50 protein-coding genes and 1 tRNA gene (2 of these 51 only partly in view) are annotated in these 55,969 nt (G+C 69.7%); 15 read left to right on the top strand and 36 right to left on the bottom strand.

Annotated elements, in window-relative coordinates:
• The 12 genes from J2Y70_RS00865 to prpB form a co-directional block, all read right to left on the bottom strand.
• On the bottom strand, positions 1-591 hold the 5' portion of the coding sequence (locus J2Y70_RS00865; protein WP_309912326.1) for an MFS transporter. Its footprint begins 576 nt before the window's first position; 591 of the gene's 1,167 nt are visible here — the first part of the coding sequence; the start codon lies at positions 589-591; its stop codon lies beyond the left edge, outside the window.
• A 541-nt stretch (positions 592-1,132) separates the two neighbouring features.
• On the bottom strand, positions 1,133-6,085 hold the full coding sequence (locus J2Y70_RS00860) for an alpha-2-macroglobulin (RefSeq protein WP_309912324.1): 4,953 nt from the start codon (positions 6,083-6,085) through the stop codon (positions 1,133-1,135).
• Positions 6,086-6,828: 743 nt separating this feature from the next.
• Positions 6,829-7,869 carry a nucleoside hydrolase gene (locus J2Y70_RS00855; RefSeq protein ID WP_309913204.1) on the bottom strand — a complete coding sequence of 347 codons (1,041 nt, stop codon included), beginning with the start codon at positions 7,867-7,869 and terminating at the stop codon, positions 6,829-6,831.
• Positions 7,870-8,212: 343 nt separating this feature from the next.
• Complete coding sequence (locus tag J2Y70_RS00850) at positions 8,213-10,432, bottom strand: TonB-dependent receptor (protein ID WP_309912322.1); 2,220 nt, start codon at positions 10,430-10,432, stop codon at positions 8,213-8,215.
• 402 nt (positions 10,433-10,834) lie between these two features.
• Positions 10,835-12,025 carry a 2-methylaconitate cis-trans isomerase PrpF gene (gene prpF / locus J2Y70_RS00845; RefSeq protein ID WP_309912320.1) on the bottom strand — a complete coding sequence of 397 codons (1,191 nt, stop codon included), beginning with the start codon at positions 12,023-12,025 and terminating at the stop codon, positions 10,835-10,837.
• 43 nt (positions 12,026-12,068) lie between these two features.
• Positions 12,069-12,626: a hypothetical protein gene (locus J2Y70_RS00840; protein ID WP_309912318.1), complete on the bottom strand. Its 558-nt coding sequence runs from the start codon at positions 12,624-12,626 to the stop codon at positions 12,069-12,071.
• A gap of 3 nt (positions 12,627-12,629) precedes the next feature.
• Positions 12,630-13,091 (bottom strand): SRPBCC family protein, encoded by a 462-nt coding sequence (locus J2Y70_RS00835; RefSeq protein WP_309912316.1) that lies wholly within the window; start codon positions 13,089-13,091, stop codon positions 12,630-12,632.
• Positions 13,092-13,217: 126 nt separating this feature from the next.
• Positions 13,218-13,472, bottom strand: coding sequence for a type II toxin-antitoxin system ParD family antitoxin (locus tag J2Y70_RS00830; protein ID WP_309912314.1), 255 nt, complete (start codon positions 13,470-13,472; stop codon positions 13,218-13,220).
• An 89-nt stretch (positions 13,473-13,561) separates the two neighbouring features.
• Positions 13,562-16,174 carry a Fe/S-dependent 2-methylisocitrate dehydratase AcnD gene (gene acnD, locus J2Y70_RS00825; RefSeq protein ID WP_309912312.1) on the bottom strand — a complete coding sequence of 871 codons (2,613 nt, stop codon included), beginning with the start codon at positions 16,172-16,174 and terminating at the stop codon, positions 13,562-13,564.
• A gap of 215 nt (positions 16,175-16,389) precedes the next feature.
• Positions 16,390-17,556 (bottom strand): 2-methylcitrate synthase, encoded by a 1,167-nt coding sequence (gene prpC / locus J2Y70_RS00820; RefSeq protein WP_309912310.1) that lies wholly within the window; start codon positions 17,554-17,556, stop codon positions 16,390-16,392.
• A 43-nt stretch (positions 17,557-17,599) separates the two neighbouring features.
• The gene (locus J2Y70_RS00815) at positions 17,600-18,202 is read right to left on the bottom strand and encodes a DUF1003 domain-containing protein (RefSeq protein WP_309912308.1); all 603 of its coding nucleotides are present in this window, start codon (positions 18,200-18,202) and stop codon (positions 17,600-17,602) included.
• Positions 18,203-18,233: 31 nt separating this feature from the next.
• Positions 18,234-19,121, bottom strand: coding sequence for a methylisocitrate lyase (gene prpB, locus J2Y70_RS00810; protein ID WP_309912306.1), 888 nt, complete (start codon positions 19,119-19,121; stop codon positions 18,234-18,236).
• A gap of 119 nt (positions 19,122-19,240) precedes the next feature.
• On the opposite strand from prpB, the gene J2Y70_RS00805 reads away from it, so the two are divergent.
• The 7 genes from J2Y70_RS00805 to J2Y70_RS00775 all read left to right on the top strand — a co-directional run bounded on the left by J2Y70_RS00805 (position 19,241) and on the right by J2Y70_RS00775 (position 27,315).
• Positions 19,241-20,476 (top strand): citrate synthase family protein, encoded by a 1,236-nt coding sequence (locus tag J2Y70_RS00805; RefSeq protein WP_309912304.1) that lies wholly within the window; start codon positions 19,241-19,243, stop codon positions 20,474-20,476.
• 65 nt (positions 20,477-20,541) lie between these two features.
• Positions 20,542-20,883 carry a type II toxin-antitoxin system RelE/ParE family toxin gene (locus J2Y70_RS00800; RefSeq protein WP_309912302.1) on the top strand — a complete coding sequence of 114 codons (342 nt, stop codon included), beginning with the start codon at positions 20,542-20,544 and terminating at the stop codon, positions 20,881-20,883.
• Positions 20,880-21,236 carry a helix-turn-helix transcriptional regulator gene (locus tag J2Y70_RS00795; RefSeq protein WP_309912300.1) on the top strand — a complete coding sequence of 119 codons (357 nt, stop codon included), beginning with the start codon at positions 20,880-20,882 and terminating at the stop codon, positions 21,234-21,236. The genes J2Y70_RS00800 and J2Y70_RS00795 overlap by 4 nt, the downstream gene beginning before the upstream one ends.
• Before the next feature lie 185 nt (positions 21,237-21,421).
• Positions 21,422-22,030 (top strand): transcriptional repressor LexA, encoded by a 609-nt coding sequence (lexA, locus tag J2Y70_RS00790; RefSeq protein ID WP_309912298.1) that lies wholly within the window; start codon positions 21,422-21,424, stop codon positions 22,028-22,030.
• The gene (gene imuA / locus J2Y70_RS00785) at positions 22,030-22,665 is read left to right on the top strand and encodes a translesion DNA synthesis-associated protein ImuA (RefSeq protein ID WP_309912296.1); all 636 of its coding nucleotides are present in this window, start codon (positions 22,030-22,032) and stop codon (positions 22,663-22,665) included. Before lexA ends, imuA begins: the two co-directional genes overlap by 1 nt.
• A 10-nt stretch (positions 22,666-22,675) precedes the next feature.
• Positions 22,676-24,121 (top strand): DNA polymerase Y family protein, encoded by a 1,446-nt coding sequence (locus J2Y70_RS00780; RefSeq protein WP_309912294.1) that lies wholly within the window; start codon positions 22,676-22,678, stop codon positions 24,119-24,121.
• On the top strand, positions 24,118-27,315 hold the full coding sequence (locus tag J2Y70_RS00775) for an error-prone DNA polymerase (RefSeq protein WP_309912292.1): 3,198 nt from the start codon (positions 24,118-24,120) through the stop codon (positions 27,313-27,315). The genes J2Y70_RS00780 and J2Y70_RS00775 overlap by 4 nt, the downstream gene beginning before the upstream one ends.
• A gap of 53 nt (positions 27,316-27,368) precedes the next feature.
• Here the strand turns inward: J2Y70_RS00775 and J2Y70_RS00770 are convergent, their stop codons facing one another.
• Positions 27,369-27,659 (bottom strand): hypothetical protein, encoded by a 291-nt coding sequence (locus J2Y70_RS00770; RefSeq protein WP_263397510.1) that lies wholly within the window; start codon positions 27,657-27,659, stop codon positions 27,369-27,371.
• A gap of 746 nt (positions 27,660-28,405) precedes the next feature.
• Positions 28,406-29,017, bottom strand: a complete 612-nt coding sequence (locus J2Y70_RS00765) for a hypothetical protein (RefSeq protein WP_309912289.1) — start codon at positions 29,015-29,017, stop codon at positions 28,406-28,408.
• On the opposite strand from J2Y70_RS00765, the gene J2Y70_RS00760 reads away from it, so the two are divergent.
• Positions 29,007-29,201 (top strand): hypothetical protein, encoded by a 195-nt coding sequence (locus J2Y70_RS00760; protein ID WP_309912287.1) that lies wholly within the window; start codon positions 29,007-29,009, stop codon positions 29,199-29,201. The genes J2Y70_RS00765 and J2Y70_RS00760 overlap by 11 nt on opposite strands.
• A gap of 51 nt (positions 29,202-29,252) precedes the next feature.
• On the opposite strand, the gene J2Y70_RS00755 is transcribed toward J2Y70_RS00760, so the two are convergent.
• Entirely contained in the window at positions 29,253-29,696 is a 444-nt protein-coding gene (locus J2Y70_RS00755) for a nuclear transport factor 2 family protein (RefSeq protein WP_309912285.1), read from the bottom strand.
• 122 nt (positions 29,697-29,818) lie between these two features.
• On the opposite strand from J2Y70_RS00755, the gene J2Y70_RS00750 reads away from it, so the two are divergent.
• On the top strand, positions 29,819-30,541 hold the full coding sequence (locus J2Y70_RS00750; protein ID WP_309912283.1) for a helix-turn-helix transcriptional regulator: 723 nt from the start codon (positions 29,819-29,821) through the stop codon (positions 30,539-30,541).
• Positions 30,542-30,671: 130 nt separating this feature from the next.
• Here the strand turns inward: J2Y70_RS00750 and J2Y70_RS00745 are convergent, their stop codons facing one another.
• Together J2Y70_RS00745 and J2Y70_RS00740 are read right to left on the bottom strand one after the other, a co-directional pair.
• The gene (locus J2Y70_RS00745) at positions 30,672-31,436 is read right to left on the bottom strand and encodes a DNA-formamidopyrimidine glycosylase family protein (protein ID WP_309912281.1); all 765 of its coding nucleotides are present in this window, start codon (positions 31,434-31,436) and stop codon (positions 30,672-30,674) included.
• Positions 31,437-31,895: 459 nt separating this feature from the next.
• Positions 31,896-33,008 (bottom strand): serine hydrolase domain-containing protein, encoded by a 1,113-nt coding sequence (locus J2Y70_RS00740; protein WP_309912279.1) that lies wholly within the window; start codon positions 33,006-33,008, stop codon positions 31,896-31,898.
• Position 33,009: 1 nt separating this feature from the next.
• On the opposite strand from J2Y70_RS00740, the gene J2Y70_RS00735 reads away from it, so the two are divergent.
• Positions 33,010-33,498: a hypothetical protein gene (locus J2Y70_RS00735; RefSeq protein WP_309912277.1), complete on the top strand. Its 489-nt coding sequence runs from the start codon at positions 33,010-33,012 to the stop codon at positions 33,496-33,498.
• Between the two features lie 28 nt (positions 33,499-33,526).
• Here J2Y70_RS00735 and J2Y70_RS00730 read toward each other — a convergent pair.
• The 14 genes from J2Y70_RS00730 to J2Y70_RS00665 all read right to left on the bottom strand — a co-directional run bounded on the left by J2Y70_RS00730 (position 33,527) and on the right by J2Y70_RS00665 (position 45,083).
• Positions 33,527-33,601: transfer RNA gene (locus J2Y70_RS00730), tRNA-Val, on the bottom strand.
• Between the two features lie 76 nt (positions 33,602-33,677).
• Positions 33,678-34,031: a PilZ domain-containing protein gene (locus tag J2Y70_RS00725; RefSeq protein WP_003468813.1), complete on the bottom strand. Its 354-nt coding sequence runs from the start codon at positions 34,029-34,031 to the stop codon at positions 33,678-33,680.
• Positions 34,028-34,990 carry a DNA polymerase III subunit delta' gene (locus tag J2Y70_RS00720; protein ID WP_263397501.1) on the bottom strand — a complete coding sequence of 321 codons (963 nt, stop codon included), beginning with the start codon at positions 34,988-34,990 and terminating at the stop codon, positions 34,028-34,030. Before J2Y70_RS00720 ends, J2Y70_RS00725 begins: the two co-directional genes overlap by 4 nt.
• Positions 34,987-35,655: a dTMP kinase gene (gene tmk / locus J2Y70_RS00715; protein ID WP_263397500.1), complete on the bottom strand. Its 669-nt coding sequence runs from the start codon at positions 35,653-35,655 to the stop codon at positions 34,987-34,989. Before tmk ends, J2Y70_RS00720 begins: the two co-directional genes overlap by 4 nt.
• Complete coding sequence (mltG, locus tag J2Y70_RS00710) at positions 35,652-36,710, bottom strand: endolytic transglycosylase MltG (RefSeq protein ID WP_309912274.1); 1,059 nt, start codon at positions 36,708-36,710, stop codon at positions 35,652-35,654. The genes tmk and mltG overlap by 4 nt, the downstream gene beginning before the upstream one ends.
• A gap of 75 nt (positions 36,711-36,785) precedes the next feature.
• Complete coding sequence (locus J2Y70_RS00705) at positions 36,786-38,135, bottom strand: aminodeoxychorismate synthase component I (protein ID WP_309912272.1); 1,350 nt, start codon at positions 38,133-38,135, stop codon at positions 36,786-36,788.
• A gap of 227 nt (positions 38,136-38,362) precedes the next feature.
• Entirely contained in the window at positions 38,363-39,598 is a 1,236-nt protein-coding gene (gene fabF, locus J2Y70_RS00700; protein ID WP_263397497.1) for a beta-ketoacyl-ACP synthase II, read from the bottom strand.
• A gap of 129 nt (positions 39,599-39,727) precedes the next feature.
• A complete protein-coding gene (gene acpP, locus J2Y70_RS00695; RefSeq protein WP_046981398.1) occupies positions 39,728-39,967 on the bottom strand; it encodes an acyl carrier protein in 240 nt (79 codons plus the stop codon).
• Positions 39,968-40,120: 153 nt separating this feature from the next.
• Complete coding sequence (fabG, locus tag J2Y70_RS00690) at positions 40,121-40,864, bottom strand: 3-oxoacyl-ACP reductase FabG (RefSeq protein ID WP_309912269.1); 744 nt, start codon at positions 40,862-40,864, stop codon at positions 40,121-40,123.
• Positions 40,865-40,952: 88 nt separating this feature from the next.
• On the bottom strand, positions 40,953-41,897 hold the full coding sequence (fabD, locus tag J2Y70_RS00685) for an ACP S-malonyltransferase (protein ID WP_309912267.1): 945 nt from the start codon (positions 41,895-41,897) through the stop codon (positions 40,953-40,955).
• Between the two features lie 240 nt (positions 41,898-42,137).
• Positions 42,138-42,797: a glutathione S-transferase family protein gene (locus J2Y70_RS00680; RefSeq protein WP_309913201.1), complete on the bottom strand. Its 660-nt coding sequence runs from the start codon at positions 42,795-42,797 to the stop codon at positions 42,138-42,140.
• A gap of 399 nt (positions 42,798-43,196) precedes the next feature.
• Complete coding sequence (locus tag J2Y70_RS00675) at positions 43,197-44,180, bottom strand: beta-ketoacyl-ACP synthase III (protein ID WP_263397493.1); 984 nt, start codon at positions 44,178-44,180, stop codon at positions 43,197-43,199.
• Between the two features lie 96 nt (positions 44,181-44,276).
• Positions 44,277-44,471, bottom strand: a complete 195-nt coding sequence (gene rpmF / locus J2Y70_RS00670; RefSeq protein WP_003468798.1) for a 50S ribosomal protein L32 — start codon at positions 44,469-44,471, stop codon at positions 44,277-44,279.
• A gap of 102 nt (positions 44,472-44,573) precedes the next feature.
• On the bottom strand, positions 44,574-45,083 hold the full coding sequence (locus J2Y70_RS00665; RefSeq protein WP_145701821.1) for a DUF177 domain-containing protein: 510 nt from the start codon (positions 45,081-45,083) through the stop codon (positions 44,574-44,576).
• A gap of 158 nt (positions 45,084-45,241) precedes the next feature.
• Here J2Y70_RS00665 and J2Y70_RS00660 point away from each other — a divergent pair, with 158 nt between their 5' ends.
• On the top strand, positions 45,242-45,814 hold the full coding sequence (locus J2Y70_RS00660; protein WP_309912263.1) for a Maf family nucleotide pyrophosphatase: 573 nt from the start codon (positions 45,242-45,244) through the stop codon (positions 45,812-45,814).
• 5 nt (positions 45,815-45,819) lie between these two features.
• On the opposite strand, the gene J2Y70_RS00655 is transcribed toward J2Y70_RS00660, so the two are convergent.
• The 3 genes from J2Y70_RS00655 to J2Y70_RS00645 are packed head-to-tail and all read right to left on the bottom strand — an operon-like array spanning position 45,820 to position 50,564.
• Positions 45,820-47,670: a glycosyltransferase 87 family protein gene (locus tag J2Y70_RS00655; protein ID WP_309912261.1), complete on the bottom strand. Its 1,851-nt coding sequence runs from the start codon at positions 47,668-47,670 to the stop codon at positions 45,820-45,822.
• Positions 47,667-48,665, bottom strand: a complete 999-nt coding sequence (locus J2Y70_RS00650) for a glycosyltransferase family 2 protein (protein WP_309912259.1) — start codon at positions 48,663-48,665, stop codon at positions 47,667-47,669. The genes J2Y70_RS00655 and J2Y70_RS00650 overlap by 4 nt, the downstream gene beginning before the upstream one ends.
• A gap of 51 nt (positions 48,666-48,716) precedes the next feature.
• Positions 48,717-50,564, bottom strand: coding sequence for a glycosyltransferase family 39 protein (locus J2Y70_RS00645; RefSeq protein WP_309912257.1), 1,848 nt, complete (start codon positions 50,562-50,564; stop codon positions 48,717-48,719).
• Between the two features lie 37 nt (positions 50,565-50,601).
• Here J2Y70_RS00645 and J2Y70_RS00640 point away from each other — a divergent pair, with 37 nt between their 5' ends.
• The 4 genes from J2Y70_RS00640 to J2Y70_RS00625 are packed head-to-tail and all read left to right on the top strand — an operon-like array spanning position 50,602 to position 54,986.
• On the top strand, positions 50,602-51,555 hold the full coding sequence (locus J2Y70_RS00640) for a MoxR family ATPase (protein ID WP_309912254.1): 954 nt from the start codon (positions 50,602-50,604) through the stop codon (positions 51,553-51,555).
• Positions 51,556-51,560: 5 nt separating this feature from the next.
• Positions 51,561-52,517, top strand: a complete 957-nt coding sequence (locus J2Y70_RS00635; RefSeq protein ID WP_309912253.1) for a DUF58 domain-containing protein — start codon at positions 51,561-51,563, stop codon at positions 52,515-52,517.
• The gene (locus J2Y70_RS00630) at positions 52,510-54,459 is read left to right on the top strand and encodes a DUF3488 and transglutaminase-like domain-containing protein (RefSeq protein WP_309912251.1); all 1,950 of its coding nucleotides are present in this window, start codon (positions 52,510-52,512) and stop codon (positions 54,457-54,459) included. The genes J2Y70_RS00635 and J2Y70_RS00630 overlap by 8 nt, the downstream gene beginning before the upstream one ends.
• Positions 54,456-54,986, top strand: coding sequence for a Slp family lipoprotein (locus tag J2Y70_RS00625; protein ID WP_309912249.1), 531 nt, complete (start codon positions 54,456-54,458; stop codon positions 54,984-54,986). Before J2Y70_RS00630 ends, J2Y70_RS00625 begins: the two co-directional genes overlap by 4 nt.
• Before the next feature lie 119 nt (positions 54,987-55,105).
• Here the strand turns inward: J2Y70_RS00625 and J2Y70_RS00620 are convergent, their stop codons facing one another.
• Together J2Y70_RS00620 and recR are read right to left on the bottom strand one after the other, a co-directional pair.
• Positions 55,106-55,453 carry a histidine triad nucleotide-binding protein gene (locus J2Y70_RS00620; protein ID WP_309912247.1) on the bottom strand — a complete coding sequence of 116 codons (348 nt, stop codon included), beginning with the start codon at positions 55,451-55,453 and terminating at the stop codon, positions 55,106-55,108.
• An 82-nt stretch (positions 55,454-55,535) separates the two neighbouring features.
• A protein-coding gene (gene recR / locus J2Y70_RS00615) for a recombination mediator RecR (protein ID WP_263397483.1) crosses the window boundary here: on the bottom strand, positions 55,536-55,969 show its 3' portion. It continues 181 nt past the right edge of the window; 434 of the gene's 615 nt are visible here — the last part of the coding sequence; the start codon falls outside the window, past its right edge; its stop codon occupies positions 55,536-55,538.

Genomic DNA, 55,969 nt, shown 5'->3' with positions numbered 1-55,969 from the left:
CTGCCGCAGCAGGCCGCCGCGCTGCCACAGCAACAGCCCCAGCAGCAGCGCCGAGACCAGCAGCGTGCAGGCCAGCAGCGGCGCACCGCTGCCGAGCAGCGCGCTCATGCCGGCGGCGCCGAGCAACCCGCCGACGCTGAACACGCCATGGAAGCCGGACATCGCCGCGCGGCCGACGCGCTTTTCCGCTTCCACCGCGTGCGCGTTCATCGACACGTCGAGCGCGCCGAGCGCGGCGCTGAAGTACAGCAGCGCGGCGACCAGCAGCGGCACGCTCGGCGCCAGCGCCACCGCCGGCAGCGCCAGGCACAGCGCCAGCGCGCTGGTCACGATCACCGCGCGGGCGCCGAAGCGATGGCTCAGCACCCCGCCCAGCGGCATCGCCACCACCGAGCCGGCGCCGAACGCCAGCAGCACCAGGCCCAGGCGCGCGTCGTCCAGGGCGAAGCGCGCCTTGACGTACGGCACCATCGGCGCCCACGCGGCCATCGCCATGCCCGACAGCAGGAACATGGCGCGGGTGGCGCCGATCCCGGTCTGCAGCGCGGCGGAACTGGCGGAAGCGGCGGCGGGTGAGGATGGGTCGTGCATGGAAGGCTCCTGAGTGGTGCCGGCGCATGATACCCAGATCATGCATAAACATGCAATAACGAGGTAAAACGTGCAAAACATGCACGACATGCAGACCTTCATCTCGGGCGGCAGCGTCGCTCCAGCCACGCGGCCCGACGGCTGCCGCCTCCTTCCGCGGTACGCGTCACGCCACGCCGCGAACAGTGCCGCCCGACCCGCGGCAACCACCTGCGGATTCTTCCGCGTTTCGTTGCGCGAGCCGCCGCAGCGCCGGACAGCCACGGGTCGGCTCTGTCTGTGCGAATGGTCTCTTGCTCCGCGAGGCGCAACGCCGGCGCACGCGCACAACCAGCGAAAGACGCAACGGCCGCCACAGCGTCGCGCAGCGCGTGCCATGGCGGCGTCATCGCCGACCGCGCCCGGCGGCAGCCGACACCTGCAGCCGGCAGCCGGCAGCGCCGCACCCAGAAACGAAGATAGGGCCACCAGGGCCCTATCGCGTCACCGCTGCATCGTGCAGCCGGGCGTCCGCTAATGCGGACATCCGGCTGCGCCCCGCTCAGGGCTGCACGACGTTGATCGTGCCGGGGCTGCTGCGCCCCACCCCGCGCAGGTCGGGACGGTACATGTCCTCGACCAGCGGCGGCGGCACCGTGTAGGTGCCCGGGGTCACCGCGCGCACCAGGTAGAACACCTGCGCCTTGCTGCCCGAGGACAGGCTCAGCGCGGCCACGTAGCGGTCGTCGCGGAACTCCTCGTGCTTGACCTCGGCGGCTTCGGAACGGTCGCTGATCTCGATGCCGTCCACCACCACGTCGGCCCACTGCTTGGCGTCGCCCAGGTTGAAGTTCTCGATCTCCAGGCCGGCCGGCAGCAGGTCGGTCAGCAACGCGTCGGGCATGCTCACGTTGGAGGTGACGGTGACGCGCACGATCAGCGCCTCGCCTTCCTTCAGCGGCCGCGGCGTCCACGGCTTGCCGTCGGTGCCGTACCACTCGCGCTCCACCTTCAGCGTGCTCTCGTCCACCTCCGGCGCGGTGCGCGGGACGCCGGCGATTTCCAGGCTGGCGTACAGCGGCGCCTCGCCCTGCGGCACGAAGCTGACCCCGCGCGCCAGCTCGGCCTCGCCGAACTGGCGGCCGAACGCCTTGGCCGCACCGATCGCTTCGCTGTCGTCGCCGATGGTCAGCTGCCCGGACACCAGCTTGCTCTGGTTGGCCAGCAGCGCCTTGCCCATCCGCGCCAGCGCCACCTGCTCCTGGGTGCTCAGCCACAGCCAGCCGCCGCGGCGGCGCGCGTCGATCTCACGGCCCAGCGCCACCGCCCGCGCGTCGTACTCGGGCTTGGCCAGGCCGCGCTCGTGCAGCAGCGCGATCATCAGCGCGTCGTCGCGGATCACGCTACCGTAGTCGCCGAAGTAGCGCGGACGGTCGGCGCTGTCCTTGGCGAAGCCGGCGGCGATCGCCGCCTCGCCCCGCTTCTTGTCGCCCTGCAGCGACAGCGCCACGCCCAGGTGCACCAGCGACAGGCCGGTCAGCGCCTTGCCGCGATCGTTGTCGTACAGCGCGCGCAACGTGCCCAGCGGCGCGCGGTTGACCCGCGCCAGCACGTAGCCGGACCAGGCCTGGTTGGCGAACTTCAGGTTCTCGCGGCGGTCCTGGCCGTAGAAGTTGTTGCCGCCCGACAGCAGGTCCTCGCTGAGCCGGTTCAACGCCTTCTGCAGCACGTTGTCGGGCACCGCGAAGCCGGCGTCCTTGGCGTCGAGCAGGAACTCGGCGATGTACGGGGTCAGGCCAGGATTGACGTAGCCATCGTCGCCCCACATCGAGAAGTGGCCGCTGGAGATCTGCATCGAGGCCAGCCGCCCGAACGCGCCTTCCATGCGCTCGCGGCGCTTGGCCGCATCCAGGCCCTTGGCGCCGAGCAGCCTGGCGGTGGCGTCGTCGAGCAGCAGCGCGGCGTAGCCCTTGCTGGTGGTCTGCTCGGCGCAACCGTACGGGTACTCCAGCGCGCCCTGCAGCGCGCTGGCGAACGGGATCGGCGGCAACGCGCTGACCAGCATGCGCGCGTTGACCGAGCCGGCCATCAGCCCCTCGGCATCGCCCATGCCCAGCGTCACCGGCGCCAGCCCGCCGGTAGCGGACGTGTCCAGCACGCGGGTCTGCGCACGCAGCACCGACGGCCACGCCGCGCGCACCGGCAGGTCGTAGCGGCGGTCGACGCTGAAGCCATTGCCGTTCACCCGCACCCGCACCTTGGCCACGGTGTAGCCCTCCTGCGCCACCAGCGGGAAGCTGAGGGTGGCCTTGCCGTCCTTGCCGAGCTTGGCGCTGCGCGCGTTCTCGGCGATCGCCAGCGGGCCTTCGCCATCCACCTGCACCTTGAACTCGCCCGCTTGCCCGGTGAAGTTCTGCACGTCCAGGGTGACCGTGCTGCGGTCGCCCGGCGCCATCACCCGCGGCATGCTGGCCTCGGCCACGATCGGCGCGCGCACCAGCGTCTCCACGTCGCGGTTGCCGTAGCGCTCGTCCGAATACACCAGCGCCGACACGCGCAGCGTGCCGTTGAAGTCCGGCACCGGCAGCTGCACCCGCGCGTTGCCCTTGGCGTCGAGCTTCACCGAGCCGGAGAACAGGTCCACGGTCTGCACCCGCGCGGTCGGCCGCTTGGCCTGCGGCAACGCCGCCAACGCCATGTCGCCGCCGAAGCGCAGCTTGCCGCTGCCGCCTTCGAAGCTCTCGATCACGCGGCCGTAGATGTCGTACGCATCCACCCCGAGGCGCCGCTGCGCGAAGAACTGCGCGTTGGCATCGGGCACGGGGAAACGGGTGATGTTGAGGATGCCCACGTCGACCGCGGAGATGGTCACGTGCGCCTGCTTGCCGGCCAGTTCCGGCACGCTCACCGTCACCGGCAGCGGCTGCTCCGGACGCATCTGCTTGGGCGCGACCAGGCCCACCGCCACGCGCCGGGTCTTGCGTTCCATCGGCACGAAGGCCACGCCGACCGCACGCGCCGGGGTGATCTTGCTCGGCGCCGAACCGCCGCGGAACACCAGCGCGGTGACGTAGACGTCGTGGCGCTCCCAGTCCTTGGTCACCGGGATCTCGAAGCTGCTGCCCGGCTTCACGTCGATGTCCTGCACGTACAGCATCTTGTCGCTCTCGACCATCAGCACGCCGGGACCGGCATGCGGCGGGGTCAGGGTGACCTTGAGCGTGTCGCCGGCCTTGTAGCCGGTCTTGTCCAGCGCCAGCTTGACCTTGTCCGGACGCGCGTCCAGGCCGCGGTTCTCGTCGTTCCAGCTCCAGCCGGCGCGGAACGGATAGCGCGTGGTCAGGCCGGTGGACGGATCGAACACGTCCACGCGGTACTCGCCCCACTCCACCGGGAAGTCGAACTTGACCGCGCCGTTGCCGGCATCGAGGGCGATGGTCTGCTTGTTCTCGAAGCGGCGGGTGAAGTCGTAGTCCCAGCGGTTGTCGGCGAACGCCCAGTGGTAGTCGCGCAGCTCGCGCACCAGGGTCACCTTCAGCCCCTTGGCCGGCTGCGGCTTGCCCTGCGCGTCGACCCGCATCAGCTCGAAGCGCGCGTTGGCGTTGGCGTCGGCACCGTCGGTGTCGTCGAACAGCGGGCGCACGCCGACCAGCGCCGGCGCCGGCCACAGCACGCGCTTGAGCGTGCGGGTGACGGTGCGGCCGCCGGTCTCGTAGACGCTGGCCGAGACCAGCGCGGCGATGGTGCTGGTCGGCTTGGCCTCGTCCGGCAGTACTAGGTCCTCGGCGATCTTGCCGTCGGCGCCGAACTCGGTGTCGATCACATCCTTGGCTTCACGCGGCAGCTGCAGCGTCGGGTCGCCGAAGAAATAGCCCGGCAGCGCTTCCACCGGATGCTGCTCGACCGCCACCGCCAGCTTGGCGGTGAAGCGGTTGCCGTCGGCCGGTGCGCCGTACAGATAGGCGGCGGTGGCCTGCAGCTTGAACGGCTCGCCCGGCTTGAGCGTCTTCTGCGCGCTGTCCAGGTCCAGCTTCATGCGCTCGGGCAGGAACTCCTCGATGCGCAGGGTCATGCCCTGCACCGCTTCCTTGCTGGCCGGGTCGGTGCGGAATTCCACCTGCCAGCGCCCGGTCGGGGCATCGGCGGGAATCAGCTGCTCGAAGCTGAAATAGCCCTGCTCGCCCGGCTGCAGACGGGTCTCGCGGAAGATCTTGCCGTCGGGCTGCTTCAAGCGCAGGAACACCGGCTGCGCGCCCTTGCCGCTGGTGGCCACCGGCTTGCCGTCGTTGTCGCGCAGCAGCGCCGACACGCGCACCGTCTCGCCGGGGCGGTACAGGTCGCGGCCGGACCAGGCGAACACGTCGAACCAGGCGTTCTCGCGCCCGGCCACGGCGAATTCGCTCAGGTCTAGCGCCGGCTGGTTGAACGGCAGCATCGACAGGTCGGTGCCGCTACGCGCCACCAGCACTTGGCCAGCATCGAGCGTGTAGTTCAGCAGCGCGTTGCCGTTGGCGTCGGTCTCGCCTTTCAGGAACAGCTCGCCCTGGGCGTCGAGGATGCGCAGTTCCACTTTCTTCAACGGCTCGCCGCTCTGCAGCGAGGCGGTGTGCACGAACAGCTTGTCCTTGTAGGCGCGCGCGTGCAGGCCGATGTCGCTGACGGTGAAGAACGCGGTGTCGTATTCGTTCTCGAACCGGCCCGGGCGCTTCATCACCGCGAAGTACAGACCGGGTTCCTGCAGTTCCTTGATTTCCTGGATCGGCAGATAGGTCAGCGCGCGCTCGTTCTTGTCGCCGCCGAGCACGAAGCGGTTGACGTAGACCGACTCGGCCAGCTGCGAAATCGGGGTGTGGTCGCCGTACTCGCTGTCCATCTCCCAGCTGCCGCGGCGGCCGCCGCGCTGGTACTGGGCGAAGAACGCCGGCAGCGAGCCTTCCTTGACCCGCATGAACTCAACGTCCACTTCCGGGACGTTGAGCGAGACCACCGGCAGGCCGCGGCTCTCGCGCGCCGGCAGCACGCTGCCCTGCGAAGCGAAGCCGACCGCCGGCTCCAGTTCGCCGGTATAGACCTTCTGCTTGAGCGGCTTGCCCAGGCGGCTGCCGTCGGCGGCGAGCAGGTCGCCGGAGATCAGCACGGTGTAGTCCTTGGCCGCCTCCACGTACGGATAGCGCAGGATCTTGCCGTCGTCGGACAGCGACCAGGCGCTGTCGTCGGTGCCGACCTTTTCCTCGAAGCGCAGCAGCTTGTCGAAGTCCTGGGTGCCGACCAGCGGCCGCGAGAACTCCAGCGCCAGCGACAGGCCGTCACCGGTCTGGTCGGGGAAGGCGCGGACTAGGCCGAAGCCTTTCATCGCTTCCTTCTGGCCCTTGACCGGCTCGCCGCTGGCGTCGGGTAGCTGCCCGGATTCGTTGCGCTTGCAGCCGCCCAATGCCAACGTCAGGCCCAGCAGCAGGAAGGTGCTCAACAGCCCAGCGCGCAGGAGGCTCCACTGCCGCTTCGAATCCGTATGCATGCGTTCGCTCCGTGAAAGTGGCGCGAGTATAGAACGCCGGCGCGGCGGCCGGAGGGTCAGCGTGGAGATTGGGGACGCGGCGCTGGCCGGCGCCCGGTCGGGGGTGCGGGGACGGCGTGGAAAGCGGCGGCCGTGGCCATGGCGGAGGTGGTTCCGGCGCGCCGGGATCGGGGGCATTGGCGTCGGCGCATCCGCTCGCCTCGCCTTGGTTTACCGGCATCGCGTCAGCACCGGCATCGCCGCGGGAGCAGCGTCGGAAGCACTCAGCGCAGCGACAGGCTCGCTCAACTGGATGCAGTCGGGACTGAAGTCCCTCCCACAAAGTACTCGCCGGCAACGTCGGGAAGCCTCCCTGTGGGAGCGACTTCAGTCGCGACGAGCGAACGCCTGGGCCTCGACCATTTCAGCGATAGGTCGCGGCTGAAGCCGCTCCTACAGTGCATCCGATTGGCCGCAAATCCTTGTAGGAGCGGCTTCAGCCGCGACGAACGAAGCCTGGAGCACAACCGTTCCGATGATCGGTCGGGGCTGGACCCCCTCCTGCAATGCACCCGACTGGATGGCAGCAAGCCCCCTGTGGGAGCGACTTCAGTCGCGACGAGCGAAAGCCTGGACCACGACCGTTTCAGCGACAGGTCGCGGCTGAAGCCGCTCCTACAGTGCACCCGGTTGGATGCCCGCAAGCCCCTGTAGGAGCGGCTTCAGCCGCGACGAACGGAGTGCAGCGCGCTCGCCGAGACGCTTCAGCTCAACAGGCGCTGCATGTACAGCGCTATCAGCCGCGGCCTGTCCAGCGCCAGGCAGACCTGTGCATTGGCGGCGGCTGGCGGCGCATGACTGCCAGCCGCCGAGTCGCCGCCGGCCGCAGCGCCAGCCGTCCCGCTTGCGCCGGGCGGCACCTCGCGGGTGTAGCCCTTATCGTCGATGGCGATGCGCAGCGGCACGGTCGGGCACAGGCCTGGATCGAGCAGCCACGCCACCGGCACCACGTCGAACAGGGTCGGGGTCGCGCTAGCCCAGGGCTGGTCGGTGTCGCGCCACTGGTAGTACAGCTGCGCCAGCGCGTCGGTCAGCGGGTCGCCATGGGCGAACAGCGCCACCCGCTCCGGTTCCTCCAGGGTCACCTGGGTCGCGTCCAGCGGCAGCATCACGATCGGCACGCCGGCGGCGAACACGCGCTGCGCGGCCGCGATGTCCGAGACGATGTTGTACTCCGGCGCCGGCGCGCTCGGCGGCCGGTAGCGCGACTTGCCGTACCCCGCGCGCACCGAGCCGCCCATCAGCACCACCTGCCTGAGCTGGGCGAACCCCTGCGGATCGCGCTCGAGCGCGCGCGCCGCGTCGGTCAACGGGCCGAGCACCAGCAGCGTGACCTGCCCGGGATGCCGCCGCGCTTGCGCCAGGATGAAGTCGGCGGCGTCCGGCGCTTTGCGCGGCAGCGTGCCTTGCGCCGCCCAGCGCGCCTGGCTGAAGGGAATCGTGCTGGTCGTGGCATGGCCGATCGCCAGTGGGATCTCGCCGCGTCCGGCCTGCCGCAACAGCCGCTGCAGCAACTGCGTGCGCAGTTGCGTATCGCCCCAGGCGGTGGCGATGCCGAGCACGTCCAGTTCCGGGCTGCGCAGCAGCAGCGCCAGCGCGAACGCATCGTCGATGTCGTCACCGATGTCGGTGGAGACGACCACCGGTTGCGGCGTTGGTACGGCGGCGAGCAACGGCAGCGGCAGCGGCAGCGGCAACAAGGCCACGGCCAACGAAAGGATGGCGGAACGGAGTCGGCAACGGATCATGGGCAGGAGCATCGGCCAGGGCGGTATCAGCATACCGGCTGCGGGACGCCGGCCTACGGCGCATGCATGCGCCGTGAGGCGCTGGCATGCTCCCGACCACGGCGTGAGGCGACCGGCACTTCCTGCCGCCCTGACCGGTGCGTGGTGACGCGGCTGACGCGACATGCCTCCTGGGCGCGACGCGCCCCGCCGCGCAGGTGGTCAGCTACGAGATCGCGATGGGCTTCGCCTTGGTCGGGGAGTCAGGCCGAGTGACGCAAAACAAACCGCCGGCACATGGCCGGCGGCTTGCACTACGTATATCGGTTTGCGCTCTGCGCTACCGGTTGCGCCGCGCCGATCAGAAATTGGCGCGGAACTGCGCACCGACGATGCGCGGATCGTTGATGAAGCCAGTGAGGTTGTTGAAGTCGATCGCACCGGTGGCGCGGATCTGGTTGGTGCAGTTGCGGCAGAACACCGACACCTCGTACGCGCCGGCACCCCAGTTGTAGCCGATCTTGGCGCCGCCCTCGAGCAGCGGCTGGCCGACGAACTCGCGCGAGTCGTACAGGAAGAAGTTGATCTCGCTGCGGTAGGACCAGTCGGTGTAGAAGAAGAACTCGGCGTCGTCGCCGACCGGGATGCCGTAGCGCAGCGTGGCGTTGCCCATCCACTTGGCGGCCTGCGGCAGCACGTTGCCGTCGATGATGGCGTTGCCGGCGGCGTTGAGCGGATCGGTCACGGTGCAGGTGCGGCACACGCCGACCGACAGGGTCGGATCCTCGATGCGGGTCCAGTTGTAGGCGCCGCCGAGGGTGAAGCGCAGGTTCTGGGTCAGCAACGCTTCGAAGTCGAACTCCGCGCCGCGCGCCTTGGAGGTGTTGGCGTTGAGCAGGCGCACGTCGTTGGAGGCGCCGCCGACCGCGGTCAGCTGCTGGTTCTTCACCCGGAAGTCGTAGATGTCGAAGCTGATGCGCGCGCGCTTGTCGAACAGGTCGGACTTGATGCCGATCTCGTAGGAGTCCACGGTCTCCGGCTCGGCCACGGTCAGCGGCGCGGTCGCCGACGGCACGCCGAAGCTGGCGCCGCGGAAGCCGCGCGCGGCACGGGCGTAGACGTTGACGGCGTCGTTGATGGCGAAGGTCGCGCTGAGGTCGCCGGTGACCTTGGAGTTGTCGGTGCTGCCGGTGGATGGCTCGAGCAGGGTGACGCGGTCCAGCGCCAGCACGTCGAAGGTCTTCTTGTCGTAGGTGTAGCGGATGCCGGCGCGCAGGTTCAGGCGATCGGTGGCGGCGTAGTTCAGCGAGCCGAACGCCGCCCACGAGGTGTTGCGCTGGCGGGTCAGCTGGTAGCTGGCCAGGTCGCCGCCGCCGAAGGTGTCGTAGGTGTAGTTTTCGCCTTCCACCGAATCGTGGAAGTAGTACAAGCCGGCCTGCCAGTTGAGCGGGCCGGCGTACTGCGACTCGGCGCGCAGCTCCTGCGAGTACTGGTCCAGATTCTTGATGCCGCCGGCGGTTTCCACCGGGAACGCGATCACGCCGGGGCCGGACGGCGGCGCGAACACCGCGCCGTAGCCGCCGTCGATGTCGCCGCGGCTGTAGTACTTGCCGATGCCTTCGTAGCCGGTGATCGAGTGCAGCACGATGTCGCCCAGGTCCCAGGTCAGGTTGGCGCTGCCGCCGTAGGTCTGCAGTTCCTGGGTGTTGGCGCCGTCGATGGAGACCTTGTCCGGATCGAAACCGGCGACCAGCTGGTTGCTGCCCGGCCGGAAGATGTTGGCGCGGAACAGCCGCGCGGTGCCGTCGAGGTGGCGCGCATGCGCGTTGAACAGCGCACTGAAATCCTCGCCCGGCTGGAACAGCAGCTGCACCCGCACCGCCGAGTCGGTATAGCCCTCGAACGAACGGTCGTCGACGGTGTTGTCGACCCAGTCGTCGCGGCGCTGGCCCAGCGCCGACACGCGCGCGGCCCACTTGTCGCCCATGGCGATGCTCACCCCGGTTTCCATGGTCATGGTGCCGTAGGTGCCATAGGACAGACTGGCGTAGCCGTCGTTGCCGCCGATGGTCGGCTTGACCGAGTTGAACTTGACCACGCCGGCCGGCGTGTTGCGGCCGAACAGCGTGCCCTGCGGGCCGCGCAGCACTTCCAGGCCTTCCAGGTCGAAGATCGGGAAGCCCTTCAGGAACGCGTTCTCGGCCACCACGTCGTCATAGATCAGCGACACCGGCTGCGAGGCGTAGGTGTTGAAGTCGGTATTGCCGTAGCCGCGGATGTAGAAGCGCGGGAACACGCGGCCGTTGGAGGATTCGACATTGAGGCTGGGCGCCTTGCCGGCCAGCACGCGCACGTCCGAGCCGCTGGTGGCGATCGCGTCCAGGTATTCCGGGCGCAGCACGCTGGCCGAGATCGGCACGTCCTTGGAATCCTCCGAACGCCGTTCGGCGGTGACCTTGACCGCATCCAGGCGGGCGATCCCGTCCGTGGCGTCCGCCTGCTGGGCGGCGGCGGAGAACGAGAGGGCGGAAACGACGGCTACGGCAAGTGCGCTGGTGCGCAGCGACCAACTGGCGGACATGGGAACTCCGGAGTGGAATGGGCAAGAGCGGGTGCGCGTCGCCGACAACCGATGTCGCGCTGCAGCATAATTAACACAAAATACACATGCTTTGCATGGCCCGGTCACTTGAACGCGTTAAGGCTGATCGCGCAGCGGCTACCACACGTGCCGCTCTTGGGCGCTGCTCATGGAAGCTCGTCGGCTCCCGGCCACTCTGAAATCGCGTTCCGGACTCCATTCCTCCAGCGCCACCGTTATTTCGGTCAAGTGGCATCGCACCGCTGCGCCACGCCCGCTCCCCTGCGGGGGCGGCTTCAGCCGCGACCGCTCTACACGCGAAGTGCGGTCGCGGCTGAAGCCGCTCCTACAAAGAGCAGGATCGGATTGGCGGCGCCACCGCGCAGCAGGCGGGCCACCGGCTCAGCCGATGTCGCCCGGCACCCGCACCCAACCTTCCATCAGCACCCGCGCGCTGCGGCTCATGATCGCCTTGGCGACGGTCCACTGGCCGTCCACCTGCTGCGCCTCGGCGCCGACCCGCAGCGTGCCCGACGGGTGGCCGAAGCGCACCGCCTGGCGTACGCCGCCGCCGGCCGCGCGGTTCACCAGCGTGCCGGGGATCGCCGCGGCGGTGCCGATCGCCACCGCCGCGGTGCCCATCATCGCGTGGTGCAGCTTGCCCATCGACATCGCGCGCACCAGCAGGTCGATGTCGGCGGCGGCGACCGGCTTGCCGCTGGAGGCGATGTAGTCGGCCGGCGGCGCGACGAAGGCGACCTTGGGTGTGTGCTGGCGCGTCACCGCCTGTTCCAGCGATGCGATCAGGCCCATGCGCAACGCGCCATGCGCGCGGATGGTCTCGAACCTGGCCAGCGCATGCGCATCGCCATTGATCGCGTCCTGCAGTTCGGTGCCGCGGTAGCCCAGCGCCTGCGCCTCGAGAAAGATGGTCGGGATGCCGGCGTTGATCAGGGTCGCCTGGAAGCGGCCGACCCCCGGCACGTCCAACGTATCGACCAGGTTGCCAGTCGGAAACATCGCGCCGTCCGCGCCCTCTTCGTCGGCGGCCGGATCCAGGAAGTCGAGCTGGATCTCGGCCGCGGGAAAGGTCACCCCGTCCAGTTCGAAATCGCCGCTTTCCTGCACCGCGCCGCCGGCCATCGGCACCCGCGCGACGATGGTCTTGCCGATGTTGGCCTGCCAGATCCGCACCGTGGCCAGGCCGTCGTGCGGAAGGCGCGCGGCGTCGACCAGGCCGGCGGCGATCGCGAACGGCCCCACCGCCGCCGAGAGGTTGCCGCAGTTGCCGCTCCAGTCCACGAACGGACGGTCGATCGCCACCTGCCCGAACAGGTAGTCCACGTCGTGGTCCGCGCGCGTGCTCGGCGCCACGATCACCGCCTTGCTGGTGCTGGACGTCGCCCCGCCCATGCCGTCGATCTGCTTGGCATACGGATCGGGACTGCCGATCACCCGCAGCAGCAGCGCGTCGCGCGCCGCGCCGGGCGCCTGCGCGGCGGCGGGCAGATCCGCGAGCCGGAAGAACACGCCTTTGGACGTGCCGCCGCGCATGTAGGTGGCGGAAATGCGGAGCTGGGGAACATGGGACATCAGGACACCGATCTGTGGAGGCGGGGTGGAAGCGAACAAGACGCTAGAACAGCTCGGCCTGGCGCGGCGGCAACAGCGGCCACTGCATCAGGGTGCGGTAACCATAGGGTTTGCCGCCGGCCGCGACCAGTTCGATCCGGTCGACGGTCCAGGCGATCGGTGCGATCCGGACCATCTTGCGTTCTTGATCGAGCCGACGCCTGGCGAAATAACTCAAGGTGACATGTGCGGTGTGGCCCAGGCGATCAGCGATGCCTTCGGCATTCAGCCGGTGCTTCACGGCGTCGAGCAAATCGGCAAATGCCGGTGGCTTTTCGGCCCGGCCCTTCAATGTCCAGTGGATCGAATTCGCCGGTTCGTCGCCGCTGACTATCCGGTCGAACGCCAGGCTGACGCTGGATGCGACCAGCCCCTCGCAGGCGCGCATCAGGTTCTCGCGGCATGCCATCGAGTGCTTGTCGGACAGCGATTGATGCCAGTTCGCCGGCGCTACCAGCACGTGCGCGTCCTCCGCATCGAGCGCAAGCGCATCCAGTCGCACCCCGATGTCATGGCGCACCTGCGCCGGCGGGCGCGCCATGACGATCAAGCCCTCGCTCATCGTTCAGGCCCCATCGGGAATCTCGGGCTCGACCAGCAGCGCCAGCAGCGCCAGCGACTCCTGCCAGCCGAGGTAGCAGAACTCCACCGGGATCTGTGCGGGGATGCCGTCCTGGACGATGTCCAGTTCGGTGCCGCAGGCCACCGTGCGCAGCTTGACCGTCACCATCATCTCGCCGGGCAGGTCCGGGTTGTCGAACGTGTCGGTGTGGCGGATCAACGCGCCCGGCACCAGCTCCAGATAGGTGCCGCCGAAGGATTGGCTGGTGCCGCTGCCCAGATTGGTGAAGGAGATTCTGAAACTGCCGCCCACGCGCGCATCCAGCGCATGCACGGTGGCGACGAAGCCATGCGGCGGCAGCCATTTGGCCAGCGCCGCCGGCTCCAGGAAGGCGCGATAGATGCGCTCGGCCGGCGCGCGCAGGACGCGATGCAGGCGGACGGTACCGGGATTGCCGTTGCTCATGGTGGCTTCCTCATTGGTGGACGGCGCGCGCAGGATGGCACGCGCTCATGACACCGACGAATGGGGCGGGCCGGTTTCGACACTGCCAGGAGATCCTGCTCGAAACGCTGCAGCATGCTGCGGGGTTCATGCAGGCTGGCTGCCGCGAAAGGCCCGATCCCTAGCCCGCTTGCGCATCATGTCGAAGAAATCCGGTTCCAGCGCCGTGGCCGGGCCGGAATCGGCTCCCTTCAGCAGCGCGCCACGGAGTTCTTCCGCGTCGCGCTGCCCGTGGATCGACCCGGGCACGGACTCACCGCTTGAATCGCAAGCGTGTTCGGCCAGCGGCTGGTCGACGAACGGCTTGCGTTCATCGGGCGAGGAGATGTTCTTGGTCGCCATATGCACTCCCAACGGCAAGATTGCCGGATTCTGCATCGCCAGCCCGCAGGCGCAAGCCATGGGCAGTTCCTTTCGAGAATGCCGCCGGATCAGGCGGCGGACGCCTCCAGGAAATCCTGCGCGAAGCGCTGCAGCACGCCGCCGGCTTCGTAGATCGCCAGTTCCTCGGCGGTGTCCAGGCGGCAGGTCACCGGCACGTCGAGGCGCGTGCCATCGCGGCGGGCGATGGCCAGGGTCAGCGTGGCGCCCGGCGTGCGCGCGCCGAGCACGTCGAACACCTCGCTGCCGTCGATGCCCAGGGTCGTGCGCGTGGTGCCGGGCTGGAACTCCAGCGGCAGCACGCCCATGCCGACCAGGTTGGTGCGGTGGATGCGCTCGAAGCCCTCGGCCACGATCGCCTCGACCCCGGCCAGGCGCACGCCCTTGGCCGCCCAGTCGCGCGAGGAGCCCTGCCCGTAGTCGGCGCCGGCGACGATCAGCAGCGGCTGCTTGCGCGCCATGTAGGTCTCGATCGCCTCCCACATGCGCACCACCTGCCCTTCCGGCTCCAGCCGGGTCAGCGAACCGCGCTGCGGCTGGCCATCGACCACGGCCATTTCGTTGAGCAGTTGCGGATTGGCGAAGGTGGCGCGCTGCGCGGTGAGGTGGTCACCGCGGTGGGTGGCGTAGGAATTGAAGTCCTCTTCCGGCACGCCCATCCGCGTCAGGTATTCGCCGGCGGCGCTGTCGGCCAGGATCGCGTTGGACGGCGACAGGTGGTCGGTGGTGATGTTGTCGCCGAGCACGGCCAGCGCGCGCATGCCGCGCAGCGTGCGCTCGCCGGCCAGGGCGCCTTCCCAATACGGCGGACGGCGGATATAGGTGCTTTGCGGGCGCCACGCGTACAGCGAGGCCACGTGCGCGGCGGCCAGCCCGCTGCGCGCGAACATCGGCTCGTAGACCTGGCGGAACTGCTCGGGCTTGACGCTGGCGGCGACGATCGCGTCGATTTCCGCGTCGCTGGGCCACAGGTCCTTCAGCGTCACCGGCTGGCCGTCCTTGTCCACGCCGAGCACGTCCTTCTCGATGTCGAAGCGGATGGTGCCGGCGATGGCGTAGGCCACCACCAGCGGCGGCGAGGCCAGGAACGCCTGCTTGGCGTAGGGATGGATGCGGCCGTCGAAATTGCGATTGCCCGACAGCACCGCGGTGGCGTACAGGTCGCGTTCGATCACTTCCTGCTGGATCGCCGGATCCAATGCGCCGCTCATGCCGTTGCAGGTGGTGCAGGCGAAACCGACGATGCCGAAGCCGAGCTGCTCCAGCTCCGGCAGCAGTCCGGACGCTTCCAGATACAGCTGCACCGCCTTGGACCCCGGCGCCAGCGAGGTCTTGACCCACGGCTTGCGCACCAGCCCGCGCGCATTGGCGTTGCGCGCCAGCAAACCGGCGGCGATCACGTTGCGCGGATTGCTGGTGTTGGTGCAGCTGGTGATCGCGGCGATGATCACCGCGCCGTCGGGCATCAGCCCCTGCGCCTGTTCGGCCTTGCCGGATGCCAGCTTGGCCTCGTCGGCGATGCCGCGCGCGGCCAGTTCGCTGGTGGCCACGCGCTTGTGCGGATTGGACGGGCCGGCCATGTTGCGGGTCACGCTGGACAGGTCGAACTGCAGCACGCGTTCGTACTGCGCCGCGGCCAGGTCGTCGGCCCACAGCCCGGCGGCCTTGGCATAGGTTTCCACCAGCGCGACCTGCGCGTCGTCGCGGCCGGTCAGGCGCAGGTAGTCGATGGTCTGGCGGTCGATCGCGAACATCGCCGCGGTGGCGCCGAACTCCGGGGTCATGTTGGAGATCGTGGCGCGGTCGCCCAGGGTCAGCGCGGCGGCGCCTTCGCCGTGGAACTCCAGGTAGGCGCCGACCACTTTCTGCGCGCGCAGAAATTCGGTCAGCGCCAGCACCACGTCGGTGGCGGTGATGCCCGGCTGCGGCCGCCCGCCCAGCGCCACGCCGACGATATCCGGCAGCCGCATCCACGACGCGCGGCCCAGCATCACGCTCTCCGCTTCCAGCCCGCCGACGCCGATCGCCAGCACGCCCAGCGCATCCACGTGCGGGGTGTGGCTGTCGGTGCCCACGCAGGTATCGGGGAACGCCACGCCATCGCGCACCTGCACCACCGGCGACATCTTCTCCAGATTGATCTGGTGCATGATCCCGTTGCCTGGCGGGATCACATCGACGTTCTCGAACGCGCGCTTGGTCCAGTCGATGAAGTGGAAGCGGTCGGCGTTGCGGCGGTCTTCCACCGCGCGGTTCTTGGCGAACGCGGCGCGATCGAAGCCGCCGAATTCCACCGCCAGCGAATGGTCGACGATCAGCTGCGTCGGCACCACCGGATTGACCTGCGCCGGGTCCCCGCCGCGCTCGGCGATCGCATCGCGCAGCCCGGCCAGATCCACCAGCGCGGTCTGGCCGAGGATGTCGTGGCACACCACCCGCGCCGGGAACCACGGGAAATCCAGATCGCGGCGGCGTTCGATCAGTTGGGTCAGCGACGCGTCCAGCGTGGCCGGATCGCAGCGCCGCACCAGGTTCTCGGCGAACACGCGCGAGGTGTAGGGCAGCGCGGCAAAGGCACCGGGCCGGAGCGCATCGACCGCGGCGCGCGCGTCGAAGTAATCCAGCGAAGTGCCGGGCAGAGGTTTGCGGTAGTGGCTGTTCATGGCTGGCTACACTAGAAATAAAGCGAAGACTGACCCTTCTCCCGTCGGGAGAAGGTGCCCCGAAGGGGCGGATGAGGGTACGGGCGAAGCCTCGTGCAAATGCGATCCCACATGGGGCGGATGAGGGTCCGAACGAAGCCTGGTGCAACCAAACAACATGAGGCTGCGCCCGTACCCTCACCCCCGGCCCCTCTCCCGACGGGAGAGGGGAGCGATCAGCTGCGCCGATCGATCGGCACGAAGGCCTGATCCTCCGGCCCGGTGTAGTTCGCGCTGGGGCGGATGATCTTGCCGTCGATGCGCTGCTCGATGATGTGCGCGCTCCAGCCGGCGGTGCGCGCGATCACGAACAGCGGGGTGAACATCGCGGTCGGCACGCCCATCATGTGGTAGCTGACCGCGCTGAACCAATCCAGGTTCGGGAACATCTTCTTGATCTCCCACATCACCGACTCCAGGCGCTCGGCGATGTCGTACATCTTGCGGCTGCCCTGTGCGTCGGACAGCTCGCGCGCCACGTCCTTGATCACCTGGTTGCGCGGATCGGACACCGTGTACACCGGGTGGCCGAAGCCGATGATCACTTCCTTGCGCTCGACCCGCGCGCGGATGTCGGCTTCCGCCTCGTCGGGCGTGTCGTAGCGCTTCTGCACCTCGAATGCGACCTCGTTGGCGCCGCCGTGCTTGGGCCCACGCAGCGCGCCGATGCCGCCGGCGATGGCGCTGTACATGTCGCTGCCGGTGCCGGCGATGACCCGGCAGGCGAAGGTGGACGCGTTGAACTCGTGCTCGGCGTACAGGATCAGGCTGGTGTGCATCGCCTGCACCCATTCCTCGTGCGGCTTGGCGCCGTGCAGCAGGTGCAGGAAATGGCCGCCGATCGAATCGTCGTCGGTCTCCACCTCGATGCGCTTGCCGTTGTGGCTGTAGTGGTACCAGTACAGCAGCATCGAGCCCAGCGAGGCCATCAGCTTGTCGGCGATGTCGCGCGCGCCGGGATGGTTGTGGTCGTCCTTCTCCGGCTGCACGCAGCCCAGCGCCGACACGCCGGTGCGCATCACGTCCATCGGGTGCGCCGACGGCGGCAGCTGTTCCAGCGCCGCCTTGACCGCGGCCGGCACCCCGCGCAGCGAGCGCAGCTTGGCCTTGTAGCCGCGCAGTTCGCTGTTGCTGGGCAGCTTGCCGTGCACCAGCAGGTAGGCGATCTCCTCGAACTGGCTGCTGCGCGCCAGGTCCAGGATGTCGTAGCCGCGGTAGTGCAGGTCGTTGCCGCTGCGGCCTACCGTGCACAGCGCGGTGTTGCCGGCGGCGGTGCCGGACAGGGCCACCGATTTCTTCGGTTTGAAGGGCGTGGCGGTCTGCGGGGCGGTGCTGTCGTTCATTGCGAATCTCCCGGATGGTCGCGGCCGTGTGGATGCACGGCGGTCAGTGCGCCGAGGCGACCGGCGGCGGGCCGCCGGCGCGCTCGAGCAATTGCTGCAGCATGGCGATCTGGCGGTTCTGCAGTTCGACCAGCGTCGCCCAGTCCTGCTCGCGCAGCTGGTTGAGCTTCTCGTGCACCTGCAGGATCTCCAGCTCGGATTTGATGTTCACTTCGTAGTCGTTCTGCGCGCGCAGGCGGTCCACCGCGGCCTGGCGGTTCTGGCTCATCATGATCACCGGCGCCTGGATCGCGGCCAGGCACGACAGGCACAGGTTGAGCAGGATGTAGGGATACGGATCGAAGGCGTGCGCCAGCACCAGGCTGTTGAGCGCGATCCACGCCAGCAGCACCAGGCCGAAGCCGATGATGAAGCTCCAGCTGCCGCCGATCTCGGCGACCCGGTCGGCGATGCGCTCGCCGAGCGTGCGGTCGCGATCGGCCTGCTTGACGATGTCGCGCGCCACATGGCGCTTGGCGATGAAGCGCTCCACCACCTCGCGCTCGGCGTCGGGCAGTTTCTCCAGCTCGGTCTGCAGCAGCTGCCGCGCGGTCTGGCGGCGGTCGATGCGGCCGCGTGGCGACGTGGTGCCGACTTGGGTGTTCATGGACATGCTCAGGCAGGGGAACCGGCGTGGATCATGCGCCCTTGCCGGCGAACAATGCGTCCAGGCGCTGTTCGAAGGCGTGGTAGCCGATGCGTTCGTACAGCTCCTCGCGGGTCTGCATCGTGTCCACCACGTTCTGCTGGTGGCCATCGCGGCGGATCGCGGCGTACACCGCCTCGGCCGCCTTGTTGGCGGCGCGGAACGCCGACAGCGGGAACAGCTGGATCGCCACCCCGGCCGAGGCCAGTTCGTCGCGGGTGAACAGCGGGGTCTTGCCGAACTCGGTGATGTTGGCCAGCACCGGCACCTTCACCGCCTCGACGAAACGGCGGTAGGTGTCCAGGTCGTAGGCGGCCTCGGCGAAGATGCCGTCGGCGCCGGCCTCCACGCAGGCGATGGCGCGCTCGATCGCCGCGTCCACCCCGTCCACCTGGATCGCGTCGGTGCGTGCGATCAGGAAGAAATCGGCATCGGTCTTGGCGTCGGCCGCGGCCTTCACCCGGTCGGCCATCTCGCCCTGGCTCACGATCTCCTTGCCGGGGCGGTGGCCGCAGCGCTTGGCACCGACCTGGTCCTCGATGTGGCAGGCGGCCGCGCCGGCCTTGATCAGCGACTTGATGGTGCGCTCGATGTTGAACGCGCTCGGGCCGAAGCCGGTGTCGATGTCCACCAGCAACGGCAGATCGCAGACATCGGTGATGCGGCGCACGTCGATCAGCACGTCGTCCAGGGTGTTGATGCCCAGGTCCGGCAGGCCCAGCGACCCGGCGGCGACGCCGCCGCCGGACAGGTAGACCGCCCGGTAGCCGGCGCGCTGCGCCAGCAATGCATGGTTGGCGTTGATCGCGCCGATCACCTGCAACGGCGACTCGGCGGCCAGCGCGGCGCGGAAACGGGCACCGGCGGAAACGTGCGACATGGCGAACTCCTGAGCGAGGGCGGCGGCCCGCACGGCCGTTCCGCGATGGTCGCCAATCTGGCACCATCGGACAGGTCGATCAATCTTGATTCAATGAATCAACCTATCGCCGGATCCCCATGCCTCCCGCCGCCGACCGCAACCTGATCTCCGCCGCCGAGGCTTGCGCCCTGCTCGGCATCAGCAGCGCCACCCTCTACGCCTACGTGAGCCGCGGCCTGCTCAGCTCCCGCGCCGGCGCCGACCACCGCAGCCGCGCCTACCTGCGCACGGAGGTGGAGCGGCTGGCCCAGCGCAAGCGTGTCGGCCGCGGTGCCGCGCGCGGCGCCGCGCAGAGCCTGGACCGCGGCCTGCCGGTACTGGAGACGCGCATCTCGCTGATCCGGCCCGACAGCCCCTACTACCGCGGGCGCTCGGCAGTGGCCGCGGTACGCGAGGGCGCCGGCCTGGAAGACATCGCGCGGCTGCTGTGGGATTGCCTGGACGAAGACCCGTTCGCCAGCGCCGCTGCCGCGCCCTGGCCGGCGCGCGTGGCGCCCCTGGCCGCCGACACCTCCCTGCCGCCGCTGGAGCGCGCCATGGCCTGCATCCCGCTGCTGGCGCTGGAACTGCGCCAGCCGCTGAACGCTGCGCCGAACGTGCGCCGCGAGATCGCCGCCACCCTGCTGCGGCAGAACGCCGCGCTGCTGGTCGGCACCGAGCCGGACACCCGCCCGGTGCACCGCCTGATCGCCGACCGCTGGCGCCCGGGCGATGCCGGCTTCGCCGAGCTGGTGCGCGCCACCCTGGTGCTGTGCGCCGACCACGAACTCAACGTCTCCGCCTTCGCCGCACGCGTGGTCGCCTCCACCGGCGCACCGCTGCACGCCACCGTCAGCGCCGGCCTGGCCGCCCTGTCCGGCCCGCGCCACGGCGGCGCCACCGCCCGCGCCCACGCCCTGCTGCGCGACGCCCAGGACGCCGCCGACCCGGCCGCCTTCATCGCCGAACGCTGGCAGCGCGGCGACGACCTGCCCGGCTTCCACCACGCCCTCTACCCGGACGGCGACCCGCGCGCGGCCGAAGTGCTGCGCCTGCTGCGCGAGCGCTGCGGCCACCATCCCCAGATGCGGCACGTGGAAACGGTGCTGGCCGCGGCGCAGGACTGCAGCGGCCAGGCACCCAACATCGACGGCATGCTCGCGGCAATCTGCCTCATCCACGACCTGCCCGCCGCCCATGCCCTGGTGCTGTTCGCCGCCGCTAGGCTGTCGGGCTGGCTGGCGCACGCGCTGGAGCAGCAGGCACTGGGCAAGCTGATCCGCCCGCGGGCGCGCTATGCCGGGGTGATGCCCGATGGCGTGGCGCCGGGTTGAGCAGGCGCCTGCGTGGATGCATGCAGCATGCTTGCGGATGTACATAAATAAGTACACCATGGCGCATGGAGACCACACTGGAAGTGCGCTTCTACCGTTCTGCATCGGGTGCTGAGCCGGTGCGGAGCTGGCTAAGGGAAGAAGTCTCGGCCGAGGCCAGGAGAACCATCGGCGGCGACATGAAGACGGTGCAACTGGGCTGGCCCCTCGGCATGCCATTGGTGCGCAAGATGGACCATCGCCTCTGGGAAGTGCGCAGCACGATTCCCGAGGGCATTGCGCGGATTTTTTTCACGATCGTGAAATCGGACATGGTGCTGTTGCATGGCATCGTCAAAAAATCGGACAAGACCCCGAAGTCCGATCTCGAAACCGCCAAACGGCGCAGAGACGAGGTGATGCAGTGAGTGCAAATGCCCATATCGGATCCAACTTCGACGACTTCCTCGCCGAGGAGGGCATCCTCGAAGAAGCTGCTTCCATCGCGGCCAAGCGCGTGATCGCCTGGCAGGTCGCCGAAGCCATGAAGGCGGCCAAGCTCACCAAGACCGCATTGGCCCGGCGCATGAACACCAGTCGTTCGCAGCTGGATCGCGTACTGGACGAAACGGATACCGGCCTGACCCTGGATACGCTGAGCCGTGCCGCCACGGCCCTGGGGTATCAGATACAGATCGGACTGGTCGTTGCCCAGACGAAAAAACCCGGCAGGAAATCGGCGACGGCAAAGCGCAAAGCATTGGCCGATGCACGAACCTGACCACGCAGGAAATCCGTAGCGTCCACAGGCGGCCGGCCGCTTGCACAGCGCTTGACCGGATTCCGTCGGCTGGCGCAGCGCAGTGGATGCGTCCATAGCAAAGCAATGACGGCTATCAGCTGGTAGCTGGCCCATTCAATAGGCCGCATCGCCAAATTGTCTGCGACGGTGTACAAATGTACACCATGAACACCCTTTCCCCCCAGCGCGCCGCCATCCTCGCCTACGTCCACGACTGCGCCGAGCAGGCCGGGCGGCCGCCGTCCCTGGCCGAGATCGCCGAGCGCTTCGGCTTCGCCTCGCGCAACGCCGCGCGCAAGCACGTGCAGGCGCTGGTCGAGGCCGGCCTGCTCGAGCATGTGCCGCAGCAGGCGCGCAGCCTGCGACCGGCGCAGGCGCAGCCGCGCGGCGGGCTGATGCAGTTGCCGGTGCTGGGCCGGGTCGCGGCCGGTGCGCCGATCGGCGCCGACATCGGCCTGGACCAGCAGTTGCGGCTGGACCGCACGCTGTTCGCGCTGCGCCCGGACTACCTGCTGCGCGTGCAGGGCGATTCGATGATCGACGACGGCATCCTCGACGGCGACCTGGTCGGGGTGCGCCGCAGCGCCGAGGCGCGCAACGGCCAGATCGTGGTGGCGCGGCTGGACGGCGAACTCACCATCAAGCGCTACCGGCACGACGGCGAACGCATCCAGCTGCTGCCGCGCAATCCGGCCTATGCGCCGATCGTGGTCCAGCCGGGGCAGGACTTCGCCATCGAAGGGCAGTACTGCGGCCTGATCCGGCAAGGCTGATGGCCGCCGTCGTCGCCCTCGACCGCCTGCTCGCCGAACGCCGGGTCTGGCGCGGCCAGCCGACCGCGCTGCCGCCCAGCGCGCAGCCCACCGGCCATGCCGCGCTGGATGCGGTGCTGCCGGCGCGCGGCTGGCCGGAGATGGCGCTGACCGAACTGCTGCATGCCGCCGACGGCATCGGCGAACTGCAGGTGCTGTGGCCGACGCTGGCGCGGCTGTCGCAGGGCGGCGGCCGCATCGTGCTGGTCGATCCGCCCTACCTGCCCTACCCCGGCGCCTGGGAGCAAGCCGGTGTGGCGCTGCCGCAGCTGCAGATCGTGCGCGCCGGCGCGGATGCGGCCTGGGCCGCCGAGCAATGCCTGCGCTCGGGCAGTTGCGCGGCGGTGCTGTGCTGGCCGGCGCTGGCCAGCGACAAGACCCTGCGCCGGCTGCAGGTGGCGGCCGAGACCGGGCGCGCGCTGGGCTTCGCCTATCGGCCGCTGAAAGCCGCGGCCAATCCGTCGCCGGCCGCGCTGCGCATCGCCATCGATGCCGCACCGGCGCAGCTGCGCGTGCTCAAGTGCCGCGGCGGCATGCCGCCGGCGCGCGCCATCGCGCTGGCCGCGCTGGCCGCGCCCACCGCGGCATCGGCTTGAGGGCGCGCGCATGCGCTGGGCCTGCATCCTGCTGCCGCAACTGGCGCTCGACACGGTGCTGCGGCGTTGGCCGACGCCGGACGAACCGCTGGCCTTGCTCGCCGGGCCGCCGCAGCGGCGCACGCTGAAGGCGGTCAACACCGCCGCGCGCGCGCGCGGCCTGCAGCCCGGGCAATCGCTGGCCACCGCGCAGGCGCTGTGCGACCGCTTCGCCACCGCGCTGCACGACCCCGAGGAAAGCCGCCGCAGCCAGCAGTTCCTGGCCGCGTGGGCGTACCGCTTCAGTTCGCTGGTGAGCACCGACTATCCGGGTGCGCTGCTGCTGGAGATCGAGGCCAGCCTGGGCCTGTTCGGGCCATGGCCGCGCTTCGAGGCGCGCCTGCGCGAGGAGCTGACCGCGCTGGGCTTCCGCCATCGCATCGTGGTCGCGCCGCATCCGCTGGCCGCGCGCGCGCTGGCCAATGCGCACGACGGCATCGCCCTGCTCGACAAGGCCGCGCTGCAGTGCGCGCTGGGGCAGCTGCCGATCGCCCGCGCCGGGCTGCAACCTGGCTTGGCCGAGGCCTTCGCGCGGATGGGCCTGCGCAAGCTGCAGCAGCTGTTCGCGCTGCCGCGCACGGCGCTGGCGCGGCGCTACCCGCCCGCGCTGCTGCAGCACTTGGACGCCTTGCGCGGGCAGGCGCCGTTGCCGTTGCAGTACTACCTGCCGCCGGACCGTTTCGATGCGCGGCTGGAACTGGGGTACGCGGTGGAATCCAGCCAGGCGCTGCTGTTCCCGCTGCGCCGGCTGACCGCCGACCTGGCCGCGTTCCTGGCCGGGCGCGACGGCGGCGTGCAGCGCTTCCAGCTGCATCTGGAGCACGAAGGCCTGGCCGACAGCGTGGTGCCGGTCGGCCTGCTCGCCGCCGAGCGCGAGGCGGCGATGCTGTTCGAACTGGCGCGCGGGCGCCTGCAGCAGGCCAGCGTGCCGGCGCCGGTGCAGGCCATGCGCCTGTGCGCCGACGAACTGCCGCCGTTCGTGCCCGCCGCGCGCGAACTGTTCGACGAACGCGCGCAGCAGGCGCTGCCCTGGGAACAGCTGCGCGAACGCCTGCGCGCGCGCCTGGGCGACGAAGCGGTGCACGGCCTGCGCGCGCATGCCGACCATCGCCCGGAGCGGGCGTGGCGCGCCGAGTCGGGCAAGCCCGCGCCGGCCGGCAATGCGGGCAAGGCCAGCGCAGCGATCGCCAGCGCTGCGCTGCCGCGTCCCGGCTGGCTGCTGACCCGGCCGATCCCGCTGCGCGAGCGCGACCCCGAACGCCTGGCCGGCCCGGAACGCATCGAAAGCGGCTGGTGGGACGACACCGACGTGCGCCGCGACTACTACATCGTGCGCACCCGCCAGGGTCAGCGTGCCTGGGTGTTCGCGCCGGCCGAGGCGCCGGACGCGCTGATGCTGCACGGCTGGTTCGCATGAGCCATGCCCCGCCACGCCCGCGGCTGCGCGCGGCGCCTTCGCCGGCACAGGTGCCGGCTGCACCATCTGGTTCGGCGCACGACGCCACATCCACGCGCAGCGCATCGCCCGACTACGCGGAACTGCATTGCCTGTCGAACTTCAGTTTCCAGCGCGGCGCCTCGCATGCGTGGGAACTGTTCCAGCGCGCCGCCCGCCACGGCTATCGCGCGCTGGCGATCACCGACGAATGCACCCTGGCCGGCGTCGTGCGCGCCTGGCAGGCGGCCAAGGACACCGGGCTGGCGCTGATCGTCGGCAGCGAACTGCAGATCGAACACGGCCCCAAGCTGGTGCTGCTGGCCGAGACCCTGCACGGCTACCAGCAGTTGTGCCGGCTGATCACCCTGGCCCGCCGCCGCGCCGACAAGGGCACGTACCGCGCCCTGCGCGAGGATTTGGACGGCGACCTGCACGGCCTGCTGTGCCTGTGGCTGCCGCGCGACCATTGCGAAGACGCACCCGACGGCGCCTGGCTGCAGGCGCGCTTCGCGCAGCGCCTGTGGCTGGCGGTGGAGCTGCTGCGCGGCCCCGACGACGACGCCCTGCTGCAGGCGCGCCTGCAGCTGGCGCAGCGCCTGCAGTTGCCCGCCGTGGCCTGTGGCGACGTGCACATGCACGCACGCGGGCGCCGCGCGCTGCAGGACACGCTGACCGCAATCCGCCAGCGCCTGCCGCTGAGCGAGGCCGGCGCGCACCTGTTCGCCAACGGCGAGCGCCACCTGCGCCCACGCGCCACCCTGGCCACGCTGTATCCGCACGCCTTGCTGGCCGAGTCGGTGCGCATCGCGCAGCGCTGCACGTTCGACCTCGGTCAACTGCGCTACCAGTACCCGCACGAACTGGTGCCGCCCGGGCAGACCCCGACGCAATGGCTGCGCACGCTCACCGAACGCGGCGTCATCGAGCGCTGGGGCGAAGCCGGCGCGCCGGAGAAGGCGCGGCGCCTGATCGAGCACGAACTGGGCGTGATCCAGCGCCTGGGCTACGAGTCGTATTTCCTCACCGTTTACGACCTGGTGCGCTTCGCCAGGTCGCGCCACATCCTGTGCCAGGGCCGCGGCTCGGCGGCGAACTCGGCCGTCTGCTACGCACTGGGCATCACCGCGATCGACCCGGACCGCATCGGCATGCTGTTCGAGCGCTTCATTTCCGAAGAGCGCAAGGAGCGGCCCGACATCGACATCGATTTCGAGCACGACCGCCGCGAGGAAGTGATCCAGTACATCTTCAGCCACTACGGACGCGGGCGCGCTGCATTGGCCGCGGTGGCGATCACCTATCACGCGCGCAGCGCGGTGCGCGACGTGGCACGGGCGCTGGGCCTGCCCAGCGACACCGTCGATGCGCTGTCCGCCGCCCTCGGCCAGCGCGACCCCGTCGAATCGCCGCAGGAACTGCTGCGCGAGCGCGGCTTCGATCCGGACACGGCGCTGATGCGCCGGCTGCTGGTGCTGACCGGCGAGTTGATCGGGTTTCCGCGCCACCTGTCGCAGCACCCGGGCGGCTTCGTGATCTCCGAGCATCCGCTGCACACGCTGGTGCCGGTGGAGAACGCGACGATGGCCGAGCGCACCGTGATCCAGTGGGACAAGGACGACCTGGAACTGGTCGGACTGATGAAGGTCGACGTACTCGCGCTGGGCATGCTCAGCGCGCTGCGGCGCACGCTGGATTTGTTGCGTGCACACCGCGGCAAGGACTACAGCCTGGCGACCATTCCCGCCGAAGATTCGGACACCTATAAGATGATCCAGCGCGCCGATACCATCGGCGTGTTCCAGATCGAATCGCGTGCGCAGATGGCGATGCTGCCGCGACTCAAACCGCGCGAGTTCTACGACCTGGTGATCCAGGTGGCGATCGTGCGCCCCGGCCCGATCCAGGGCGGCATGGTGCATCCCTACCTGCGTCGCCGCAGCGGCGAGGAAATACCCGACGAATTGCCCGAGGAACTGCGCGATGTGTTCAAACGCACCCTAGGCGTCCCCTTGTTCCAGGAACAAGTCATGCAACTGGCCGTCAACGCTGCTGGTTACACCCCTGGCGAAGCCGATCAGTTGCGCCGCTCGATGGCCGCCTGGAAGCGTCACGGCGGGCTGGAGCCGCATCGCGAAAAACTGATGAAGGGCATGCTGGAGAGAAACTACAGCGCCGAGTTCGCCACACGCATCTTCGAACAGATCAAGGGCTTCGGCAGCTACGGCTTCCCCGAGAGCCATGCCGCCAGCTTCGCCCTGCTCACCTACGCCAGCTGCTGGCTCAAGCGCCACGAACCGGCCGCGTTCACCTGCGCGCTGATCAACAGCTGGCCGATGGGTTTCTACAGCCCCGACCAGTTGCTGCAGGACGCGCGCCGCCACGGCCTGCAGGTGCGCCCGGTCGACGTGCGCTACAGCGACTGGGACTGCGGATTGGAGGCCTACAGCGCCGATCCGACCGTACAGCCGGCGATCCGCCTGGGCCTGCGCATGGTCCGCGGCCTGGCCGAAGACGCCGCGCTGCGCCTGCAGCAGGCGCGCGCGCAGGCGCCGTTCCGCGACCTGGCCGACCTGTGCCATCGCGCCGCGCTCGACGACAAGGCGCGCGACAGCCTGGCCGATGCCGGCGCACTGAAGCCGCTGGCCGGGCACCGCCATCGCGCACGCTGGGCGGTGGCCGGCGTCGAAGCGCAGCGGCCCTTGTTCGAAGCGCTACAGGCAACGCCGGAGCAGCAGGTGGCATTGCCGCTACCCACTCTCGGCGAGGACATCCGCGCCGACTACGCCACGATCGGCACCACGCTGGGCAAGCACCCGATGTCGCTGCTGCGCCGGCAACTGGCGGCGCGCCGCTATCGCCATTCCGGCGAACTGCGCACCCTGCCCCACGCCAGCGCGGTCGCCGTCGCCGGCCTGGTGACGATGCGCCAGCGCCCGCAGACCGCCAGCGGCGTCACCTTCGTCACCCTCGAGGACGAACACGGCCTGGTCAACGTGGTGGTGTGGCGGCGCCTGGCCGATCGCCAGCGCCAGGCGCTGATCGAATCCAAGCTGCTGGCGGTGCGCGGCCGCCTGGAAACTGCCGACGGCGTGCGCCACCTGATCGCTGGCCACCTCGAAGACCTGACCCCCTTGCTGCTGGGACTGGATGCGCGCAGCCGCGATTTCCACTGACGCACCAAGCGCAACAGCGGCACGCTTGCCGCTGCAGCACAGCCGGTCCGTCGCTATCGCAACGGCGCATCCACCGCACCGCCGCACGCCTGCATCGCCCGTTGCACCGCATCGGCTTCGCCCAGGCGCTCGCGGTAGATGGTGGCGGCCAGCGTACGCCTGGCCTTGCTCGACCCGATCGCACCATGACTGGCGATGTCCGACAGCGGTCCGCCCAACTGGCGATACCTGGCGACGAGCCTGGCCGTCGCGGCCATGCTCGCGCACTCCACCGGCGCCGCTGGCGCCGGCGCGCACACCATCAGCAAAAAAGAGAACCCCAGCGCCGCAAATGCCTTGTTCATAGCTGCTCCCAAGCGGAGACGAAGACCGCCATCCCCATGCGGCCGCGCAGGGCCGAGGCACCGCAGCACATGCCTGCACAGCGCCGCGGCAACCGCGGCATCGCCGCACGCGCCGAGAGAACACCGGCAAACAGGCCGCAGCGACGTCGGGCTGCGCGTATCGCCATCCGCTCATGGCGGACAGCGCCGATGGAAGATAGGCAACGCGAACGCCAGCGGCAGCCGTGTCGCGACGAACCCCCGCGGCGGCGGAACGAACAACCGAATCGGCGGAGCCAAGCGCGGCAGCCATGTCGGCGCACGTCGCCCATTGCGCAAGCACGGATGGTGACCATGTCAGAGAGTGCGGCCGAGGTCCGGACTGAGGTCCGACCCTTGGCAAGCGCGCTTCGATGGCAGAAGAGCCGCCGGAGATCACCGAAGGCATGCGCCATCGCCCAGCTGGAAGACTCGGCCCGTCACTGCAAACGAATGTGCGCAACTCGGGTTTCGAGTGAGCGAACCTGGCCTCGACGTCGCCATCGACCAAGGCAGGCAGCGCATCGACCAGAGGACCTCGGTCCATTTTACCGAACACGACGCACATATCGGCGCCATGGCCCACGGTCAAACGATATGGACGGGCCGAATGAATCCTGCTCCTCTATCCGTCACAACTGCGCGGATCCGCTGGCGGAAACCAGTGGTGCTGGCGGAGCAGGAAAATCGCATCGGCACGTCCCACATTGCGACGTGCCGCATTGCGATCAGCGTTTGGGAGCGACCAGGCGCGCGTACTGGTCGTGATCGATCCAACCCGTGAACGAAGCGTCCTTGGCATTGATGAATTCGACCTGGGCCCAGCCATCCTTGAACGCCAGCACGCCCACCACATCGTTCTTGACGACGTAGGCGCCCTTGGGCGTCTTGGCGCCCGGCGTTTTCTGCAGATACGCCTTGTCGGCGGATACTTTCACCAGCCCGATCCATTTCTTGTCGGCGGTCCGGGTCAGGTCCAGGCCAGTGGCGATTTCCGGCATCAGCACATTGAGGCAACCAGGATGCTCACGGCCCTGCTTCACGGTCAGCGTCACGCCATCGGACGACGCCGCCACCGTGCCGGGGTAAGCGCCGTCCGCCCAAGTGGTGACCGGGACCGGGGCTGCGCCCTCCGCCTTGCCCTGCAGGAAGAACGCACAACCGCGGGTCACGCCCTCGCCCATCTCTTCCGAGTAGAAGCCTTCGACGCCATGCTCGGGCGTCACGGCGAGCATCAGCCCTTCGTACTTGCCCGAATGCAGCGCAGCCGCGCCGGCGAGCGCAGGCGCTACGGAGCAAAGCGAGAACAAACCAACAGCCAGGAACCGGGTGATCGCCATCTTTTTCCTTCAAGTGTTATGCAGATTTTTTGAAGCGTTCGTCATCGCCATCATAGCCGTCGCAGGCGCGCAGCATGGCTGCACCATCCTTGCCATTGATGAAATCGACCAACGCCAGGCGCCGAGGACGCCTTCGATCGATTGTCGTCAATGGCTGCCCCGCCACCCTGAATCGAGCAGTTGATGGATGTTGCCAATCCGGGTTGCGCCGCAGGTCGCCTGGTACCGACTGCGATTACCTGCCCAGCGCCGACAGCAGCGTCTGCACGCCTTTCCAGCCCCAGTACACCCGATGGCACGCGATCAGGCCGCGCGCATCGAGATCCATGACCTCCACCAGGTCGACCTGATCGCCGTCCGGCGTTTCTCGCGGATATTCCCAGACCACCTGGCGGCCGGAAGCATGGCAGCGGCCGCTGCGATACCAGCGGCCAAGGCCGTTTTCGGGCTGTGCGAACGATGCTGCGAAGAACGCCTTGATCGCCTCGCGTCCGTGCAACCTTCCATCTCGCCGCTCCGCGGACGCCACATACGCCAATGGCGTTTCCAGCATCGCGTCTTGCGCATACAGCGCCATCAGCGCCTCCAGGTCCCGCTCGACCACGCTGCGATGCCACTGCTCGAAGACGAAGCGGACATCGCCCTCCGCCCCGTTCGACCGCGCTTCGATTTCGCTCATGCAGGCACTCCGATGTCGTGCACCGCAGTCTAGGAACATGGGCGCGCTGTCGATTCGATGCGTGCCGAAGCGTTCCGGCAAGGTGCGGCCTATGATGGCCGCGTCCATCAGGAGCCGACACGATGCCGGTCGAACAGCCCAAGCTTGCCGCGACCGCGTTCCTCATCGCCGATCCCGCCCGCGCCGCCATGTTGATGGCGCTGATCGATGGACGCGCACTGCCGGCCGGCGAACTCGCGTTTGCGGGCGGCGTCACCCCGCAGACAGCGAGTTCGCACCTGTCGAAACTGCTGAACGGCGGATTGCTGGCGGTCGAGGCGCAGGGCCGCCACCGCTACTACCGGCTGGCCGGTTCCCACGTCGCGTCCGTCCTGGAAAACCTGGCGACCCTCGCCGCGCCCGCCGCACCGCGATGCCGGAAAGCCGGGCGCAATCAGCAATCGCTGGCCTTCGCCAGATGCTGCTACGACCACCTGGCGGGGCGACTGGGTGTGGCGGTGACCGAAGCGCTGCAGCGGCGCGCGCTGCTCGTCGCACAAGACGACAAGCGCTATGCGGTCTCCGCCGAAGGCGCCGTCTGGTTCTCGCGGATGGGCCTGGAGCTTTCGCACCTCGCCCCAGCCAGGCGCGGCGTTGCGCGGCAGTGCCTGGACTGGACCGAACGCAAGCACCACCTCGCCGGGCCGCTGGGTACCGCATTGCTTGGCCTGCTTTGCGCCAGGCACTGGCTGCGCCGCGTCGACGGCGCGCGCACGATCCACATCACCGACAGCGGCTGGGCCGGCCTGCAGACCGAACTGGGAATCCGCCGGCTTGGCGGGGACGAACTGGCGCTGGATCCCTGAGGGGCGCTAGCGTTCCGACGGTTGCAATGCCCTGCGCTCTAGCGTCTTGGCACCGGATCGCGCGACAGCGAAGCGTACCGCCGCGTCCGCACCCGCGTGCAAACGCACCGGCCGAAAATGCCCTTGCATTCTAAGACGCACCGACATCGGAAGCATCCAGCGCATAGCGGCGCTGGCAGTGCTCGCAGAAGAACGCGCGCCGCTGCGCCTTGCCGAGCTGCTTGCGATAGGTCAGCAGATGGCCGTCGCGCGGACAGGTGGTCTTGGTATGCACCTGGTAGTGCTTCTTCAGCACGAAGGCCTTCTTCCAGTTGTAGAAGTCGAAGCTGTACTCGCGCGCCTGCGTCACCAGCTCGGCTAGCTTGCGCGGCGGCAACGCCCCGACCTCGCTCTCCGGATGCACGCGGATGCGGAACAGCACTTCGTTCTTGATGATGTTGCCGACCCCGGCGAACACGTCTTGGTCCAGCAACGCATCGGCGGCCAGCGTGCGCGGCCGCAGGCGCAGCTTGCGCCGCGCCTGCGCCGCGTCCCAGTCCGGGTTCATCACGTCCCCACGCCAGTCGTAGGCCTCGTCCAGCGCGCCCTCGATGAACTTGACCGAGCATGCGTAGAAGTTCAGCTCCTCGCCCTTGGCGAAACCCAGGCTCAACCGCGCCGGCGCCTCCTTGCGCGCATTGATCCGGTAGCTGCCGAACAGCAGAAAATGGATGCGCACGCTGAACCCGTCGAACTCGATCAGGAAGTGCTTGCCCCAGCTGCGCAGCGACAGGATCTTGCGGCCGAGCATCCGCGCCAGCTCCTGCTTGCTGTTGCCGGACACCCGCAGCACCTTGCGACCCGCGAACGCGGCCGCCTCTTCTTTCAGGATGACGATCGAAGGACCTTCAGGCATGGCCGGAGTATCTATAGCGGCCGTGAGCGATTCGTGAGCCGAAGGGGAGCCAGGGCTGGTCAGTCCGCGCTGGGTACGGGTTGGAATCGGATGATCAATGCCAACGGGCCGAGGCCGCTCGCTCTAGTTCAGTCGCGTACTCGGTCTGCAGCGACCGGGACCGAACATGCTGATGACAGCCACGCCGCGGCCACTTTATCGCGCTCGAACTCGCGCTAACACACTCGGCTCAATCATCACTGATGGCAGATTGGCAGTGCCGTGCGGTCCGCGTGATGTGAGCAGACCCAGCATTTCACGCGCGCTTGAAACGCGCGATAGCCGTCAATCGAAAGCGTATCAATATCCGTATGCATGGGAATCAACGAATCTTTCCAAGAAATTTCGACCGCATCGCATCATCTTCGCAGATATCACGAACAGGGGCGGCTCGGGCCGCGCGAACAGTCATCGCACGCACTACTTTGAACCGACCGCGGCCTTGCCTATCCGCGAAACGAATTCGTCCAGGTCGGTGTTGGCGGTATTGGCGAGAATGACGATGGTCAGGTCGCGGTCGAGGAAACGATACAGCTGCGCCTGCGCGCCCATGATCCGGCCGGGACGTTTGGCGACGCGGTGCTTGGCGGCGCCTATCCGCGTCTCGTAGACCCACAGGCCATAACCGTAGTCGTCGAGCCCGGGGGTGGTCAGCCGGGCGATGCTTTCCTTGCGCAACAGGCCGGACCCGAACAGCGCGTCCGAGAACCTGAGCACATCTTCGGCCGTGGAGTACATCGCGCCGGCGGAGTACCAGTTCTCCGGATAGACCGGGAAGTCGTTGGACAGGGACTTGAGGTCTTCGCGATACGAGTAGGTGGAGGCCAGGCCTTCGACGATGCTTTCATGGCGCAGCATGCCGGTATGGGTCAGTCCCAGCGGCTTCAGAATCCGGTCCTGCAGCACCTGCTCGTAGGCTTTGCCGGTGACGCGTTCGATGACCTTGCCCAGGATCAGGTAATCGCCGTTGTTGTAGTCGAACGTCGTGCCCGGGGCATGCAGTAGCGGTCCGCTGCAGAATTTTCTTATCAACCGATCGCTGGTATAGGGCGACTGGTAGGTCGGCAAGCCCCCGGTCAACGCCTGCTCCAAGCTTTTCACCTGGTCGAAGTTCTGCAGTCCGGAAGTGTGGTTGAGAAGCTGATGCAAAGTGATACGGTCGGCACCGGCGATGGCGTAATCGGGCAGGTAGCTGGCCACGTTCGCCTGCAGGTCCAGTTTTCCTTCTTCATGCAGTTGCAGCACCAGGGTGGCGGTGAACAGTTTGGTGATGGAAGCGATCCAGTACCGGGTCTGGTCGCCGTTGGCGACGCCGTACTGGACACTGGACAGGCCGAAACTGCGCTGGTATCGCCGCTTGCCGTCCTGCTGGACCAGGACAGTACCGCTGAAGCCGTGTTGCGCGGCATAGGTAGCGATGAAGTCTTCGAGTGGCGTCGCCTGCGACTGCGCCCGCAGCGGCATCGCCGCGCAGAGGAAGACAAGCACACCGACAAGCAAGCGATAGGTAACGGAACGGAAGAGGTTTCGCACGATGTACCCCGGCATGATGGAACGGCCGCGAGTATGGAACCGGACCAATACCTGGGCGGGTGCCTTCGGACAAAACGAGGATAAGGCCGACGAAATGGCCGACGCGCGCTGCGAACACGTGGGCTGGCCCGGTAGGGCGAATCCGCCTGGCGATCGCGCCTGGCTGGCCGTTGCTTCTACCTTGTTCCGGCAACGCTTACGGCTGTGTCAAATACCGCTCGCCATCGAACTCGAAGCCCGTCAGGCGTCCCTGCGCATCGCGCAGAAAACGCAAAAGCTCCGCTGGGTCCAGTCGCAGCGCGTTCGCACCGAACGGATCCGGCGATGCGGGTTCCAACTGCCGCTGCAGGGCGCCTACTTGCAAGCGCAATCCGTTAGTCACCGGCATGCGTTCACTGCGGTAGTGATCGCTTCTACGGCGACTCCCGCCAGCATTGGATTCGCGCATCTGGACCGGGTTACCGTGCAGATACGAAAAAGCCGGCACTAGGCCGGCTTCTCGTAAAATCTTGATTTCGTGGTGGGCGGTGCAGGGTTCGAACCTGCGACCCTTGCCGTGTGAAGGCAATGCTCTACCGCTGAGCTAACCGCCCGTGTCGCGAGCCGCACATTATAGGGGCGTTGCGGCTGGCGTCAACGGTCCCCGCGGACGCCATGCCGGCGCGGCCGCTACATGGTCTGGGTGGGCTTGTCGGCGTTGAGGGTGCCGGCCAGCTGGGTCTCGATCTTGTTGCGGATGGTCTCGCCTTCGCTGTTGTCCGGCAGCTGCACGCCGATACCGGCGGTGCGGTTGCCCTGCGCGCCCATCGGGGTCACCCAGATCACCTTGCCGGCCACCGGCAGGCGCTCGCTGGAATCGGGCAGGGTCAGCAGCAGGAACACTTCGTCGCCCAGGAAATAGCGCTTGGGCGTGGGCACGAAGATGCCGCCGTTCTTCACGAACGGCATGTACGCGTTGTACAGCGCCGCCTTGTCTTTCACCGCCAGCGACAGGATGCCCTGACGTCCGCTCATCGCACTCATCGTTGTCCCCCTCTCCGGACCGGGCGATCGCCATCGCGCCAGGCCAACAACAGTTCCGCGATGGCCAGGTCGCCACGGACGGTGGTGCGCAGCAGGTCGCGGGTGCGGTTGGCTGCGTCGAACCAGGTCGCCAGCTTGTGCAATCGCGCCGGGTCGGTCAAGCCAGCCTGCGAGGCCTGCGCCAGCGCCAGGTCGGCGGCGTGGCCCAGGCGCTGCTCGGCGAGGCCGTCGCCGCTCCAGCGCTGCGCCGCCTCGACCGTGCCCAGCTTGCCGGCGGCGACCTGCTCCAGGTCGGTGGCCACCTGCCGGCGCAGCTTCAGGCCGTCCTCGCGCAGCCACTGCGCGGCCAGGCCGGGGTGGCCGCGCGCGGCGGCCAGCGCCTCGCGCGCGGTCTTTTCCGGGAACTCCTGGGCCAGCAGCCAGGCGATCGCCTCGTCGGCCGGCGGCAGCTTGAACTCCAGGCGCTGGCAGCGGCTGCGGATGGTCGCCGGCAGCCGTGCCGGCTGCGCGCTGATCAGCCACAGGTAGCGGCCGGGCTGCGGCTCTTCCAGGGTCTTGAGCAGGGCGTTGCAGGCGGCGCGGTTGATCGCGTCGGCCGGATCCACCACCACCACCTGGGCGATGCCGTACTGCGGGGTCAGCGACAGCTTCTGCGAGATCTCGCGCACCTGTTCGATGACGATCTCGGTGCGCAGCTTGTCGCCGGTACGGTTGGGAATGAACGAGATCAGCTGCAGGTCGGGATGGGTACCGGCGGCGATCAGCTGCGCGCTGCGCAGGTTCGCGGCCGGTTCGCCCTGGCCGAGCACGTGCGCGGCCAGCTTCAGCGCCACCGCGCGCTTGCCCAGGCCGTCCGGGCCGCAGATCAGCAGGCCATGGCCGAGCCGGCCGGCGTCGAGCGCGGCCACGGTCTGTTCGTAGGCGCGCTGCTGCCAGGGCGCGAAGGACAGCTCGCTCATGGCGCGCGCTCCTGCTGCACCCAGGCCGCCAGCGCGGCGGCCACATCGTGCGCCACCGCCTGCGGCGGCTGGCTGGCGTCGATGGTGCGGAAGCGCTGCGGGTCCTGCGCGGCGCGCTGGCGGAAGCCGGCGCGCACGCGCTGGAAGAAATCGTCCTGCTCGCTCTCGATCCGGTCCGGCCACAGGTCGCGGCCGCTGGTGCGGGCGCGGCCGATCTGCACGTCCAGGTCCAGCAGCAGGGTCAGCCCCGGCTGCAGGCCGACCGCGCGCCGTTCCAGGTCGGCGATCCAGGCGCGGTCCAGGCCGCGGCCCTCGCCCTGGTAGGCGTAGCTGGAATCGGTGAAGCGGTCGCTGACCACGTAGGCGCCGCGCTGCAGCGCCGGGCGGATCACCTCGCGCACGTGCTGGGCGCGCGCGGCGAACACCAGCAGCAGTTCGGCCTCGGCGGCCAGCGGCTCGGCCGGCTGCAACGCCGGCGCGTTGTTGAGCAGCAGCTCGCGAATGCGCTCGGCCAGCGGCGTGCCGCCGGGTTCGCGGGTCAGTACGACCTCGTGGCCCTGCGCCTGCAGCCAGTCGCGGATCGCGTTGATCGCGGTGGTCTTGCCGGCGCCCTCGCCGCCTTCCAGGCTGACGAAGCGATGGTGGCGCAGCACGGCCTCGCTCATGGCGTCACCGCCGCGCCGCTGCGCGCGCGCAGGCGCTGCAGGTAGCGCGCCACCGCCGCGGTGTGCTCGGCATAGCTGGCGGAAAACACGTGCGCGCCGCTGCCGTCGCCGACCGCGACGAAGTACAGGCTGTCGCCGGGCGCCGGGTTGGTCGCCGCGCGCAGCGCGTCGCGGCCGGGCATGGCGATCGGGGTCGGGGTCAGGCCGGCGCGGGTGTAGGTGTTGTACGGCGTGTCGGTCTCCAGGTCGCGCTTGCGGATGTTGCCGTCGTAGGCGCTGCCGATGCCGTAGATCACGGTCGGATCGGTCTGCAGCTTCATGCCCAGCCGCAGGCGGCGCACGAACACGCCGGCGATCTGCGGCCGCTCGGCGGCCAGGCCGGTTTCCTTCTCCACGATCGAGGCCAGGGCCAGCGCCTGTTCCGGCGATTGCAGCGGCAGGTCGGCGGCGCGCGCGGCCCAGGCCTCGGCCAGCGCCTTGTCCATCGCCGCATGGGCGCGCTGCAGCACGTCCAGATCGCTGTCCTCGCGCTGGTACAGGTAGGTCTCCGGCAGGAAGCGGCCCTCCGGGTGCTGTGCGGGCTGGCCGAGCCTGGCCATCAGTTCGCTGTCGCTGAGCTCGGTGGTGACGTGGCGCAGCGGCGTGGCCGCGTTCAGCGCCGCGCGCAGCTGGCGGATGTTCCAGCCTTCGACGATGGTGAAGCGGTAGTGGATCACCTGGCCCTTGCGCATGCGCAGCAGCAGCTCGCGCGGGGTCAGCGCCGGCTGCAGCGCGTATTCGCCGACCTTGAGCTTGCCGGCGGCATCGAGCTGGCGCGCCAGCAGCTGCCATTGCAGGTCGCTGCCCTGCTCGACCCCGGCCGCGCGCAGCTTGCGCAGCATGCCGTTGAACGAATCGCCGCGCGCCACTTCCACGCTGGGCTGCGCCGCGTGCAGCGGCCGCTCGGAGAAGGCGCGGTAGCCCTGCCACCACCACGCACCGGCCGCGGCGGCCAGCAGCGCAAGCACCAGCAACGTCGCCAGCAGGGTCAGACACCCGCGTTTAGCCCAAGCCACGACCACCTCGAAGCGAATTCAACGGGGTGCAGGATACCGCGCGACCGGCACCGGCCGGTATCGCGCGCGTGCCGCTCACGGTTCCAGCGCGCGCAGCAGGCCGCGCGCCTTGGCCCGGGTCTCGTCGAGCTCGCGTTCGGGCTGCGAGTCGACCACGATGCCGGCACCGGTGCGGAAATGCGCCTGCGCGCCGTCCACTTCGGCGGTGCGGATCAGGATGTTCAGGTCCATGTCGCCGTCGCGGTTGAGCCAACCGAACGCGCCGGTGTAGGCGCCGCGCGGGGTCCGTTCCAGCTCGGCGATGATCTGCATGCAGCGCACCTTGGGGCAGCCGGTGATGGTGCCGCCGGGGAAGGTGGCGCGGATCACCTCGCCGGGGCTGACGCCGTCGCGCAACCGTCCGCGCACATTGCTGACGATGTGGTGCACGTGCGCGTAGCTCTCCACCGTCATCAGCTCGTCGACCTCGACGCTGCCCGGCGCGCAGACCCGGCCCAGGTCGTTGCGCTCCAGGTCGATCAGCATCACGTGCTCGGCGCGTTCCTTGGGGTGCCCGACCAGTTCGCGGATGCGCGCGGCCTCGTCGTCGCCGGGCGCGCGCGGGCGGGTGCCGGCGATCGGCCGGGTCTCGACCACCTCGCCACGCACCGACACCAGCCGTTCCGGCGAGGAACTGACCACCGCGCGGCCATGGCCAACGAACAGGCCGGCGAACGGCGCCGGATTGGCGCGGCGCAGCTGCGCGTACAGCGCGGCCGGGTCCACAGCGGCGGCGAAGCGCGCCGACCAGCGCCGCGACAGGTTGACCTGGAACACGTCGCCGGCGCGCAGGTAGTCGAGGATGCGGCGCACGCCGTCGACGAAACGCTGCGGCGGGTCTTCGTCGATCGCCAGCGGCGGGGTCCAGGCCGGCAGCGGCGCGGCAGCGGGCAAGGCCCGCAGATCAGCGAGCACCTGGTCCAGCAGCCCCGCATGCGCGGTCTCCGCCAGCGCCACGCACTCGCCGCTGGCATGGTCGCGCAGCAGCGCGGCCGGGCAGCGCAGGGCCAAGGCGACCGGCGCCGGCGCCTGTCCCTGCGGCAACTGCAGCACGGGCTCGACCTGCGCCGCCAGTTCGTAGTCCAGCAGCAGCGCCCAGCCGCCGCGGAACGGCCAGCGCGGTTCGTCGCGCGCGCAGCGTTCGGCGTGCCATTGCGCGTCCAGCACCGCCAGGAAATCGCCCGCGAGCGGCGCGCCGTGCAGGTCGCGGGTCACACCGTCGCGCTCCAGGCGCAGGCCCTCGCCGCTGGCGACCAGCAGCAGGTCCCAGCGCCCCTGCGCGGTGCCCGACGCGGCCGATTCCAGCAGCAGCGGATAGCGCTGCGGCGCCAGGCGATGCAGCGCCAGCAGATCGGTGTCGGCCGGCAGGGGAACGGTACGCAGCATCAGGAATCCGGCGGGAGGATGGGAGGTGATGCGACGCCGCCAGGGAGGACGCAGGCGCAACCGCGGACGCGCCCGTTCCCGCGGTACGGACGCCTTTTCCGCATCAGAAAAAGGCGCGCCCAAAAACCAGCTCGCGATTCAAACCAGCAAATAGGCTCTACGAGTCCCGAGTCCCGAGTCCCGACCGGGTCCCCGGTCCCCGGTCCCCAGTCCCGACTCCCGCAACCTCAAAGCCGCCTGAACACCAACGTCCCGTTGGTCCCGCCGAAGCCGAACCCATTGGACATGGCCACATCGATCTTCTTCTCGCGCGCCACGTTCGGCACGTAGTCCAGGTCGCAGCCTTCGCCCGGCTCTTCCAGGTTGATCGTCGGCGGGATGATGCCGGCGTGGATCGCCATCACCGAGAAGATCGCCTCGGCGCCGCCGGCCGCGCCGAGCAGGTGCCCGGTCATCGACTTGGTCGAGCTGACCATGGTCTTGTAGGCGTGGTCGCCGAGCGCGCGCTTCATCGCCAGGGTCTCGGCCAGGTCGCCCAGCGGCGTGGAGGTGCCGTGCGCGTTGAGGTAATCGATCTGCTCGGGATTGAGCTTGGCGTCCTTCATCGCCGCGACCATGCTGCGCGCGGCGCCTTCGCCGTCCTCGCTCGGGGCGGTCATGTGGAACGCGTCGGAACTGGCGCCGAAGCCGACCAGCTCGGCGTAGATCCGCGCGCCGCGCGCCTTGGCGTGTTCGTACTCTTCCAGCACCAGCACGCCGGCGCCGTCGCCGAGCACGAAGCCGTCGCGGCCCTTGTCCCACGGCCGCGACGCGGCGGTGGGATCGTCGTTGCGGGTGGACATCGCCTTCATCGAGCAGAAGCCGCCGACCGAGGTCGGCGAGGAGCCGCGCTCGGCGCCGCCGGCCAGCATCACGTCGGCGTCGCCGTGCTGGATCATGCGCATCGCCGTGCCGATCGAATGGTTGGAGGTGGCGCAGGCCGAGACCGCCGAGAAGGTCGGGCCCTTCAGGCCCTTGAGCAGGCTCACCTGCCCCGGCAGCATGTTGATGATGGTGCTGGGCACGTAGAACGGCGAGATCTTGCGCGCGCCGCCCTCATGGAATTTGATGGTCTGCTCCTCGATGCCGAGCAGGCCGCCGATGCCCGAGCCGAGGATCGCGCCGATGCGTTCGGCGTTGCTGTCGTCGATCACCAGGCCCGAATCGTCCAGCGCCATCAGCGAGGCGCCGACGCCATAGTGGATGAACGAATCCATCTTCTTGGCGTCCTTGGAGGACATGTACTTGGTCGGATCGAAATCCTTGATCTCGCCGGCGATCTTGGTGGTGAACTGCGACGCATCGATCTGGGTGATCGGGCCGATGCCGGAACGCCCGTTGACGATTCCTTCCCAACTGCTGGCCAGGTCATTGCCCAACGGCGATACCAGGCCCATGCCGGTTATGACGACGCGACGGCTCATTGCGAAATCTCCTCGCCGCGATGCGCGCGGCGTTGACGCTGTAAAAACACAGGGCCGCATGCGCGGCCCCATGGGATTGTCACGCGGACCGGACCCACGCAGGCGCCGATCGCGATCGAGAACGGAGCATCAGCTCTTGACGTGCGCCTTGACGTAGTCGATGGCCTGCTGCACCGAGGTGATCTTCTCGGCTTCTTCGTCCGGAATCTCGCACTCGAACTCTTCTTCCAGCGCCATCACCAGCTCGACGGTGTCCAGCGAGTCGGCACCGAGGTCATCGACGAACGATGCGCTGTTGGTGACTTCTTCTTCCTTGACGCCGAGTTGTTCGACGACGATTTTCTTGACGCGTTCTTCGATGGTGCTCATTGGGATATCGCTCCAGATGGAGTAGTGGTGGTTCGAAACGCCATCGGGCTGCGATGGCCGCGTTGGATAGTGTAGTGGAAACCGCCCGGCCCTTGCATCGCTGCACAAATGCCGGTCGATCAGCCACTTAGGCGCGTTCCCTGCGCCGCAGGCTTACGGCATGTACATTCCGCCGTTCACATGCAGAGTCTCTCCGGTGATGTAGCCGGCCCCGGGACCGACCAGGAACGCCACCGCGTTGGCGATGTCGGCCGGCTGGCCGAGCTGGCCGAGCGCGATCTGGTCCAGCAGCGCGGTGCGTTGCGCCTCGGGCAGGGCCTTGGTCATGTCGGTGTCGATGAAGCCGGGCGCGACCACGTTGACGGTGATGCCGCGCGAGCCGATTTCCTTGGCCATCGACTTGGAGAAGGCGATGATCCCGGCCTTGGCCGCGGCGTAGTTGGCCTGGCCCGGATTGCCGGTGACCCCGACCACCGAGGCGATGTTGACGATGCGGCCCTTGCGCGCCTTCATCATGCCGCGCAGCACCGCCTTGGAGGTGCGGAACACGCTGGTCAGGTTGGTGTCGATGATCGCCTGCCAGTCCTCTTCCTTCATCCGCATCAGCAGGTTGTCGCGGGTGATGCCGGCGTTGTTGACCAGGATCGAGACCGCGCCGAATTCCTTGCCGATCGCCTCGATCAGCGCCTCGACCGCGGCCGGATCGGTAACGTCCAGCGCGCGGCCGTGGCCGCCGTTGGCGGCCATCCGCTCGCCGATCGCCTGCGCGCCGGAGGCGGAGGTCGCGGTGCCGATGACGGTGGCGCCCTGCGCGGCCAGCGTGTCGGCGATGGCCGCGCCGATGCCGCGGCTGGCGCCGGTGACGAGGGCGATCTCGCCCTGCAATGGCTTGCTCATCTGCTGTTCCTTGGGGGACGGACGGCGCGCCAGGCGCCGGGGGAAAGGAGGCCGCCGCGGGCATGCCCGCACGCGTGCGGCAGCGGCATCAGGCGGCCCAGGTCTCGAGCGCGGTGGCGAAGTCGGCCGGGGTGGCCAGGGCGCGCCCGTCCAGCGACTTGTCGATGCGCTTGACCAGCCCGGTCAGCACCTTGCCGGGGCCGCATTCGGCCACGCGGGTGGCGCCGCGCGCGGCCAGCGCCTGCACGCAGCCGGTCCAGCGCACCGGCAGGTACAGTTGCTCGACCAGCGCCTGGCGGATCGCATCGACGCCGTCGTGCACCTGGGCGTCGACGTTCTGCACCACCGGCAGCTGCGGCGCGTGCCAGGCCAGGCCGCGCATCGCCTCGGCCAGGCGGTTGGCCGCCTCGCGCATCAGCGGCGTATGCGAAGGCACGCTGACCGCCAGCTTCACCGTCTTGCGCACGCCGCGCTCGGCCAGCAGCGCCAACGCGCGCTCGACCGCCGCGGCGTCGCCGCCGATCACCACCTGGCCGGGGGAGTTGTAGTTGGCCGGGACCACCACCTGGCTGCCGGCGGCCTGCGCGCAGACCTCCTCGACCAGCGCGTCCTCGGCGCCGATCACCGCGGCCATCGCGCCGACCCCAGCCGGGGCCGCGTCCTGCATCAGCTGGCCGCGCAGGCGCACCAGGTGCGCGCCGTCGTGCAGCGACAGCGCGCCGGCCGCGACCAGCGCGCTGTACTCGCCCAGGCTGTGCCCGGCCAGTTGCGCCGGACGCGCGCCACCCTGGGCCAGCCACAGCCGCCACAGCGCCACGCTCGCCGCCAGCAGCGCCGGCTGGGTGTATTCGGTGCGGTTGAGCATTTCCTCGGGGCCGCCCTGGGTCAGCGCCCACAGGTCCACGCCGGCGCCGTCGGAGGCCTCGACGAAGCTGTCGCGCAGCTGCGGGTGCAGCTCCGACAGTTCGGCCAGCATGCCCAGCGATTGCGAACCCTGGCCGGGGAAAACGAAGGCTAGTGTGGAATCGGTCACGCGGATCCGCCCTGCAAAAATCGAGCGGCGATGATACGGGCGAAACCGGCCGTACGTCTGTACCCGGGCGTATGTGCGCCTGGCGGCCCGTCGCCATGCCGCCTGTGCTGCAGATCCCGGTTAGGAGGCTGAACAGGACGAGCGGCAGTGCCGTGGCGGCGCTGCAGCGTGTCCGGCCAGCGTGCCGCCGTAGCGGCGTCCCTGGTCAGGATCGCGCGCAGTCCCGCCGCCGGGACCCACTCAATCGCGATCGGGCGCGCCGAGCGGAAAGAGCGCCCGGTACGGCCGCGCTTCGTCCACCGCGCGGGCGAACGAGGGCCGTGCCAGCAGGCGCTTGCGGTAGGCGAGGACGTTTGCGAACGCGGGGTCGATCGGATGCGTCCAGTCCGCATAGAACAGGAACGGCGCCGCGGCGCAATCGGCCAGGCTGAAATCGTCGCCCGCCGCCCAGGTGCGGCCGGCCATCGCCGTCTCCAGCCAGGCATAGGCCTTGTCGAGCGTGGCGCGGGCGTCGGCGACCCCGCGCGGATCGCGCTCGCCTTCGGCCCGCAGGCGATCGAACACGACTCTCTGCTGCGGCGTGGAGATGTAGTTGTCGAAGAAGCGGTCCATGAAACGGACCTCCAGCGCCGCGCGCGGATCGGACGGCAGCAGGCGCACGGGGCCGGGATGGTGCAAGGCCAGATGCTCGACGATGATCGTGGCCTCGACCACCGTCCGCTCGCCGTCCACCAGCAGCGGGAAGCGGCCGAAGGGCCAGCGTGCGGTCAGTTCGGCCATCGGCTGCGGATCGTCGGCGGACAGCGACCGGTACTCGAACGGCGTGCCGTTCTCGTACAGCGCGACCAGGACCTTCTGGCAGTAGGACGAGAACGGATGGGCGTAGAGCTGCAGTGGCATCGTCGTCACCTCGGACAGGACAGGAGCGCAGGCGCGTTGGCCTGCTCTCCTACGACGACCGTCGGCAGCGGAAATCGACATCCGCAGAAGCGCTTCGCGCATCGAGAATCGCCGATGCACTTCCCCGGCGATACCCTTACCCGGCGACACGCCGCGCCATGTGTCGGCGGCCCGATTCGCGATGCAGTGACCGGTGCGGACGCTGGCGCCGCCGCGGCAGGCGCAGCTCGCCAGCCACTGACGCGGATGCGCCGCCCTGCCCACTCAGTCGTGTTCACCGCCGACGTGAATGGGCGCTATCGCCGCTGCATTGCGGATCCGGAGCGAGCGGCCACGCCGCGTGTACCTGCAGCGCACGGCACGCGGCCCGCAGGCCAGGTGCCGCCGCAACCCGTGGGCTCAGTAGCGCAGCAGCGCCGAGCCCCAGGTGAAGCCGCCGCCGAAGGCTTCCAGCAGCAGCAGCTGGCCGCGCTGCACGCGGCCGGAGCGCACCGCCACGTCCAGCGCCATCGGCACCGAGGCGGACGAGGTGTTGCCATGGATGTCCACCGTCACCACCACCTGCTCCATCGACAGCTCCAGCCGCTTGGCGGTGGCTTCGATGATGCGCAGGTTGGCCTGGTGCGGGATCAGCCAGTCCAGGTCGCCCTTGTTCAGGCCGTTGGCGTCGAGGGTCTCGTCGACCACCGCGTCCAGCGCCTTGACCGCGTACTTGAACACCTCGCTGCCCTTCATCTGGATGCCGCCGGCCGACGCATCGCCCGTCCCGTCGCCGAGCCCGGTGGAGATGCCGACCGGGTTCCACAGCAGTTCCTTCTTGCTGCCGTCGGCATGCAGATGGGTGCTGAGGATGCCGGTGTCCTCGTCGGCACGCAGGACCACCGCGCCGGCGCCGTCGCCGAACAGCACGCAGGTGGTGCGCTCGGTCCAGTCGACGATGCGGCTGAGGGTCTCGGTGCCGATCACCAGCACGGTCTTGGCGTCGCCGCAGCGGATGAACTTGTCGGCCACGCTGAGCGCGTAGACGAAGCCCGAGCAGGCGGCGTTGACGTCCAGCGCGGCGCAACCGACCGCGCCCAGCCGCGCCTGGATCAGGCAGGCGGTGGACGGGAAGATCAGGTCCGGGGTGGTGGTGCCGACGACGATCATGTCCAGCGCGGCGACATCGATGCCGGCCGCTTCGATCGCCTTCAGCGCGGCTTCGTAGCCCAGGTCGCCGGCCGTCTGGCCCGGCGCGGCGATATGCCGCTCGCGGATGCCGGTACGGGTACGGATCCATTCGTCGCTGGTGTCGACCATGTGCGACAGATCGTCGTTGGTCAACACCTTTTCAGGCAAATAGCTGCCGGTGCCCGCGATCCTGGAATAGATCCGCTTGCTCATGCTGATTCCTGTTGCCTGTTACGCAGGCCGCCCACGGTGGCGCGGCCTGTGAAGATGGGTGACTCCGTCCGCCGCGGTGCGATGGACGGGCACGGATCAATCTTCTTCGACCTGCGAGGTCTTGGTCACGATCACCTTCTTGCCGCGGTAGTAGCCGTCGGCGGTGATGTGGTGGCGCAGGTGGATCTCGCCGCTGGTCGGATCGGTCGACAGCTGCTTGGCGCTGAGGGCGTCGTGCGAACGGCGCTGGCCGCGGCGGGACGGGGTGACACGGGATTTCTGCACAGCCATGGGATTGCTCCAAACTCGGTTCGTTTACATCTGTCGTCATTACGTCGCGCAGGACGCGCGCGTCCGGCAACAACCTCAGGCAGCGGGCCGGCGGGCCGACCGCTACTGTTTCTTCAGCGCCGCCAACGCCGCGAACGGGTTGGCCTTGCTCACCTCTTCCTCGGTCGCCGGCCAGTCCTGTTCGACCGCCTCGCTTCCGGGCGCCACCGGCACCAGCGGGACCGCCAGCACCAACTCGTCCTCGACCAGATCGGCGGGCCGCAGCATGCCGTCGTCCGGCACCAGCAAGGCCTCGTAATCCGGCGGCAGCGCGGCCTCCTCGGCCTCGCTGCGGATCAGTCCCAGCCGCTGCACGCTCGACACCGGCAGCAGGAAGCGCTGCAGGCTGCGCTGACAGATCAGCGGCAGCGCGGTTTCGAGCGTCAGTTCGACGTAGGACACTTGCAGTACAGCGTCGCGGCCGAATTCCAGCGTGTAGCGGCATTCGCCTTCGGTATCGGCCAGGCTGCCTTGCAGACGGGTCATCGCCGAGAGCGGCAGGCGGTCTTCGAAGACCCTGCGCGCTGCGACCATCCGCCAGGCATCCAACAGTTCGGGCACGTTCGCGGACATAAGCCGCAGAATGTTAAGGACTGGCGGGGGCGCTGTCAAACCTGTCGCTGCCGGCCTGCCACGCTCGTCATTCTGACCGCCCGGCGGCCCGCTTGCCCGGCTGGGCATGCCGCCGCAGACTGCCGGCCCCGGCAACCCGCCGCCCTGCCCGACCGCCGATGCCGCGCCTGATCCTGGCCTCCACCTCCGTCTATCGCCGCGAGCTGCTGCAGCGCCTGCGCCTGCCCTTCGACAGCGTCCGCCCGCAGGTCGAGGAAACCCCGCTGCCCGGCGAAGCGCCGCTGGCGCTGGCGCAGCGCCTGGCCCTGGCCAAGGCCGCGGCGGTCGCGGCCGGCGCCGTCGACGCCTGGGTGATCGGCTCGGACCAGGTCGCCGAACTCGACGGCCAGCCGCTGGGCAAGCCCGGCCATGCCGCCGCCGCGCACGCGCAGCTGGCGGCGATGTCCGGGCGCAGCGTGCGCTTCCACACCGCGGTGTGCCTGCTGCGCAGCGAGCGCGCACTGCGCGCCTGCGACCTGACCGAGGTGCGCTTCCGCGACCTGCAGGCCGAGGAGATCGCCCGCTACGTCGCCGCCGAGCAGCCGCTGGACTGCGCCGGCAGCTTCAAGTGCGAAGGCCTGGGCATCAGCCTGTTCAGCGCGATCCACAGCCAGGACCCGACCGCGCTGGTCGGGCTGCCGCTGATCGCCCTGGCCGGGCTGCTGCGCGAGGCCGGCTACGTGCTGCCCTGAGCCGGTCAGCGCCGGCCGACCCGGCACCACTGGTACGGGAAGCGCGCCTGCCCGACCCACGACGCGTACACCGTGCAGGTCCCCGGCTGCAGCGCCAGGCCGTAGCGCGCCAACTGCTGGTCGGCCAGCGCCAGCGCCTGGCGGTCGCCGGCGGCGATGTCGATGGTCCGTTCCGGCAGCATGGCCCACCGGCAGCGACCGGCGCGCTCGACCAGCGCCGCGCGTACCGGCTTGCGCGCCAGCCGCCGCATCAGCCGGCAATCCGGCCCCTGGTCCAGGCCCAGGCGCGCGGCCAGCGCATTGAGCCGCAGCAAGCGTTCGGCATTGCGGTCCACCGTCGCCGGCAGCAACGCATAGGCCTGGCCGCGTTCGGCCAGCAGCGCCTGCACGCGCGCGGCATAGGCCGGCGATTCGGGGAAATTGGACGCCACCGACGCATACGCCGCCTGCGCCGGCAGGAACGGGATGCGCCACGACTGCGGTGCGTCGCCGACCAGCAGCACCAGGCTGCGCGCCGGCTGCGGCAGGGGCGGCGCCTGCACCCGGAACGCGGCGCGCGCCCAGCGCTCGTGGCCCCAGTCGCCGCAGCCCTGCAGCGCGACCAGCGCGCAGGCGATCAGCGTCCAGCGCGCCGCCGGCGCCGCGATGCGTGACGGCAGCAGCCGCCGCAGCCCGACCCACAGCACCAGCGGCGCCAGCAACTCCGGCACCACCAGGTAGCGCTGGATGCTGAACACCGACTGCCAGGCCAGGAACGCGACCACGACGAACACCAGCAGCGCGCGCCACGCCGGCGCGACCACGTCGCTATTGGCCACGGACCGGCGCGGCCGGCGCAGCGCGAACAGCAGCAGCGCCGCCAGGCCGAGCAGGTACAGCAGCGGCCACACGATCTGCCGCAGGGCGACTTCGCTGACCCGGTTCGGCTCGGCCGAGAACAGCAGCGGCCAACTCAGCCATTGCAGCCAGCCCTTCGGCAGCCAGCGTGTATCGCTGAGCGCGACCGGCTGCGCCAGCGGCGCCAGGAAATGGCTGTTGAATTGCGGGAACAGCGGATTGCCGAAGGTCTTCCACACGCTCAGCAGCCATGGCCCGGCCAGCACCGCGAAGCTGGCCATGGCGACCACGGTCAGCACCGCGGCCCCGCCCAGGCGCTGCCGCGCGCGACCGCCAGCGACCAGCGCTGCAATCCCCAACGCCAGCGCGAACAGCGCATTGGTCAGCTTGCAGGCCAGCGCCAGGCCCAGCAGCGCACCGGCCAGCGCCCACCACGCGATCGCCACGCCCTGCCCGGCCGCCTGCTGCCGGCGCTGCGCGTGCAGTGCGGCCAGCAGTGCGCCCAGCACCGGCAGCGCGCTGGTGTTGTCGGCCATGGTGCCAGCGAATTCGGACAGGAAGGCGGCGCTGCACATGCCGGCCAGGGCCAGCCACGGCGCCAGCCGCGCGCGGTCCAGGCGCGGGTCCAGCACCTGCCAGACGATGCCGGCCAGCAGCAGGAACGCCAGCGCGTGCAGCGCGCCCATCGCGAACCCGGCCAGCGGTGCGGGCAGGCCGGTCAGCAACGCGTAGTGCAGCACGTCCAGCAGCGGATTGAAGTAGCTCTGCAGTTGCGCTGGCGCCATGTCCACGCCGAGGCGGCCGTGCAGCGCGGCATAGCCGTTGTACAGATGGTAGTTGCGCAGGTCCCAGTTGGCGTCCTGGCCCAGCAGCAGCGACAGCAGGCCACCGAGCAGCGCGACCGCGATGCCGGCGGCGATCACGTTGCCGCGGCTGTGGAAGGCGAAGCGGCGATCCAGCGCGCGCAGCAGGCGCTGGCGGCGGTTCGGGCGCCGCGGCGTGGCGATGGCCGCGTTCATGCGTTGTCGGCAAGCGGCGCCGCGGCGTGCGCCGACGGCAGCGGCAACGGCAACGCCGGGATCGCCAGATAGGCCAGGCGCTTGGCCTCGACCCGGCCGCGCGTGACCGTGTCCAGGATCAGCCCGCAGGCCAGCAGCAGGACGCCGAGCAGCACCAGCGCCGAGCACAGGATCGCGGTCGGGAAGCGCGGCACCAGGCCGGTGTGCAGGTAGGTGAGCACCAGCGGCACCGCCAGGCCCAGCGCCAGCAGCACGCAGGCGCCGAAGCCCAGCGAGAAGAACAGCAACGGCCGTTCGGCCTTGAACAGGCGCAGGATGGTCAGCAGGATGCGGGTGCCGTCGTGCCAGGTGCGCAACTTGCTTTGCGAGCCCTGCGGCCGCGCGCCGTAGGCGGTGTCCACCTCCGCCACCGGCATGCGCAACTGCAGCGCATGCACCGCCAGTTCGGTCTCGGTCTCGAAGCCGGCCGCATGCGCCGGAAACGACTTCACGTAGCGGCGCGAGAACACCCGGTAGCCGGACAGCATGTCGTCGAAGCTGCGCCCGAACAGGAAACCCACGCAGCGGGTCAGCAGCACGTTGCCGAAGCGGTGTCCGGCGCGATAGGCGGCGGCCTCGTCGCTGCGCCGCGCGCCGACCACCATGTCCAGGCCATCATGCAGCAGGCGCGCGATCAGCGCCGGCGCCATCGCCGCGTCGTAGGTCGCATCGCCGTCGACCAGCACGTACACGTCGGCCTCGACGTCGGCGAACAGGCGCCGCACCACATTGCCCTTGCCCTGCAGCGCGACCTGCCGCACCTGCGCCCCGGCCGCGCGGGCGCGCTCGATGGTGGCATCGCTGGAGTTGTTGTCGAACACGTGGATGCTCGCCGCCGGCAGCTGGGCGGCGAAGTCGGCGACCACCCGGCCGATCGTGGCCGCTTCGTTGTGGCAGGGAACCAGCACCGCGATCCGCGGCGGGGCCGCGTCGTGGGCGGAGGAAGAACTGGGCATGGGCGGCGTGCGGTCCTGCGCGGCGGGCGTGGAAAGGCGCGCCATGCTATCTCAGCGGCGGCGCAGTTCGATCGGCTGCTCCCACCAATCCTCGACGCTGCCGTCGCGGCCGTGCAGGCGCAGGCCGAGCCAATGCGTGCCCGGCGCCAGGCCGCTGGCATCGAGTTCGGCGCGGAAGCCGACGTGCGGATGGCCCGGATCGGTGGAGATCTTCCAGAACGCGGTGACGTCGTAGGCCTCGCCATACCGCGCCTGTGCGGCGACCTTGCCGTCGAGCAGCACCTCGACGCGGGCGATGCCCACGCCGTCCTTGAACGCCCAGCCGGAGACTTCGAAGTGGCGCGCCACCTTGTCGCCCACAACTGGGGTGTTGAACCAGGCCATCGCCGGCGTGGTGCACGGCCCCGGCAGGCGCTGCGCCGGCAGCGCGAACAGCAGGAAGCGCTGGCTGCCGTGATCGCTGGACACCACCTTCGGCGGCGGCAGCGGGCCGACCAGCGCGCAGACCGCGTGATAGCGCTGCAGCAGCAGCCGGTATTTCATGTCGCTGGGCGACAGCACCAGCAGCCGCGGCCCATCGCGCCGGCCGTCGCTGAGCAGCCCCCACTGGCGCAGCTGCGCACTGCGCCCGTGCTTGTCGTTCAACGGATGCGGCAACACCTGGATGTCGGCATCGCCCAGTTCGAAACCGAGCTCGGCGCCGACCTTGAAATTGTCGGCCAGCACCTGCGTGCCGGGCGGCATCGCCGCCAGTTCGCGGCGCACCGCCGAGGCCAGCGGTTGCCAGCCGGCGAAGTTGCGCGGGTAGTACTTGTCACCGGCGGCATGTTCGCGCACCGACGGCACCGACACGGCCAGGTAGTAGCCGAACGCGCCGACCAGGCCGATCCCGGTCAGCAGCCAGGTCGCGCGGCGCAACCGCTTCGGCCAACCGCTGAGGATCACCGGCGCGGCGATCAGCAGCGCCAGGTAGCCCGGCAGCGGCCAATGGAAACTGATGCGCTCGGCGTCGGTGAAGAAGCCGAACAGGAAGATGCCCAGCGTGGACACCCCGCCGAGCAGGCCGAAATAGCGCCACTGCACGCGCGCCCCGCCACTGCCGCCGCCGCGCGTGGCCACCAGGGCCACCTTCCACATCGCCACCGCCAGCAGCGGCGTGACCAGCAGCCCCTGGATCAGCACGAAGGCGATGCCGACGGGCTGGAAGCTCCACGGATGCCGATCGATCAGCTGGAACTTGACCCCGGCTTCGCCGTTGTCGGCATTCCAGGCCAGCAACGGCAGCCAGGCGACGATGCCCATCGCCAGCGCCACCCACACCTGCGGATCGCGCAGCATGCGCCGGCCCTGCGGGATCAGCAGCAACGCGATCGCGCCCACCCCGATCACCCCGGCGAAGCGGTAGTGGCTCAGCGCGCCCAGGGTCAGGCCCAGCGCCAGTTCCACCGCGCTCATCGCATCGATCTGGCGCAGCAGCCGCGCGCTGGCGTCCATGCACAGGATCGTCGCCAGCGCCATCGGCACGTCCGGCAGGGCGAGGATGCCGAGCGTGCCCGACAGCGGCATCAGCAAGGTCAGGCTGCCGGCGCGCCAACCGGCCACCGCGCCGAACCAGCGCGTGGCGATGCGCGCGATCAGCCACGGCATCAACGCCGACACCAGCAGGAACGGCGCGCGCAGCGCCAGCAGGTGCTCGCCGCCGAGCGCCACGCCCAGCCGCGCCAGCCAGGCGGTCAGCCCGGGCAGGTCCGAATAGGCGGCGGCCAGGTGCTGGCCTTCCTGCCAATAGAACGCCTCATCGACGAACAACGGCAGGCGCGCGGCCGCCAGCAGCTTGGCTGCGGTGACCAGCGTCCACAGCACCATGAAGGTGCCGCGTGCACGTTGTTCGCCTTGCATTGCCTTTAGACTCCCCTAAACCCGTTGCGAGAATGCGATGCCTACTCCGTCCCGCTTGCCGGAAATGCTAACCGATACGCTGCGCGAGGCGCTCGCGCAGGCCCAGCAGCAGGTCAACGCGCTGGTCCTGGGCAAGCCGCAACAGGTGCGCATGGCCTTTGTCGCGCTGCTGTCCGGTGGACATCTGCTGATCGAGGACCTGCCCGGGCTGGGCAAGACCACGCTGGCGCATGCGCTGGCCGCGAGCCTGGGCCTGAGCTTCCAACGCGTGCAGTTCACCTCCGACCTGCTGCCGGCCGACGTGCTCGGCGTGTCGGTGTACGACGCGCAGTCGCGCCAGTTCCAGTTCCATCCCGGCCCGGTGTTCGCCCACGTGCTGCTCGCCGACGAGATCAACCGCGCGCCGCCGCGCACGCAGAGCGCGCTGCTGGAAGCGATGGCCGAACAGCAGGTGACGCTGGACGGCACGACCCATCCGCTGCCGGCGCCGTTCTTCGTCATCGCCACGCAGAACCCGGTGGACCTGTCGGGCACCTTCCCGCTGCCCGACTCGCAGCTGGACCGGTTCCTGCTGCGGCTGGCACTGGGCTATCCCAGCGCCGAATCCGAACGCGCACTGCTCAGCGGCAGCGACCGCCGCGACCTGATCGCCCAGGCGCAGCCGCAACTCAGCGACGCCGACATGGCCACGCTGCGGCACAGCGTGGAGCAGATCCACGCCAGCGACGCGCTGGTCGGCTACGTACAGGCGCTGCTGGCGCGCAGCCGCCAGCACCCAGGCGTACGCGTGGGCCTGTCGCCGCGCGCCGGCATCGCGCTGCTGCGCGCGGCCAAGGCGCACGCGCTGCTGCTGGGCCGCGCGCATGCGCTGCCGGAGGACGTGCAGGCGCTGTTCGTGGCGGTGGCCGAGCACCGGCTGGTGGCCGAACAGGAATCGGCCTCCGGGCAAGCGCTGGCCAAGGCGATCCTGCACAGCGTGGCGGTGGACTGAGGCCGATGCGGGCACGGCTGCGCGAGTGGCGGCAGGCGCTGGCACGGCTGGCGCGGCCGCGCGATCCCGAGACGCTGCCGGTGCGCCTGGACCGGCGCCGGATCTACATCCTGCCCACCCCATTCGGCGGCTTCCTGGCGCTGTTGCTCGGCGCGATGCTGCTCGGCGCGCTGAACTACAACAACAACCCCGCCCTGCTGCTGGCGATGCTGCTGGGCGCGGCCGCCATCGCCAGCGCGATCATGGCCCACCTGCAGCTGTCGGGGCTGCGCCTGGACGCACTGTCGGCCGAGCCGGTGGCGGCCGGCACGCCGCTGCGGCTGCGCTTGGCGCTGGCCGCCGACGACGCCCGCCAGCGGCGCGGCCTGCGCGTGACGCATGCCGGCCGCCACACCTACCTGGACCTGCACGGCGACGGCGGCAGCGAAGCCGACCTGGACCTGCCCACCGAACGCCGCGGCTGGCTCGACCTGCAGCGCATCCGCATTTCCACCACCCAGCCGCTGGGCCTGCTGCGCGCCTGGGCCTGGTTCTGGCCGGACACGCCGCTGCTGGTCTACCCGCAACCGGAAAGCGACGGACCGCCGCTGCCCTGCGGCGACGGCACCCCGACCCAGACCCGCCTGCACGCGCTGGGCGAGGAACTGCACCAGTTGCGCCCGTACCGCGCCGGCGATGCGCCGCGCGCGATCTCCTGGAAGCATTCGGCGCGCCGCGACACCCTGCTGGTCCGCGAATACGAACGTCCGATCGGCGTGGACGTGGTGCTGGACTGGCGCACGCTGCCGACGCTGCCCTACGAACGCCGCATCGCGCGACTGGCGCGTTGGGTCAACGAGGCCGAGCGCGACGGCCGCCGCTATCGCCTGCTGCTGCCGGGGCAGCCGCCGCTGGGGCCGGGCCGCGGGCCGCAGCACCGGCACCTGTGCCTGCGCGCACTGGCGTTGCTGCCGAATGGCTGAATCGCGCTCGCCCGCGCTGAGCGACAGCAGCCGGCACTGGGCGCTCGCGGCCGGCCTGCTGTCGCTGCTGCCGCTGCTGCTGCAGTTGCCCGACGCGCTGGCGCTGCTGTTCGCCGTGGCCGCGCTGCTGATCGGCGCCAGCTCGGCGTGGCGGCCGCTGCCGGCGGCGCTGCGGCTGCTGCTGGTGGCGGCGATGCTGGCGGCGATCTACTGGCAGGTCGGCATGCGCTTCGGCCGCGATACCGGCTGCGCGATGCTCGCGGCGATGCTGGCGATCAAGCCGTCGGAGCTGAAGACGCTGCGCGACGCGCGCAGCCTGCTCGGCTTCGCCCTGTTCGCGCCGTTCGCCGCGTTCCTGCTGGACCAGGGCCCGGCGACGATGCTGCTGGCGCTGGCCGCGGTGATCGCCGCGCTGCTGTGCATGCAGCGCCTGGCCGACCAGGAGGGACACAGCGGCAGCCATCCGCTGCGCGGCCAGCTGCGCGGCGTCGGCCGCTTGCTGGCGCTCGGCCTGCCGCTGGCGCTGGCCGCGTTCTGGCTGTTCCCGCGGCTGGGCTCGCCGCTGTGGGGCGTGCCGGAACGCGCGCTGGCGCGGCCCGGCCTGTCGGACACGATGAGCCCGGGGCAGTGGCTGGACCTGATGGCCGACGACACCCCGGCGCTGCGCGTGCAGTTCTTCGGCCGGGTGCCGCCGCCGGCGCAGCGCTACTGGCGTGGGCCGGTGCTGTGGGATTTCGACGGCGGCACCTGGCGCGCGGCGCGCGGCAACGCGTTCCTGCCGACGCCGGCGGTGCAGTCCGGTACCGCCGTCTGGGACTACGAGATCGAGGTCGAGCCGACCGACCGCCGCCAGCTGGTCGCGCTGGACCTGCCGTTGCAGGCGCCGCAGGGCACCGCCGCCTCCGCCGACTATGTGCTCATCAGCGAGCGCCCGCTCAGCGCGCTGAGCCGCTGGCGCCTGCGCTCGGCGCCGCCACTGCGCTTCGAGACCGCCCTGGCGCCGGCCCAGCGCCAGCGCGCGCTGGCGCTGCCGCCGGGCTACAACCCGCGCACCCTGGCCCTGGCCCGGCAATGGCGGCAACAGGTCGGCGCCGACGACGCGGCGATCGTCGCGCGCGCGCTGCAGTGGATCCGCCGCGACTTCGCCTACACCCTGGAGACGCCGCTGTCCGGCCGCGACGGCGTGGACGAATTCCTGTTCCAGCAGAAGGCCGGCTTCTGCCAGCACTTCAGTTCCGCCTTCGTGGTGCTGATGCGCGGCGCCGGCATCCCCGCGCGGGTGGTCACCGGCTATGCCGGCGGCACCCGCAATCCGTTCGGCGACTACTGGGTGGTGCGGCGCATGGACGCCCACGCCTGGGCCGAGGTGTGGCTGCCGCAGCGCGGCTGGGTGCGCGTGGACCCGACCGCCGCGGTCGCCCCGGAGCGTATCTACGACACCTTGGAAGACCGCCTCGGCAGTGGCGCCGGCGCGCAGGGCGGCGGCACCGACTGGCAGCTGCGCGACGTCGGCGACTGGCTGCGCCGCGGCTGGAACGACCTGGTGCTGTCCTTCGACGCCAACCGCCAGCAGCGGCTGCTGAGCAACTTCGGCATCGCCAAGCTGGAGCCGGCGCAGCTGGTCGCGCTGTTCGCCGGCTTCGCCGCGCTGCTGCTGGGCTGGATGGCCTGGTTGCTGGCCCGCGGCGAACGCGAGCGCGACCCGCTACTGCGCGCCTGGCGGCGGCTGGGCCGGCGCTACGCGCGGCTCGGCCTGGGCCGCGAGACGCACGAACCGGCGCTGGAGTGGGCGGCGCGTGTACAGCAGGTGATGGAGGCAAACGCGTTGCTTTCGCTCAGCCAACGTTTCGCTGATTCGCGCTACGCTGGCGCTGATTCGGACAGGGCTTCATTGTTGCGCGACCTGCGCAGGCACCGTCCGCATACCGGAGCATCTCGATGAAGATCCGACTGCTGTTCCCCGTCATGGCCGTTCTCGCCCTGAGCGCCTGCGCGACCGCGCCCAAGCCGCTGCAAGGCCAGTTCGCCACCGTCACCCCGCGCGATTCGGTCACCGGCCAGCAGGTCGGCGCCGCGGTGCGCTGGGGCGGCAAGATCATCCAGACCAAGCCCGGCCAGGGCGCTACCTGCTTCCAGATGCTGGGACGGCCGTTGAGCGCCAGCGGCCGCCCGGACAGCGATTCGGCCGACGCCAGCGACGGCCGCTTCGTCGCCTGCCGCTCCGGCTTCTACGACCCGGCGGTGTTCGAGCCCGGCCGCGAGGTGACCTTCATCGGTCACGTCTCCGGCTACGAGAGCACCCGCATCGGCGAGTACGACTATCGCCTGCCGAAGATCGACGCCGACGTGGTCTACCTGTGGCCGGTGGTGCGCCAGGTCGAGGTGGTGCCCGCCTACCCGTACGGCCCCTGGGGTCCGTGGGATCCGTGGGGCCCGCGCTGGGGCTGGGGCGGCCGCGGCTGGTGGTAAGCCCGCTGCCGGCACGCGTTGTGCCATGATGGAGAAGAAAACGCCGCTGAAAAGCGGCGTTTTCGTTTGGCCGTCGACGTCGCGGCGAATCGCCCGCGACGGCGACTTAGGCACCGCGATCAGGGCGTGCCGAAACGGCCCAGCGGGGCTCCGGCCAGCAGGTGCAGGTGCAGGTGGAACACGGTCTGCCCGGCATGCTCGCGGCAGTTCATCACCACCCGGTAGCCATCCTGCGCCAGGCCCTGTTCGCGCGCATAGGCGGCCGCGGCCAGCACCAGCCTGCCGACCAGCGTGGCCTGCTCCGGCGCCAGGTCGTCGAGGGTGGGAATCTCCACCTGCTTGGGAATGAACAGCACGTGCACCGGCGCCTGCGGCGCGATGTCCTTGAAGCCGAGCACGGCATCGTCCTCGTAGACGATGCTGGCGGGAATTTCGCGACGGATGATCTTGCCGAAGATGGTATCCATGGGCCGATGCGGATAGCGGAAAGGGGCAGCCGTTATAGCCGAATTCGGCAGCGCGCAGGCACTGCCCGCGCAGCGCAGGCCGTCATTCGCCTGCGCCGCCCTGCGGCACCTCGTTGCGGCTGCCGAACGCATGCGACAGCGTGCCGCGGTCCACGTACTCCAGTTCCCCGCCCAGCGGCAGGCCCTGCGCCAGCCGGCTCGGCCGCACCCCGTGCCGGCGCGCCAGCTGCGCCAGGTAGTGCGCGGTGGCCTCGCCCTCGACGGTGGAATTGGTGGCGATGATCAGTTCGGCGATCTCGCCCTGCGCCAGGCGCGCGCCGAGGCTGTCCAGGCCGAGTTCGCGCGGGCCGACGCCGTCCAGCGGCGACAGCCGGCCCTGCAGGATGAAGTACAGCCCGCGGTAGCCGGTGGCGTGCTCGATCGCCAGGCGGTCGGCCGGCGACTCCACCGCGCACAGCTGCTGGCGATCGCGGCTGGGGCTGGCGCAGATCGCGCAGATCTCGGCCTCGGTGAAAT

The sequence above is a fragment of the Xanthomonas sp. 1678 genome (assembly GCF_031455575.1).
GTDB lineage: Bacteria > Pseudomonadota > Gammaproteobacteria > Xanthomonadales > Xanthomonadaceae > Xanthomonas_A.
The sequence above is the reverse complement of the archived record's forward strand: the minus strand, read 5'-3'. Positions and strand labels throughout refer to the sequence as shown.

What these genes read in the sequence shown, in the direction of transcription:
- J2Y70_RS00735 (WP_309912277.1), top strand. Translation starts at nt 33,010, where the DNA reads ATGTACCCCGGCATGATGGAACGGCCGCGAGTATGGAACCGGACCAAT.
- J2Y70_RS00775 (WP_309912292.1), top strand. Translation starts at nt 24,118, where the DNA reads ATGAGCCATGCCCCGCCACGCCCGCGGCTGCGCGCGGCGCCTTCGCCG.
- J2Y70_RS00830 (WP_309912314.1), bottom strand. Translation starts at nt 13,472, where the DNA reads ATGGCGACCAAGAACATCTCCTCGCCCGATGAACGCAAGCCGTTCGTC.
- J2Y70_RS00650 (WP_309912259.1), bottom strand. Translation starts at nt 48,665, where the DNA reads ATGCCCAGTTCTTCCTCCGCCCACGACGCGGCCCCGCCGCGGATCGCG.
- J2Y70_RS00620 (WP_309912247.1), bottom strand. Translation starts at nt 55,453, where the DNA reads ATGGATACCATCTTCGGCAAGATCATCCGTCGCGAAATTCCCGCCAGC.
- J2Y70_RS00705 (WP_309912272.1), bottom strand. Translation starts at nt 38,135, where the DNA reads ATGCTGCGTACCGTTCCCCTGCCGGCCGACACCGATCTGCTGGCGCTG.
- prpB (WP_309912306.1), bottom strand. Translation starts at nt 19,121, where the DNA reads ATGTCGCACGTTTCCGCCGGTGCCCGTTTCCGCGCCGCGCTGGCCGCC.
- J2Y70_RS00645 (WP_309912257.1), bottom strand. Translation starts at nt 50,564, where the DNA reads ATGCAAGGCGAACAACGTGCACGCGGCACCTTCATGGTGCTGTGGACG.
- tmk (WP_263397500.1), bottom strand. Translation starts at nt 35,655, where the DNA reads ATGAGCGAGGCCGTGCTGCGCCACCATCGCTTCGTCAGCCTGGAAGGC.
- J2Y70_RS00755 (WP_309912285.1), bottom strand. Translation starts at nt 29,696, where the DNA reads ATGAGCGAAATCGAAGCGCGGTCGAACGGGGCGGAGGGCGATGTCCGC.
- J2Y70_RS00745 (WP_309912281.1), bottom strand. Translation starts at nt 31,436, where the DNA reads ATGCCTGAAGGTCCTTCGATCGTCATCCTGAAAGAAGAGGCGGCCGCG.
- J2Y70_RS00640 (WP_309912254.1), top strand. Translation starts at nt 50,602, where the DNA reads ATGCCTACTCCGTCCCGCTTGCCGGAAATGCTAACCGATACGCTGCGC.
- prpC (WP_309912310.1), bottom strand. Translation starts at nt 17,556, where the DNA reads ATGAACGACAGCACCGCCCCGCAGACCGCCACGCCCTTCAAACCGAAG.
- J2Y70_RS00765 (WP_309912289.1), bottom strand. Translation starts at nt 29,017, where the DNA reads ATGGCGATCACCCGGTTCCTGGCTGTTGGTTTGTTCTCGCTTTGCTCC.
- J2Y70_RS00750 (WP_309912283.1), top strand. Translation starts at nt 29,819, where the DNA reads ATGCCGGTCGAACAGCCCAAGCTTGCCGCGACCGCGTTCCTCATCGCC.
- fabF (WP_263397497.1), bottom strand. Translation starts at nt 39,598, where the DNA reads ATGAGCCGTCGCGTCGTCATAACCGGCATGGGCCTGGTATCGCCGTTG.
- imuA (WP_309912296.1), top strand. Translation starts at nt 22,030, where the DNA reads ATGGCCGCCGTCGTCGCCCTCGACCGCCTGCTCGCCGAACGCCGGGTC.
- prpF (WP_309912320.1), bottom strand. Translation starts at nt 12,025, where the DNA reads ATGTCCCATGTTCCCCAGCTCCGCATTTCCGCCACCTACATGCGCGGC.
- J2Y70_RS00665 (WP_145701821.1), bottom strand. Translation starts at nt 45,083, where the DNA reads ATGTCCGCGAACGTGCCCGAACTGTTGGATGCCTGGCGGATGGTCGCA.
- J2Y70_RS00770 (WP_263397510.1), bottom strand. Translation starts at nt 27,659, where the DNA reads ATGAACAAGGCATTTGCGGCGCTGGGGTTCTCTTTTTTGCTGATGGTG.
- rpmF (WP_003468798.1), bottom strand. Translation starts at nt 44,471, where the DNA reads ATGGCTGTGCAGAAATCCCGTGTCACCCCGTCCCGCCGCGGCCAGCGC.
- J2Y70_RS00720 (WP_263397501.1), bottom strand. Translation starts at nt 34,990, where the DNA reads ATGAGCGAGCTGTCCTTCGCGCCCTGGCAGCAGCGCGCCTACGAACAG.
- J2Y70_RS00635 (WP_309912253.1), top strand. Translation starts at nt 51,561, where the DNA reads ATGCGGGCACGGCTGCGCGAGTGGCGGCAGGCGCTGGCACGGCTGGCG.
- J2Y70_RS00800 (WP_309912302.1), top strand. Translation starts at nt 20,542, where the DNA reads ATGGAGACCACACTGGAAGTGCGCTTCTACCGTTCTGCATCGGGTGCT.
- J2Y70_RS00805 (WP_309912304.1), top strand. Translation starts at nt 19,241, where the DNA reads ATGCCTCCCGCCGCCGACCGCAACCTGATCTCCGCCGCCGAGGCTTGC.
- J2Y70_RS00655 (WP_309912261.1), bottom strand. Translation starts at nt 47,670, where the DNA reads ATGAACGCGGCCATCGCCACGCCGCGGCGCCCGAACCGCCGCCAGCGC.
- fabG (WP_309912269.1), bottom strand. Translation starts at nt 40,864, where the DNA reads ATGAGCAAGCCATTGCAGGGCGAGATCGCCCTCGTCACCGGCGCCAGC.
- J2Y70_RS00850 (WP_309912322.1), bottom strand. Translation starts at nt 10,432, where the DNA reads ATGTCCGCCAGTTGGTCGCTGCGCACCAGCGCACTTGCCGTAGCCGTC.
- lexA (WP_309912298.1), top strand. Translation starts at nt 21,422, where the DNA reads ATGAACACCCTTTCCCCCCAGCGCGCCGCCATCCTCGCCTACGTCCAC.
- J2Y70_RS00835 (WP_309912316.1), bottom strand. Translation starts at nt 13,091, where the DNA reads ATGAGCAACGGCAATCCCGGTACCGTCCGCCTGCATCGCGTCCTGCGC.
- J2Y70_RS00680 (WP_309913201.1), bottom strand. Translation starts at nt 42,797, where the DNA reads ATGCCACTGCAGCTCTACGCCCATCCGTTCTCGTCCTACTGCCAGAAG.
- J2Y70_RS00815 (WP_309912308.1), bottom strand. Translation starts at nt 18,202, where the DNA reads ATGAACACCCAAGTCGGCACCACGTCGCCACGCGGCCGCATCGACCGC.
- J2Y70_RS00630 (WP_309912251.1), top strand. Translation starts at nt 52,510, where the DNA reads ATGGCTGAATCGCGCTCGCCCGCGCTGAGCGACAGCAGCCGGCACTGG.
- acnD (WP_309912312.1), bottom strand. Translation starts at nt 16,174, where the DNA reads ATGAACAGCCACTACCGCAAACCTCTGCCCGGCACTTCGCTGGATTAC.
- J2Y70_RS00625 (WP_309912249.1), top strand. Translation starts at nt 54,456, where the DNA reads ATGAAGATCCGACTGCTGTTCCCCGTCATGGCCGTTCTCGCCCTGAGC.
- acpP (WP_046981398.1), bottom strand. Translation starts at nt 39,967, where the DNA reads ATGAGCACCATCGAAGAACGCGTCAAGAAAATCGTCGTCGAACAACTC.
- J2Y70_RS00860 (WP_309912324.1), bottom strand. Translation starts at nt 6,085, where the DNA reads ATGCATACGGATTCGAAGCGGCAGTGGAGCCTCCTGCGCGCTGGGCTG.
- J2Y70_RS00660 (WP_309912263.1), top strand. Translation starts at nt 45,242, where the DNA reads ATGCCGCGCCTGATCCTGGCCTCCACCTCCGTCTATCGCCGCGAGCTG.
- J2Y70_RS00675 (WP_263397493.1), bottom strand. Translation starts at nt 44,180, where the DNA reads ATGAGCAAGCGGATCTATTCCAGGATCGCGGGCACCGGCAGCTATTTG.
- J2Y70_RS00780 (WP_309912294.1), top strand. Translation starts at nt 22,676, where the DNA reads ATGCGCTGGGCCTGCATCCTGCTGCCGCAACTGGCGCTCGACACGGTG.
- J2Y70_RS00840 (WP_309912318.1), bottom strand. Translation starts at nt 12,626, where the DNA reads ATGAGCGAGGGCTTGATCGTCATGGCGCGCCCGCCGGCGCAGGTGCGC.
- J2Y70_RS00725 (WP_003468813.1), bottom strand. Translation starts at nt 34,031, where the DNA reads ATGAGTGCGATGAGCGGACGTCAGGGCATCCTGTCGCTGGCGGTGAAA.